Here is a 56,887-nt window from a genome sequence, read left to right on the forward strand (position 1 = left end):
GCAAGTGACGCTCGATGGCGTCACGCACGCGCTGCCGCAGCCGTTTTTCGTCATCGCCACGCAGAACTGCGCGCACCAGCTGGGCACCTTCCCCTTGCCCGAATCGCAGCTCGACCGCTTTCTCATGTGCGTGACCCTCGGCTACCCCGATGCGGCCGCGGAACGGGCGCTGCTGCTGGGCGCCGACCGCCGCGCCATGCTCCACACCTTGCCTGCCGTCATGAACGCGGAAGAATTGCTGCAAGCGCAAGCGGGCTTGCGCGCCATCCACACCGCGCCTGCCGTCGTCGACTACGTGCTGGCCCTCGTGCATGCCACGCGCGCGCCGGGCGTGTTTGCCGATGGCCTGAGCCCGCGCGCCGCGCTGGCCCTGCTGCAGGCGGCGCGCGCCTGGGCCGCCCTGGAAGGCCGCGACCATGTCACGCCCGACGACGTGCAAGCCGTGCTGCTGCCCGTCTGCGCCCACCGCCTGCATGCCGCGCAAGGGTCCGTCGATAGCCGCAGCCTGCTGCAGCACATGCTGTTGAGTATTCCCGTCTGAGCGGCATGCGCTGGCGCACTATCCAATGGCTGCCGGCGCGCCCCTGGCTGGGCGCGGAGCGCGTGCACATCCGTCCCTCGGGCGCAGGCCTGGCGTTTGCCGCGCTGCTGCTGGCGCTGTGGATCGCCGCCGTCAATTACCGCCTGGGCCTGGGCTATGCGCTCACGTATTTCGCGGCCGCCTGCGCCATCGCCGACATGCTGTTTGCCAGCCGCAACCTGGCGGGCCTGGCCCTGGCCGCCACGCCGGGCAGCCCCGTGTTCGCGGGCAGCCCGGCCACGTTCACCTTGCGCCTGATCAACCGCAGCGCGCGCCCGCGCCATGCCATCCACGTGGCCATCCGCGATTTGGCTGCAGCACCCGGTCTGGCCGACATCGCCGCCCACGGGGAAACGGCCGTCAACATCGTCGTGGCCGCGCCGCAACGGGGATGGCTGATTGCCCCGCCCGTGCGCCTGTCCGGCAGTTTTCCGCTCGGTCTGTTCCTTGCCTGGTGCCACTGGCAGCCAGAGGCGCGCGTGCTCGTGTATCCGCAGCCCGAACACAATGCGCCGCCGCTGCCCTTGCCTGCCGGCACGCTACAGCAGGCACGGCAGCCACGTACGCAAGATGGCGCCCTGGAGCTGGCAGGCGTGCGCGCCTACCAGCCCGGCGATCCCTTGCACCGCCTGGCCTGGCGCCAGATCGCCCGCCATGATGGCGAGCATGTATTCAGCAAACAATTCCAGCCTGCCGCCGACGCTCCCGCAGGCGCAGCCCATGGCAGCATCATGCTCGAGCATGCCGCCCTGCACGCGCTGGCGCCGGAAGCGCGTTTGTCGCGCCTGGCCGCCTGGGTGCTGCAGGCGGAACGCACGGGCCTGCCATATGGCTTGCGCCTGGGCCCGCTAACTGTCGCGCCGGCCCTGGGCGCCAGCCACCGCGACGCCTGCCTGCGCGCACTGGCCCTGCACGGTTCGCCACACGATTGGCGGCACGATTTTCCGCCAGCGCAGGCGACGCCATGAAAGCCTGGCTGAGCAACTTGCCGCGCGACAAGGCCGACATCGTGCTGCTGTTGCTGTCCGCCGCCATGGTGCTGGCTCCGCACGCGCTGCACCTGCCTCCGTGGCTGTCGGCCGCCGCAGCAGCCCTTCTGCTGTGGCGCGCCGTCATCACCGTGCGGGGCAAGCGCCAGCCGCGGCTGGCCCTGCTCGCGCCGATGGCCTTGCTCGGTATCGCCGGCGTCTACGCCAGCTATGGCACCGTGCTGGGACGCGATCCCGGCGTGGCCATGCTGGCCTTGCTGCTGGCCTTGAAATCGCTGGAAATGCATGGCCGGCGCGACATCTTCGTCTTTGTTTTCCTCAGTTTTTTCCTCCTGCTGGCAAATTTCTTCCATGCGCAAGGCATCCTCAGCGCCGCCTGGATGCTGGCCACCGTCATCGTCTTGCTGGCCGCCCTGCTGTCAGCCCAGTACGGCGCCGTGCAGCCCCGCCTGGCGCAACGGTTAAATTTACTGGGACGCATGCTGGCGCTGGCCATCCCCCTGTCGGCCGTGATGTTTTTTGCCCTGCCGCGCGTGGACGGCCCCCTGTGGGGTACGGCACCGGAAGGCGCGCAGGCGCGCACGGGCTTGTCCGACAGCATGCAGCCGGGCGCCATCGCCTCGCTGGCCCTGTCAAGCGAACCCGTCTTCACGGCCCGATTTTCCACACCGCTCCCGCCGCAAGACCAGCTGTATTGGCGCGGCGTGGTGCTGGGCGACTTCGACGGCGCCACCTGGACGCGCCGGGGCGCAAAGGGCCGCGCGCCTGCCAGCGACAGCCGGATAGATATCGCGCTGGAAGGCCAGCCCAGCCACTACGAAGTCACCCTGCAAGCAAGCGGCCAGCGGCGCATCTTCGCGCTCGACGTGCCGCGCAGCATCGAACGCTTGCCCGGCAATCCGTACGTCGTGTCGTCCGCGCTGGAAGTGCTGACCATACAGCCTATTACTTCGACCGTGCGTTACCGCGTCAGTTCCCAGCCGCGCTACCGGCTGCAGGCAAACCTGTCGCCAGAACAGCAGCAGCCATGGCTGGCCTTGCCCGCTGGCAGCAACCCGCGCAGCGTGGCCTGGGCCCGTGCATTGCGCGGCAGCGGCGCGCAAGCGCTGGCGCCCGCCGGCGCGATCGCCGCCGTGCTTGAGCACTTCCGCCGCGCGCCGTTCCGCTACACCCTGCAGCCGCCGCTGCTGGGCAAGCAGGGCGTCGACGACTTCCTGTTTGGCACGCAGGCGGGCTTTTGCGAACATTACGCGGGCAGCTTTGTCGTGCTGATGCGCGCCATGGGCATACCCGCGCGCGTCGTCACCGGTTACCAGGGCGGCGTGCGCAACGGTACGGACAACAGCTTGACGGTTCGCCAGTCCGACGCCCATGCGTGGAGCGAAGTGTGGCTGGCGGGCCGAGGCTGGGGGCGCGTCGACCCGACAAGCGCCGTCGCCCCCCTGCGCACGCAGCGCAACCTCGACGCCGCGCTGCCGCCGGCCCCGTCGCCGCTCACGGCGTGGCGCGCCTTGGCCGGCCTCGATGGCGGCGCGCAAGGGGCGGTTGCCGCGTGGCGCCAGCAATGGCAGCAGGCCGAGCACGCCTGGAGCAGCTGGGTGCTCGACACCACGCCGCAGCGCCAGCGCGCCATGCTCGATGGCTTGAAAAACGTGCCGGCGAAAAAGCTGGCACTCGCGTGCGCCGTGCTGGCCCTGCTGTCCGCCGTGGCGGGCGCACTGGTCTGGTGGCGGCAGGCGCGGCAAGGCGATCCGCTTGACGCCCTGTATGCGCAGTTTTGCCATTTACAGGCGCGGCGCGGGTACAGCCGTGCGCCGCACGAAGGCCCGCACGGTTATGCTGCGCGGTTGGCCGCGGGCAAGGCCACACAAGAGGCACACGCCGCCATCGCACAGTTTCTGGCAATCTATGCCGCGATGAAGTATGGTAATGCCAGCCCAGACGAACAACTCCGCGCGCGGCGCCACTTGCGCCGCCTGTTAACCCAATGCCGATGAGACGCTCCTTGTTACCGATCAAATACCCCGCCCTGTCCCTGCTCCTCTCCCTTCCCCTGTGCCTGGCCACCGCGCACGCTGGCGAAAACAGCAATATTTCCGCTGCCGACCGCGCCCGTGCCGTGCGCGCGGCCAAAGCGCCGCCCGCCAAGGCAGCAGCCAAAAAGGCACCGGCGAAATTCGACTTCGAAGGCGAATTTGTCGACTATGCCAACTGGAAGGAAGTACGCGCCTTTCTCGACGACATGTCCGCCAAACACGGCTTTGACCGCGCCGAACTCGATACCCTGATCGGCAAGGTGCGCTATGTCGAGTCAACCGTGCAACTGATGAAGCCCGCGCCGCCCGGCAAGCCGAAGAACTGGCAAGCGTACAGCTCCCGCTTCATCGAACCGGTGCGCATCAATGCGGGCGTGAAATTCTGGGAAGAGAACGCGGAAGCGCTGGCACGCGCCGAACGCGAAAATGGCGTGCCGGCCGAGATCATCGTCGGCATCATCGGCGTGGAAACCGTGTACGGACGCAACACGGGCCGTTTCCGCGTGCTCGACGCGCTGACGACCCTCGCGTTTTCCTATCCGGAAAGCCCGACCCGCGCCGCGCGCATGGAATTTTTCAAGGGAGAGCTGGAAAACGCGCTGCTGTACGCGCGCAAGGATGGCATCGATCCCCTGACCCTGCTCGGCTCGTATGCGGGCGCCATCGGCTTGCCCCAGTTCATGCCTAGCAGCATCATGAAATATGCGGTGGATTTCGATGGCGATAGCCACATCGACCTGCGCAATTCCACATCCGACGCCATCGGCAGCGTCGCGCACTTCCTCGTCGAGCACGGCTGGCGCCGCGATGATCCAGCCATCAGCACCTATCCCGTCACCGTCTCGGCCAGCCGCGCGTGGGAAAAGTTCATTGGCCAGGGCTTGCAAGCGAAGTACCGGCTGGGGGAATTGCAGGAAGCCGGCGTGAGTGCCGCCCCGTCCACGCCCCAGAACATGCTGTTCGGCTTGATCGACTTGCAAAATGGTTCAGAAGCAACTGAGTATCACTTGGCAACCAATAACTTCTTTGCTATAACTCAGTACAACAGAAGTTATTTTTATGCCATGTCGGTGATCGATTTGGGCAAAGCCATCAGTCAAGTGCGCGCACGCTAACCGAAAGTCAGTGTAAAGTTATAATATTACTTGTAAGAAAGCGTAAGGGATATTGAATCGACCAGCAAACAGGTCTATGGTAGGCCCGATAACATGTGCCAGCCTCGCTCGCCAGCCTTTGTGCGGCACGGAATGCAGTAATGGTTTTATACTTAACTTTTGTCAAAGTACAATTTTTGTTCTATCATAGAGCATAATAAAGAATAAATAGGTGTTGCAGCTAGACAACACCGGTTCTGTACCAAGCAAGATTATTGGGCTTTCCCGCCTGAAATTGAATCCTGTTGTACAATTGTGTATATATCATGAAAAACTGTATCCCGGATCGTACCGTGTGTGAATTCGTTCCTTTTAGTAAAGAATGAACATGAACGCAGCAAGAGCGAGCTCCGAGTGTTTTTTACTTTGCAGTGCAACTACAGAAGGAACAATAACATCATGACAAACCAAGTCGGCATTGATATGAACAGCGATTCGGACTCCGACGATCTGCTTCAGTACAACCCAAACAGACTGCTCGATACCCTGATCGAAAACCTGCGCCTGAAAAACGACGCAGCCTTGTCCCGCGCGCTGGAAGTGGCGCCACCGGTCATCAGTAAAATCCGCCACCACCGCCTGCCGGTCGGCGCATCGCTGCTGATCCGCATGCACGAAGTCAGCGACCTGAGCATCCGCGACCTGCGTTACCTGATGGGTGACCGTCGTAACAAATTCCGTATCAGCGACAAGCAATTCAAGCCAAAAGAAGGCGAAACGCCACAAGGCTGATCCTGCCAGTTTTGCAGGTTTTCCCTCCCCGCCATGGGGAGGGGGTCTTTCCAGCAGTTCTCAGGCCGTTCTGGCCGATATATTTCCCGTATTAACTATCAGGCAGGAAACACGCCCGTCGAGAGATAGCGGTCGCCGCGGTCGCACACGACGAACACGATCGTCGCGTTTTCCACCGTTTGCGAGATGCGCAGCGCGATTTCGCACGCGCCGGCTGCAGAGATGCCGCAGAACAAGCCCTCTTCCGCCGCCAGGCTGCGCGCCATGCGCTCGGCCACGCCCTGGCTTACGTATTCCACCTGGTCCACGCGCGACTTGTCGTAGATTTTCGGCAAGTACGCTTCCGGCCACTTGCGGATGCCGGGAATCTGCGAACCTTCCTCGGGCTGGGCGCCGATGATCTGGATGGCGGGATTCTGTTCCTTCAAATAGCGCGACACGCCCATGATGGTGCCCGTCGTGCCCATGGCGCTGACGAAGTGCGTGACGCGGCCTTCCGTATCGCGCCAGATTTCCGGGCCCGTGCTTTCATAGTGGGCGCGCGAATTGTCTTCGTTGGCGAACTGGTCGAGGATCACGCCGCGGCCATCCTTCTGCATCTGTTCGGCCAGGTCGCGCGCATATTCCATGCCGCCCGTCTTCGGCGTCAATAAAATGTCGGCGCCGTAGGCGGCCATGCTCTGGCGACGCTCCACGCTCAGGTTATCAGGCATCAAGAGCAGCATCTTGTAGCCGCGCAAGGCGGCGGCCATGGCCAGCGCAATGCCCGTATTGCCGCTGGTCGCCTCGATCAGGGTGTCGCCGGGCTTGATGACGCCGCGCTCTTCAGCGCGCTTGAGCATGGACATCGCCGCGCGGTCCTTCACGGAGCCAGCCGGATTATTGCCCTCCAGCTTGCCCAGGATGACGTTGTTGCGCGCAAGCGCATCGGCACCCGGCAAGCGCGTCAGCTGCACCAGCGGGGTATTGCCTATCGTATCTTCAAGTGTCTTGTAAGCCATCGTGTCTGTTTGAGTAGATTCAACAAAGACCCATTCTAATATGAGATGCTGGACGGCGTATCGCTGATCGGCAGCAGCAGCCGGGCCCGTTTGTGCGTCCGGCTGCGCCGCCACTTGCCGCATGGCGCCTGCCGCGCTGCCATTTCCGGGCGTGCGCAAGGGGTATTGCGGCAGGCGCGCACCGCATGCGCTAGACTCGTCACTGTTAGTTATTTTTGTTATTTGCTTATTCAGCCTCCGAACGGACTCGCCATGGCCAGCAGCACACCCGAATTCATTCCCGAAACGACGCAGGACGATCCCGTCCAGTTCGCCACGCTTGACTTGCATGGCCGCAGCCATCAGATCTCGCCCGTCTTCACTGGACCCGAACTGCAGCGCTTGCAGCGTTATGGCACGCGCCATCACTTTGCCGATGGCGAGACGCTGTTCGAGGCGGGCAGCAGCAGCTTCGGCATGCTGGTGATACTGTCCGGACGGGTCAGCATCAAGCGCCATGAAGTGATGGGACAGGCGTCCGTGCTGCGCGAAGTGGGCGTTGGTCACTTCATTGCCGAGGTGGCGCAATTGTCGGGCCGCCCCACCCTCGTCAACGGCAGCGCCGTCGGCGCCGTGGAATTGCTCGACATCAGTTCGGAATCGCTGCGCGCATTGATCGTGGCCGAGGCCGAAATGGGCGAACGCATCGTGCGCGCCCTGATCCTGCGCCGCGTCGCGCTGATCGAATCGAATTCAGGCGGCCCCGTGCTGGTGGGACCGCGCGGCAATGGCAATCTGTTCCACCTGCAAAGTTTCTTATCGAGCAATGGCCACCCGCACACGGTGCTCGATCCAGCCACGGATGCGGCCGCCGCCGCGCTGGCCGAACGCTACCAGCCCACGCCGCAGGAATGGCCGCTGGTCGTCTGCCCTGACGGCAAGATCATGAAGAATCCCGGCAATGCGGAGCTCGGACGCTGCCTGGGCATGCTGCCCGATTTGTCCGGCAACAAGATTTTCGACGTGCTGGTGGTGGGCGCCGGACCGGCCGGCCTGGCCACGGCCGTGTATGCGGCCTCCGAAGGCTTGAGCGTGCTGGCGCTCGAGCAGCGCGCGTACGGTGGCCAGGCCGGCGCCAGCGCGCGCATCGAAAATTACCTGGGCTTTCCGACAGGCATCTCCGGCCGCGCGCTGGCGGGGCGCGCCTATGTGCAGGCACAAAAGTTCGGCGTCGAAATCGCCACCCCGGCCAGTGCCGCCAACTTGCTGTGCGACACCTGGCCCCTGCGCGTCAATCTGTGCGACGGTACGCAGGTACGCGCCCGCACGGTCGTGCTGTCGTGCGGCGCGCGCTATCGCCGCCCCTCGCTGGCCAACCTGAAAACATATGAAGGACGGGGCGTGTATTACTGGGCTTCGCCCATCGAAGCCAAGCTGTGCCGGCAGGAAGAGATCATCCTCGTTGGCGGCGGCAACTCGGCCGGCCAGGCGGCCGTGTTTCTATCCGGCCACGCCGCCAAGGTCCACATGGTGATCCGCGGCGAAGGCCTGGCGGCCAGCATGTCGAGCTACCTGATCGAGCGCATCGCCGCCACGCCCAACATCACCTTGCACACGCACACGGAAATCATCGCCCTCGAAGGCGACGACGATGGCTTGACGGAGGTGCGCTGGCGCAACAACCGCACGGGCGAGGAAGCCGATTGCGCCGTGCGCCGCGTGTTTCTTTTCGTCGGCGCCGACCCGAACACGGACTGGCTGCACGACTGCGCCGTGGCCGTCGACGAACAGGGCTTTATCCGCACGGGCTTCGATGTCACGCGCGCCGAGTGCCGCGCCCACGACCACGCAATCTATCCGCCAGACTTGCCCGACCGGGCCGCGCTGGAAACGAGCGTGCCGGGCGTGTTCGCCATCGGCGACGTGCGGGCCGGCTCCACCAAGCGCGTGGCCGCCGCCGTCGGCGAAGGCGCTGCCGTCGTTTCCCAGATTCACGGCTTTCTTGCGCGCCTGCCCGTCAACAGCGCCTAACGCAAGGGCATGGGATACGTGGCCACGCTGACATTACCGTCGCGGTCGATGGCCTGGACGCCAAAGAAATAGTTGTCTTTCGACAGCTTGACCCTGGCTTCGGTGACATTGCCCACGTCCTGTGCGCCCTGCCACTGGTCCGCCGTCGTGGCGCGCCAGACGATGCGGTAGCCGGCCAGGTCCGGTTCCGTATTCGGCTGCCAGACCAGCGAGGTGGCGTTTTCCAGCTGGGCCGTGCGCACCTGCACGCCGGCGGGCGCGGCCGGCGCCAGGGCCAGCGACGCGAGCGCCGCCGCATTTACGCGCGCCACTTTCGCCACGTAGTCATAGTCGACGAATTGCGGCAAGTCGCCGTACTGCACGCCGTTTTCCACGCGCACATCCTGGTGCTGATGGGCAAAATCCTCGTGCGGTTCCGTGAAACGCAGCGCTGCATACCCTTGTGCGAGGAAAGGCATATGGTCGCCGCCGCGCAGGTAGCGGTCGGCACGCTGGATGACGTTGACCGTAAAGCCGGGCACATAGCGCTCGCCCACCTGTTTCACATGGCGCGCCAGCTGGCGCGAAATCGAATCGTTTTCGCCGCCCGTCGCCACCAGGGCACGCACGCCGTCGCTCATCTCCTTCACGGCCGGGATGCCTTCGGCAAACAGGCGCACCTGGCTGCCATCGACCGTGCCGTCTTCCGCGCGAGAACTGCCGATGATGTCGTTGTTGAGCATGCCGGCGATATTGAGATTTTTCAATTTTGCCTGCTGCGCCCAATGGCCGGAACCCAATAGTCCCTGTTCCTCGGCCGCCACGGCCATGAAGACGATGGTGGCGTCGAAGCGGTAGCGCGCCATCGCGCAAGCCATCTCGATCACGGCCGCCGTACCCGACGCGTCGTCATTGGCGCCAGGCGCGTCGCTCTGCGCATCCATCACGTCGGTGGCACGCGAATCGTAATGGCCACTGACGACATAGATACGCGCGGCCGACTGCGGCTGGCTGCCCGGCAAGGTCGCCACCACGTTGACGATGTCCGTCGGCCGCGCAATGCGCTTCGACACGGGTGCGATATGGCTGTCGAACGCCACCTGCAGCCGCCCGCCCGCCTGCGCGCCGCAGCGCTCCAGCTCGGCCTTGATCCAGCGCCTGGCCGCGCCGATGCCGCGCGTGTCGGACACGGTATCGGACATCGTGTGGCGCGTCTGGAAGCCCACGAGCTTGCGCACATGCGCCTCGATGCGCTGCGGCGAAATGTCGGCCACCACCTGCCTGATCTGCTGCTGCGCCGGTTCGGCGCCCGGCGCCGCCGCCGCGCCCGCCGACAGCAGGGCTGCCGTCATTGCCGTCATTGCCGTCATTGCCGTCAAAATCCGTCCCATGCGTGCATCCCCCGGTGATTGATTGAGCTGGCCATTCTCGCATTTTTGACGACGGGCAAGGATGTTCCTGGACGAAAATCGTGCGTTATAGAAACTGCTACAATCGGCCACTGCCCCGCTCACGAAAGACACCGCATGCGCCTGACCACCCATCACTCCGCACACCGCAGCCTCAGCCTGCGCGCGGTCCGCTGACGGTGCGCCGCATGCTCGTCAAATTGCTGCTGCTGGCCACCTTGTTTGCCGTGCTCAGCATCGCCGCCCTGTACAGCTACGGACGCTTCGCCGAACGCTCGCTGGGGGCGCCGGGCACGGCCTTGCCCGTGGCGATCGATGCCACCCTGCTCGACCGCGTGCTGGCGCCGCAGCTGGCGCAGCGCCCGGACCACAGCGGCACGGCCCTGATCGACGACAATCTGGAAGCGTTCGCCCTGCGCGCCCTGAGCGCGCGCGAAGCGGGCCGCAGTCTCGACCTGCAATACTACATCTGGCATAACGACGTCACGGGACGCCTACTGGTGCGCGAACTGCTGCGCGCGGCCGACCGCGGCGTGCGCGTGCGCGTATTGCTCGACGATATCAACGCACGGGGCCAGGACACGGCCATCCTCGCGCTCGACAGCCATCCACTGATCGACGTGCGCATCTTCAATCCGGGCCGCAACCGCGACGGCATCTGGATGCGCGCCGTGGAAATGGCCTTGCGCGCCGTCAGCCTGAACCGGCGCATGCACAACAAGGCCTGGATCGTCGACGGCCGGGTCGCCCTCGTCGGCGGGCGCAATATCGGCGATGAATACTTCGATGCCGCCGAACAAGTCAATTTCCAGGATGCCGACCTGCTGCTGGTGGGTCCGGCCGTGCGGCAGACGAGCGACATCTTCGACCGCTTCTGGAACAGCCGCGCCGTCATCCCCATCGGCGCCTTGCACGAAGGCAAGGACGCGGGCGCGGCTGAACTGCAGGCGGTACGCGCCCGCCTCGACGCACTCACAGGCGAACTGGGCGCCTCGCCCTATCTGCGCCAGCTGACCGATGCGGGCCAGCTGCAGGCCCACCTCGATGGCCGCCTGCGCCTGCACTGGAGTACCCAAGTGCAAGTATTGTCGGACCCGCCGGAAAAAGCCGCACCCATAGCCAGTTTGCAGCGCAGCGAGCACTGGCTGATGCACAGCTTGCTGCCCCTGCTGACGGACGCACGCGAGGAAGCGCTGCTGACCTCACCCTATTTTGTGCCCGGCGCGGAGCTGACGCAGACCCTGGCCGGCAAGGTCGCCGCCGGCGTCAAGGTCCAGGTACTGACCAACTCGCTGGCCGCCACCGACGTGGCCCTCGTGCATGCGGGCTATGCGCGCTACCGCCAGATGCTGCTGGGCGGCGGCGTCGACCTGTTTGAATTGAAGACCCAGCACCGCAAGCGCATCAGCCTGATGGGGTCGAGCCGCGCCAGCCTGCACACCAAGGCCGTGGTGGTCGATGGCCAGCGGGGCTTCGTCGGCTCCTTCAACCTCGACCCGCGCTCGGCCCAGCTGAACACGGAAATGGGCGTGCTGTTCGACGATGCCGCGCTGGCGGCGGACATGCGCACGCTGTTCCTGCACTCGACGGCGAGCGACACCAGCTACCGATTGTTCCTCGATAACGGCGCCCTGCGCTGGTCCGACGCTACCGAAGAGCCCGCCAAAGTGTGGACGCAGGATCCGGAAACAGGCTTCTGGCGCCGCATGCTGGTGTCGGTGATGCGCTGGCTGCCGATCGAGTCGCAGCTGTAAGCGTGCATGGCATATAAAAACTTTAATCCTGACAAGATTGCCATTTAAAAATATTTGTTGTTTTCGAGACATGTTAGATGCCGTTTTGCCAAACGCTGCTATAATCGCGTCAACAAGACACCACCGTTGTCTCTGAAACACTTTCTCGCCCCTTCCGCGATTGAATCGAACGTTGGCCAAAAGCTCGCCGACAGACTGCAACACTATCCTGTCACTTTTGGAGCTTTATCATGCGTAAAACATTTACCTTGCTGGCGCTGGCCGCCGCTTCCCTGTGCGTCACTGCCGCCCAGGCCGCCACGGCCAACCTGGTCAAGAATGGCGATTTCGAACTGACCAGCAACGGCACTTCGAAACAGCTGAACGAAGGCAACTACGCCCGCGACGACCGCACCTACCTGACCGACTGGTCCAGCAAAGGCTACAACTTCGTCTTGAACGGCAACAACATCGACGACACCAACGCCAAGACGGCGCTGGCCTTGTGGGGTCCGAATTCCTACAGCGGCCGCGGCCCGAAAAACGGCCTGGGCGTCAGTCCCACGGGCGGCAATGTGCTGGCGGCCGACTGGGATTATTTCCCAGGTCCCGTCACGCAACTGGTCAGCGGCCTGGTGGCCGGCCAGGCGTACACCCTGAGCTTTTCGTATGGCGCAGGCCAGCAAGTGGGCTTCCGTGGCGACAACCTGGTCAATTACTGGGACGTTGCGCTGGGCAACAGCAAGCAGCAAACGGCCTCGCTCGCCAACGTCAGCCAGGGCTTCACGGGCTGGCACCAGACCAGCATGACCTTCACGGCCGCAAACAGCAGCGAATTGCTGTCGTTCATGGCCAAGGGCAGCCCGACGGGCGCGCCACCGTTCATGCTGCTCGATGGCGTGTCGCTGGTGTCGGCCGTGCCGGAACCGTCGACCTGGGGCATGCTGATCGGCGGCCTGGGCTTGCTGGGCTTTATGGCGCGCCGCCGCAAGGCTGCCGTCGCGGCCTGAGACAGCAGCACTGCTTACTGCTTGATGGAGCAAAATGAGCTTGCTGCACACCCTGCAAACCCAGCTGCCCGGCATCGTCATCGACGTGCTGCGCCTGAGCCTGTGGCTGGTGTTACTGGCTGTTATCTTCGTGCCGCTCGAGCGCTTCTTTGGCGAACGGCATGCGGGGCGCTCACGCACGGAGCTGTTCAGCGACCTGGGCTTTTATTTCATCAGCAGCCTGCTGCCGGCCGCCTTGCTGGCCGTGCCGCTGGCCCTGGTCGCCATCGCTGGCCAGCGCTTGCTGCCGGACGCCATCCCCGCCACCCTGTCTGCCCTGCCCCTGTGGGGCAAGCTGCTGCTCGGCTTGCTGATCGGCGAAGTCGGCACTTACTGGGGGCATAGGCTCAGCCATGAAATTCCATGGCTATGGCGCTACCATGCCGTGCACCACAGCACGGAACAGCTGTATTTCCTCGCCAATACCCGCACCCATCCGGTCGACATGGTCGTCACGCGCCTGTTCGGCCTGACACCTTTGTATCTGCTGGGCCTGGCAGGACCCGGTGCGGCAGGCAGCGCCGCCCCCGTGCTGCTGTTGCTGATCGGTACCGTCTGGGGCTTCTTCATCCACGCCAACCTGCGCTGGCGCTTCGGCCCGCTGGAATGGCTGGTGGCCACGCCCGCCTTCCACCACTGGCACCACAGCAAGTTCGAGCACATCAACCGCAACTACGCTTCCACATTGCCCGTGCTGGACCGGCTGTTCGGCACCTATCACCTGCCGCGCGCCTGGCCCGCCGCCTGCGGCATCGAAGCGCCCATGCCGAAGACGCTGGCGGGCCAACTGGTGGCGCCATTCCGGCGCACTGGCAAGCGGGAAGTCCCGGCTGCAGAATAAAAAAACCCCGCGCGGCCGGTACCACGCGGGGTTTTCTTCTCGTGCTGCGCGGCACCACCACGCAGCACGCCTTACAGCAACACGCTTACTTTTTCTCGGCTTCGGCCTTCTTCGCATCGGCCGCAGCCAGCTTGGCTTCCTTCTTCGCAGCCGCTTCCGCAGCCTTGGCTTCTTTTTTCGCTGCAGTAGCCGCCTTCTTCGCGGCAGCCGCTTCCTTCTTCGTTTCGGCCGCCGTTTTCACGGGGGCGGCATCGGCGGCGGCTGGCGCGGTAGCGGCGGCAGGCACGGCCTTGGCGGCGGCGGCTTCTTTCTTGGCGGCAGCAGCGGCGGCCTTGGCTTCTTTCTTCGCGGCAGCAGCTTCTTTCTTCGTTTCAGCGGCTGTCTTGGCTGGCGCCGCAGCGGTGTCGGTCGCAGCAGCTGGCTTCGCTGCGGCTTCTTTCGCTGCAACTTCCTTCACAGCAGCTTCCTTTTTAGGTGCGGCAGCTTTCGGCGCCGGAGCGGGCGCCGCTGGCGCGCCGGACATGGACTGGCCATTCACTTGCAAGCCCGCTTCCGACAGTTTCACGGAACTTTTCGGGCCGATGCCCTTCACGCGGGTTTCGAAATCGGCCCAATCCTTGAAGGCGCCGCCCTTGGCACGTTCATCGATGATGGCTTTCGACGTGACGGGGCCGATGCCCTTGACGCTGTCGAGTGCCGCCTGGTCCGCCTTGTTGACATCGACCTGGGCAAAGGCAAAGCCCATCGTCGCAATCAAGGTGGCGATGGCCAGCAGTATTTTTTTGAACATGGGTATCTCTCCGTGGTGTGGTTTCAAGTTGACTCGAACGCAAGGGAAGAGCAGCGCCTTAACGGCTTTAACGGCTGTGGCGTGATACGGTTGACAAGACGGGACAGCGGAAGGAGGGGAAAACCTGCGCCAGATCAAACAGACTGGCGCAGGTGATATGCGGAATACAGCGGCATAGTTACTGCGGGAACAGCTCGTCACGGGTGACGGTGGCCGTGCCCAGCTTGCCGACGACGATGCCGCCGGCCCGGTTGGCCGTGCGCACGGCCTCGCCCAGGCCCATGCCGGCGCCCAGCATGGCCGCCATGGTGGCGATCACCGTGTCGCCGGCGCCCGAGACGTCGAACACTTCGCGCGCATCGGTGGGCATGTGCAGCACCTCATCGGCCGTGTACAAGCTCATGCCTTCTTCCGAACGGGTCAGCAGCAAGGCGTCCAGGCCCAGCTGCGCGCGCATCTGCTGCGCGCGTTCCGTCAATTGCTCTTCCGTGCTCCAGTTGCCGATCACGCGGCGCAGTTCCGATTTATTCGGAGTGAGCACTGACGCTCCCGTATAGCGGCTGAAATCATCGCCTTTCGGGTCGACCATGACGATCTTGCCGGCGGCACGGGCCGCCTTGATCATCTCGGCCACGTTCACCAGGCTGCCCTTGGCGTAGTCCGACAGGATCACCACATCGTAGTGCGGCAACAGGGCATTGAACTGCGCCAGCTTGTCGCGCAGCACCGTATCGCTGGGCGCATCCTCGAAATCGATGCGCAGCATCTGCTGCTGGCGGCCGATCACGCGCAGCTTGATGATGGTGGAAATGGCCGCATCGCGCTGCAGATAGCTGTGGATGCCGCCGCCCTCGAGCAGGCGTTCGACCTGGCTGCCGGCCTCGTCGTCGCCGACCACGCCCAGCAAGCTCGTCTTCGCTCCCAGCGCGGCCGCGTTGCGCGCCACGTTGGCAGCACCGCCCAGGCGCTCTTCGCGCTTCTCGATGCGCACGATGGGCACGGGCGCTTCCGGCGAAATACGGCTGACGTCGCCAAACCAGTAGCGGTCCAGCATCACATCGCCCACCACCAGCAGGCGTACCTGGGCCAATGCGGCTGGCGCCGTCAAGGCGACCACCTCTTGGGCGCTCATGCGCGCGTCAGGATCGAGCGACCGATCCCGTGGTATTCGATGCCATTCTCGGCCATGACGGCCGGCTCGAACAGATTGCGTCCATCAAAGATCACGGCCTGCTTCAGGCGCGCCTTGACCTGCTCGAAGTCGGGGCTGCGGAATGCTTTCCATTCGGTCACGATGACCAGCGCATCGGCGTCCTGCAGCGCATCCTTCGAACTGTCGGCAAAACGCACCTTGGCCAATTGCTCCGGCGTCAAGTCCAGCTGCAGTACGCGGCGCGCCTCGGCCATGGCGACGGGGTCGTACACAGCCACGGTGGCGCCGCGCGCCAGCAAGTCGGCCAGCAGCACGCGGGCCGACGCTTCGCGCATGTCGTCCGTATTCGGCTTGAAGGCCAGTCCCCACACGGCGAAATGCCGGCCCGTCAGATCTTCACCGAAGCGAGTGACCACTTTGCGTCCCAGCACCTGCTTCTGCTGGTCGTTGACGGCTTCGACGGCGCGCAGGATCAGCAATTCCTGGCCGTGGCCGCGCGCCGTGCGCTCAAGCGCCTGCACGTCTTTCGGGAAGCATGAACCGCCATAGCCGCAGCCGGCGTACAGGAAGCTGTAGCCGATGCGCGGGTCGGAACCGATGCCGTGGCGCACGGCTTCGATGTCGACGCCGACCTTGTCGGCCAGGTTCGCCAGTTCATTCATGAACGAGATGCGCGTGGCCAGCATGGCGTTCGCCGCATACTTCGTGAATTCGGCCGAGCGCACGTCCATCCAGTAGGTGCGCTCGTGGTTGCGGTTGAACGGCGCGTACAGGCTTTTCAGCAGTTCGCGCGCGCGTTCGCCTTCCGGCGTGGCGTCGACGCCGATGACGATGCGGTCGGGGCGCATGAAGTCTTCGACGGCCGCGCCTTCCTTGAGGAATTCCGGGTTCGACGCGACCGAGAACGTGGCGGCCACGCCGCGCGCATCGAGTTCGCCCTGGATGGCGGCGCGCACTTTTTCGGCCGTGCCGACGGGCACGGTGGACTTGTCGACGATGACCTTGAAGTCCGTCATGTACTTGCCGATGCCGCGCGCCGCAGCCAGCACGTATTGCAGGTCGGCCGAGCCGTCTTCGTCGGGCGGCGTGCCGACGGCGATGAATTGCATCACGCCGTGTGCTGCCGCCGCTTCAATGTCGGTGGAAAAGGTCATGCGCCCGGCGGCGCGGTTGCGCGCCACGACTTCTTCCAGGCCCGGTTCATGGATGGGAATGCCGCCGCTGTTGAGCAAGGCGACCTTCTGTGCGTCCAGGTCGAGGCAAAAGACGTCGTTGCCCAGCTCCGCCAGGCAGGCGCCGGTCACGAGGCCAACATAGCCGGTGCCGATAATAGTGATTTTCATGGATGTACCGTATGGATAAAAAGCAGGTCTTACATAGAAGTACACGCCACATTGCTCAGGGCAAGGTGACGTGTACGAATCAGTTCATGACATTGAGTTCTTCTGTGCGGCGTGGTGGGTAAGTCTCCCACTTGTTGCAGCCAGGGCAGTGCCAGTAGAACTGGCGGGCCTTGAAACCGCAGTGGCTGCACTGGTAGCGGGCCAGCTTCTGCGTGTAGCCGTGCACGAGGTTTTTCACCATCGACAGCTCGGACCAGATCGCGGCCGGCGCGTCCATCATGCGCGCTTCCAGCAGTTTATCGAGGCCCAGCAGGGTCGGCGTGCGGCGCAGCTCGGCGCTGACCAGCTGCTTCGCCGCCTCCACACCGTCGAGCTCGATGACGGCCTTGAAGACGACTTCGATCAGGTCGATCGACGACGCCTCTTCCAGGTAGGAACGCAGCAGGTTGACGCCTTCCTGTGGACGGCCCAGCTTGGTATAGCCATCCATCAGGCGCTGCGCCACCAGGGCCACGTGCGGCACGCTTTGCTGCTCCACGCGGCGCCAGGTGGTCAGCGCGCCTTCCACGTCGCCACGCGCCAGCAGCACGTCGCCCGTCAGGATGGTGGCGCGCACGCTCTTGCGGTCCGTCTGCAGGGCTTTTTCCAGCAGCGGCATGGCATCGTCCGGCTTCATGTGCACGAGGGCGTCATGCGCCAGCTCGCAATAGAACTGGGCGATTTCCTTCTGGCGCGCACCGGCGCCCGATTCCTGCAAGCCCACGGCCGCTTCGATGGCGCGTGGCCATTCCTTTTCGCGCTGGTAGATTTCCAGCAGCGCGCGGCGCGCCTGGGCCGCATATTGCGTGTCGATCAGGCTGTTGAAGGTTTCTTCGGCGCGGTCCAGCAAGCCCGCCTTCAGGTAATCCATGCCCAACTCGTAGGCGGCGTGGCCCTGCTGTTCCAGCGGCAAGTCCGGGCGCGCCAGCAAGTTCTGGTGCACGCGAATCGCGCGCTCCGTTTCGCCGCGGCGGCGGAACAGGTTGCCCAGCGCGAAGTGCATATCGGCCGATTCCGGGTCCAGCTTGACGACTTCGATGAAGGCGTCGATGGCCTTGTCATGCTGCTCATTGAGCAGGAAATTCAAGCCCTTGAAATAATTGCGCGGCAGGCTGCGCGATTCGGACACCAGTTGATGAATGTCCACACGCGCGGCAATCCAGCCCAGCGCGAAAAACATCGGGATACCCAAGAGCCACCAGAGTTCAAAATCCATGCGATTGTTTTTATTCGAGTAAGAGAGATAGGAGCGACGGCGGCGCTTACTGCGCGCTCACGCTGTCCGGTTGCGGCTGGACATTGCTGGCCACGCCAACGGTCTGCAGCGCGGCAATGGTGGTTTTTTGCTTGGTCGCTTCGCGGCGGTGACGGAACACGGTCGGCGTCAGGGCCAGTACGCCCAGGCTCGCGCCAGCGACAAAAAAGCCCAGCAGCATCAGGACCAGGGGGCCGCGAATTTCATAATTGAGGAAAACATGCAGGTCGACAACCTGCGCATTCTTCAGCGCAAAACTGAAGAACAGGACGAAAAGAACACAGCCAACGATGGTGGAGATGATTTTCATCGATAGGTCCAGAGTGAACAAAAAAATACCAGTGCGACATGGCAAATGGCAAATGGCGCAAACGTAGAGTGCTGATCAAACCGTAGCGAGCGGCAGTGATTTGTGGCCGAGAAGCGCAACCGTACTGAAGTACGGTGAGCATCGCCGGCCGCAAAGCGCGCCGCACAGTAGGTTTAAGCAGTGCTCTACAGCATATTAACAAAAAAAAGCGGCATCCAAGGACGCCGCTCTTTATTTTCCGCCTTCCAGCAGACGATTAATCCTCGATGATCGGTTGCCCGACCATCGCGTCCACGCGCTCGCGCAACTGTTTGCCCGGTTTGAAGTGGGGTACCCGTTTTTCGGGAACCATCACCTTGTCGCCGGATTTCGGGTTGCGGCCGATGCGCGGGGGCCTGCTGTTCAGGGCAAAACTGCCAAAACCGCGGATCTCGATACGCTGACCAGTCGCCAGGGCGTTGGTCATCGCATCGAGAATGGTCTTGACGGCATACTCCGCATCTTTCGCCACCAGCTGAGAATAACGCTCAGCGAGGCGGTTGATCAGCTCGGACTTTGTCATCTGCCAGTATCCGCGAAGTCTTAGTTCTTGTTATCGAACTTAGCTTTCAACAAGGCGCCCAGGCTGGTGGTGCCCGAAGCTGCGTTGTTGTCGGTAGCTGCCATCTTCTGCATGGCTTCCTGGGTTTCAACGTTGTCTTTCGCTTTGATCGACAGTTGGATACCACGGGCTTTGCGGTCGATGTTCAGCACCATTGCTTCAACGGTGTCGCCGACTTTCAGGTGCGTACCAGCATCTTCAACGCGGTCGCGCGAGATTTCGGAAGCGCGCAGGTAGCCTTCAACTTCTTCGGACAGTTGGATCACGGCGCCTTTAGGCTCAACCGATTTAACGGTACCGGTTACCAGCGAGCCTTTGTCGTTCATGGCTGCGAAGTTGTTGAATGGGTCACCTTCCAGTTGCTTGACGCCCAGGGAAACGCGCTCGCGCTCAACGTCGATGGCCAGAACGATGGCTTCCAGTTCGTCACCTTTCTTGAAGCGACGCACGGCTTCTTCGCCGGTTTCGGTCCAGGACAGGTCGGACAGGTGCACCAGACCGTCGATGTTGCCGGCCAGGCCGATGAACACGCCGAAGTCGGTGATCGATTTGATCGCGCCGCGGACTTTATCGCCCTTCTTGTGGGTAACGCCAAAGTCATCCCAAGGGTTGGCTTTGCACTGTTTCATACCCAGCGAGATACGACGACGCTCTTCGTCGATTTCCAGAACCATCACTTCTACTTCGTCGCCCAGTTGGACAACTTTGTTAGGAGCAACGTTTTTGTTCGTCCAGTCCATTTCGGAAACGTGTACCAGACCTTCGATACCCTGTTCCACTTCAACGAACGCGCCGTAGTCGGTCAGGTTCGTTACTTTACCGAACAGACGGGTGCTTTGTGGGTAACGACGGGACAGACCGGTCCAAGGATCGTCGCCCAGTTGTTTCACGCCCAGCGAAACACGGTTTTTCTCTTGATCGTATTTCAGGACTTTGGCGGTGATTTCCTGGCCAACCGTCAGAACTTCCGACGGGTGACGTACACGGCGCCATGCCAGGTCGGTGATGTGCAGCAGGCCATCGATACCGCCCAGATCCACGAACGCGCCGTAGTCGGTGATATTTTTGACGACGCCGGTCACGACCGTGCCTTCTTTCAGCGTTTCCATCAGTTTCTGACGCTCTTCGCCCATCGAAGCTTCGATGACGGCGCGGCGGGACAGAACCACGTTGTTACGCTTGCGATCCAGCTTGATCACTTTGAATTCGAGGGTTTTGCCTTCGAATGGGGTGGTGTCTTTGACAGGACGGGTATCAACCAGCGAGCCCGGCAGGAATGCGCGGATGCCGTTGGTCAACACGGTCAGACCGCCTTTGACTTTACCATTGACGGTACCGACGACGATTTCGCCCGATTCCATCGCTTTTTCCAGAGCCAGCCACGAAGCCAGACGCTTGGCTTTATCGCGCGACAGGATGGTATCGCCGAAACCGTTTTCCAGCGATTCGATCGCCACGGAAACGAAGTCACCAACTTTGACTTCCAGTTCGCCGTGGTCGTTCTTGAATTCTTCGACAGGGATGAATGCTTCGGATTTGAGGCCAGCGTTCACGATCACGAAATTGTGGTCGAGGCGCACGACTTCAGCGGAAATAACTTCGCCGGAGCGCATATCTTGACGCGACAACGATTCCTCGAAGAGCGCAGCAAAACTTTCCATACCGGTAGATTCGTTAGTTGTAACAGTAGACATAGGGTTCACACAGGTTATCCAGCAGAGATCGCACGATGCGACTTAAACTGGGTTAGGTTTTTGACACACCCGGACAGGCCAGGAGCCGTCAACGGGCACCACATAGCACAACAACACGCTATTTTGCTGCGGCGGCATACCATTTCAACACGGTTTCAACGGCAACATCTGCCGTCATTTCCGACGTATCGAGGACATGCGCCCCTTCCGCAGGGACCAGCGGCGCAATCGCACGGTGAGTATCACGTTCGTCCCGCGCCTGCAAATCCATCAGAAGGTCTTCCATATTAGCAGAAAAACCCTTGTCTATCAATTGCTTGTAGCGCCGTTGCGCGCGCGCCTCGACGCTGGCCGTCAGGAACACCTTCAATTGGGCGTGCGGGAAGATCACCGTGCCCATGTCGCGCCCGTCGGCCACCAGGCCCGGCGTCTTGCGAAAGCCCAGCTGCAAGCTGACCAGGGCCTGGCGCACCGTTGGCAACACGGCAATCTTCGACGCCGTATTGCCCACTTCTTCGGCACGGATCTGCTCGGTAACGTTTTCCTGCGCCAGCAGGATCTCGCCATTGGCAAAGTGGCAAGGCAAGTGTTCGGCCAGCTTGGCCAGCGCGTGCTCGTCGCGCAAGTCCGTGCCGCGGCGCAGCGCGCTCAAGGCCGTCAGGCGGTACAGCGCGCCCGAGTCCAGGTAATGAAAGCCCAGCTTGTCGGCCACGCGGTGCGCCACCGTGCCCTTGCCGGAAGCGGTGGGGCCGTCGATGGCGATGACTGGGATGTGGGAGGTCGGCATTATTTTGTCACTTTAAAAAAACTAAACCCAAAAACAAGAGCTGGGGTCAGACCCGACGGGTCTGACCCCAAATTTGCCTTCGGTTAAATAAGACTGTCTTTGGCAATCCCCGCAAACGCGGCGAAATACTCGGGGAAGGTCTTGGCCACGCATTTCGGGTCGTTGATGCGCATCTCGTTGCCGCGGCGCGCGGCGCCATCGAGCGAGGCCAGCGAAAAGCACATGGCCATGCGGTGGTCGTCATAGGTGTCGATGGTGGCGGCCTGGATCTCGGCCGGTGGCGTCACGCGCAGGTAGTCGGCGCCCTCTTCCACTTCGGCACCGAGTTTGCGCAATTCCGTAGCCATGGCGGCCAGGCGGTCCGTTTCCTTCACCCGCCAGCTGGCGATATTGCGCAAGGTCGAGGTGCCGTCCGCGTACAGGGCGGCCACGGCGATCGTCATGGCCGCGTCGGGAATGTGGTTGAAATCCATGTCGACGGCTTTCAGCACGCCGTTTGAGCGCGCTTCGATCCAATTCTCGCCCATGGTGATGGTCGCGCCCATCTGCTGCAAAGCTTCGACGAAGCGCACGTCGCCCTGGATGCTGTCGCGCCCAACGCCTTCCACGCGCACGGGACCGCCGCCGATGGCGCCGGCCGCCAGGAAATACGAGGCCGACGAGGCGTCGCCTTCCACGTGGATCGTGCCCGGGCTCTGGTATTGCTGGCCCGGCTGCACGGTGAACGACTGCCAGCCGTCATGCTCGACCGTCACGCCGAAACGGCGCATCAGGTTCAGGGTGATCTCGATGTACGGCTTCGAAATCAGCTCGCCCGTCACGTCGATGGTGACAGCATGGTCGCGCGCCATCAGCGGCGCCACCATCAGCAAGGCCGTCAAGAATTGGCTCGACACGTTGCCGCGCACGGCGATGCGCTGCGCGTGGATGTGGCCGCGGCGGATGCGCAGCGGCGGGAAGCCCTGCTCGCCCGTGTATTCGATCTGCGTGCCGACGGCGTTCAGCGCGTCGACCAGGTCGCCGATCGGACGCTCGTGCATGCGCGACACGCCGTGCAGGGTGTAGTCGCCGCCGATGACGGCCAGGGCCGCCGTCAGCGGACGGATGGCCGTGCCGGCGTTGCCCATGAACAGGTCCGCCTCGTGGTGCGGGAACACGCCGCCGCAGCCTTCCACGTGGTGCACCTGGTGGGCGGTGGCCGGGTCGCCCGTCAATTCATCCTGCGTCCATTTCACGCCCAGCGACGTCAAGGCCGTCAGCATGACGAAGGTGTCGTCGGAGGCGAGCAGGTCGATGATCTTCGTCGTGCCCTTGGCCAGCGCGGCCAGCAGCAGCACGCGGTTGGAAATGCTTTTCGAGCCGGGCAGGCGCACCGTGCCTTCGGCGTGCATCACCGGTTTCAGATCGATATGGTGGGGGTAGTGCTTGGTCTGGGTCATGCTGGAATCCTTGAGTATTTATCGTGTGGGCGCGGCCGGTACTTCCGCCGTTTCAATCGCCTCGATCCATTGCTGCCGCGCGTGCTGGGCGTTCGCATACACGCCCTCGATGGCGGCGCCGTCGTTCGCGGCCAGGTGGGCGCGCAAGGTCGTCAACTGCGCCAGGTAGGCGTCCAGTTCGTGCAGCAGCGCCGGCTGGTTGGCCAGGCTGATGTCGCGCCACATTTCCGGCGATGAACCGGCGATGCGCGTAAAGTCGCGAAAGCCGCTGGCCGCGTATTGGAACAGCAGGCCCGCGTGCGGTTTGTTGGCGATGTCGTCGACCAGCGCAAAGGCCAGCAGATGCGGCAGATGGCTGACGGCGGCAAACACCTTGTCATGTTCTTCGGGGCTCAAGGTGTGCAGGATGGCGCCGCAGGCGCGCCACGCGGCCGCCACCCGTTCCACGTCGTCCGCGGCGTTTTCCGCCAGCGGCGTGAGCACCACTTTCTTGCCTTGATACAGGTCGATGATGGCGGCATCGGGACCATTCGTCTCGCGCCCCGCGATCGGGTGGCCGGGCACGAATTGCCCCACCTTGCCACCGAGCGCCGCGCGCGCGGCCGCCACCACGTCGCTCTTCGTGCTGCCCGCATCGGTCACGATGGTGCCCGGCTGCAGATGCGGCGCGATGGACGTCAAAATAGCGCCCGTCTGCGCCACGGGCGCGGCCAGCAGCACCAGGTCGGCGCCATGCAAGGCTTGCGCCATGTCGCCGCCGATTTCATCGATGATGCCCAGCTCGAGCGCGCGCGCCATCGACGCTGGCGAGCGGCCCATGCCGACCACGGTTTGAACCGCGCCCGCGTGTTTCAAGGCGCGCGCGAACGAGCCCCCGATCAGGCCTACGCCGAAGATGACAATTTTTTTCAGTGCAGGCGTCGTCATATCGTCAGGCCAGCGCTTTCGTCAGCGCGGCGATGAAGATGGCGTTTTCCTGCGGCAGGCCGATGGAAATGCGCAGCCATTGCGGCAAGCCGTAGCTGCCGACGGGACGCACGATCACGCCCTGCTTGAGCAGCGCCAGGTTCACGCGCGCGCCCGCTTCATCGTCGTCGCCCACTTTCACCAGCACGAAATTGCCGTGCGATGGCACGTATTCCAGGCCCAATTGCGCAAACGCTTCCGTGAACTGCTGGTAGCCGGCCGCGTTGTTGCGCGCGCTTTGCTCGAGGAAGGCCTTGTCGTTCAGGGCGGCAATCGCGGCCGCCTGCGCCAGCGAGTTGACGTTGAACGGCTGGCGGATGCGGTTCATCAGGTCCGTCAGCACGGGCTGGGCGATGGCAAAGCCGATGCGCAGGCCGGCCAGGCCGTAGGCCTTCGACAGGGTACGCGATACCACCAGGTTCGGATACTGGCGCACCCACGCCGTCGACTCGTACTGGTCGTCGGCGGACAGGAATTCGTTGTAGGCTTCATCCAGCACGACGACGACATGTGCCGGCACTTTTTGCAGGAACGCTTCCAGCTGCGCGGCCGTCAGGAAGGTGCCGGTCGGGTTGTTCGGGTTGGCGATGAAGACCAGACGCGTGTCGTCGGCAATGGCCGCCGCCATGGCGTCCAGGTCATGGCCGTAGGCTTGCGCCGGCACGACGATATGACGCGCGCCCAGGCCTTGCGTGGCCAGCGCGTACACGGCGAACGAGTACTGCGAGTAGACGACGGATTGGCCATGCTGCACGAACGCGTGCGCGGCGATTTCCAGGATGTCGTTGCTGCCATTGCCCAGGGTGATCCAGTCGGCCGGCACGTCGTAGCGCTTGGATAGCACGGCTTTCAAGTCGAAGCCGTTGGCGTCCGGATAGCGGCCCAGGTCATCAATGGCGGCGATCATCGCCTGCTTCGCCGATTCCGGCATGCCGTACGGGTTTTCATTCGATGCCAGCTTGACGATGGCTGCCTCGTCGAGGCCGAATTCGCGCGCGACTTCCGCGATCGGCTTGCCGCTCTGGTAAGGGGCGATGGCGCGGACGTATTCTGGACCGATATTTTTAGACATGGTGTTCTTTAAAAGTTGGTGAATGAATGGCAGTCAATGGAGATGGTTTGTTGGGTTACGCTGCGCTAACCCAAGCTACAGCTTACCGTATGTCGGGTAGGTCGGATTAGCGGAGCGTAATCCGACACCACCACAGGCATCAATCGAAGTCACAGACTGACCGGATACGACCCCAGCACCTTGAAAAACGCCGCATTGCTCTGCAGCTCGGCCAGCGCCTGTGCCACGGCGGCGTCATGCACGTGGCCCTCCACGTCGACATAGAAATAATACTCCCAGCTGCCCATGCGCGCCGGGCGCGACTCGAAGCGCGTCATCGACACGCCGTGCTTGGCCAATGGCGCCAGCAACTGGTACACGGCGCCCGCCTTGTTCGGCACGGCCAATACCAGCGAGGTCTGGTCCTTGCCCGACGGCGCCGTCTGCAAGGTGCCGACGACGGCAAAGCGCGTGCGGTTGTGCGGGTCGTCCTGGATATGGCCCTTGACCACGCCCAGCTTGTACTGCGCACCGGCCAGTTCGCTGGCAATCGCGGCCACCGTGCCATCTTCGCCGGCCATGCGGGCCGCTTCCGCGTTCGAAGCGACGGCGTGGCGCGCCACGTGCGGATAATTCTGGTTCAGCCACACCTGGCACTGCGCCAGCGCCTGAGAATGGGCGCAGATGGACGTGACGCCCTCCATGTTGCCGCTCTTCGTCATCAGGCTGTGGTGCACGGCAATGGCCACCTCGCCGCTGATGATGAGGCTAGTCTGCAGCATCATGTCCAGCGTGCGGTTGACGGCGCCTTCCGAGGAATTTTCGATCGGCACGACGCCGAAGTCCGCCGTGCCCGCTTCGGCGGAACGGAATACTTCATCGATGGACGCGCACGGCAAGCCTTCGACGGCGCTGCCGAACTGCTGATACACGGCTTGTTCGCTGAAGGTGCCGGCCGGGCCCAGATACGCCACGGTGACCCTCTTTTCCAGCGAGCGGCACGACGACATGATTTCACGGAAGATGGTCTGCACCTCGCGGTCGCCCATGGGGCCGGGATTGCGCTCGGCCACGCCGCGCAGCACCTGCGCTTCGCGCTCGGGACGGAACACGGGCGCCTGCGTCTCGGCCTTCACGTGGCCCACCTGCTGGGCGATTTGCGCGCGGCGGTTCAGCAGCTCGAGGATTTGCGCGTCGATCGCATCGATCTGTTCGCGCAGCGGTTTCAATTTATCGGTCATGGTGGTTTGTTTCGTCAGCTGTACTTCAATCATGGCCGCACGGCCTGCGCCGGCGGCGGGCCGGCGCGCTTGCTCATGAGAATGCCGGACAAAATGATCAGGGCTAGGCGCGTTGCCGCTGGCAGTACGAATGTACGACAAGGCAATGCAACAACGCCCTGGACTTTTTGGCAGGCATTCTAGCGTCCGGCAAACTCGTTCAAATAATTGACTAAGGCTTGCACGCCTTCGATCGGCATCGCGTTATAGATCGATGCACGCATGCCGCCGACGGACTTGTGGCCCTTCAGTTGCAGCAGGCCGCGCTGCTTGGCGCCGGCCAGGAATGCGTCGTTCAGACTTTCATCGCGCAGATAGAACGGGATGGTCATGCGCGAGCGGTATGCGGGCTCGACCCAGTTCTGGTAGAAGTCGTCCGCATCGAGCGCTGCGTACAGCAGAGCCGCTTTCTCAATATTACGCTGTTCCATGGCCGCAACGCCACCCTGGCGTTTGAGCCACTGGAAAACCAGGCCGGCGATATAGATGCCGTAGGTGGGCGGCGTGTTGTACATCGACTCATGTTCGGCCACGATGGTCCAGTCGAAAGCCGACGGGCAGATCGGCAGCGCCTTGCCCAGCAAGTCTTCGCGCACGATGACCAGGGTCAGGCCGGCCGGGCCGATATTTTTCTGCGCGCCGCCGAAGATGACGCCATATTGCGACACGTCGATCACGCGCGACAGGATGTGCGAGGACATGTCGGCCACGATGGTGGTCCCTGCCGGCACGTTCGGCGCCTGCTGGAATTCCACGCCGTCGATGGTTTCATTGGTGCAGATGTGCAGGTAGGCGGCGCCTGGCGTCAGCTTCCATTCGGAGACGGGCGGCACGCCCGTGAAATGGGCGGCCTTGGACGACGCGGCCACGTTGACGTTGGCGTACTTGGCCGCTTCCTCGATCGACTTGCCCGACCACGAACCCGTATGCACGAAGTCGACGGTGGCCGGCTGCTGCGCGGCCAGGCCCGCCAGGTTCATCGGGATGATGGCGTTTTCGCCCAAGCCACCGCCCTGCAGGAACAGGATCTTGTAGTTGTCGGGCACGGCCAGCAGTTCGCGCAGGTCGGCCACGGCCTGCTTGTAGATGGAGATGAATTCGGGACCACGGTGGCTCATTTCCATCACCGACATGCCACTGCCATGCCAGTCCTGCATCTCGGCGGCCGCTTGCGCCAGCACTTCCTTGGGCAAGACGGCGGGGCCGGCTGAAAAATTGTAGATATGGGTCACGATACGATCCTTGGCAAAAATGAAAATCTTATTGGGGCGACTGCGTGGCCGCCCGCATGACCTGGTCAAGCACGGCATTCACGCGGGGGATCAGCACGCGCTGGCTGATGGCCATCGATTCGGCGGACAGTTGCGGCATGGTCGCCAGCATCTTGCGGCCCAGCGGCGTCTTGTAGAAGGCCGTCAGCTGCTCGACTTCCTGCACCGTGTAAAAGCGCGCGTACAGGGGCACCATTTCGTCGCCCAGCTCGTCGATCAGGGTAGGGTCGGCCAGTACCTGCGTCAGGGTGGCGATAGCCAGGGGGATTTCTTCCTCGGCGCTGGCCAGCGCGCGCGCCTTGCGCTGCTCGTCCAGTTTCGGGTTGCTGTTGATTTGCTGCTGCGCCGACTGGCGGATCATGGCGGGCACCGATTGCAGCATCTGGTCGAAGATGCTGCGCGTCAGTTGCGGGAACTGCATCGCGTCGAGCATGCGCCGCACGGCCACTTTCATGGCGGGGCTGGGCGCCGCTTGGCGCACGGGCGTGGCTTGCGTGCTCTGGGCCAGGGCGGGCAGGGTCGCGAGGAAGGCCAGCGAAAACGCGGCGAAGAAGGTGGCGACGATTTTTCTCATGGCATGCGGGGTCTTGAATGACTGGTAAAAGGGTGGCGGCCGGAAGACCTGTCGGCTTACGCCCGACGGGCTAAGCCGACCTACGCAATTCTGCTGGCGGCATAAGCACGCGCCAATAGCAATTGGGGCTCCCGAAAGAGCCCCAATCATCTTACTCCGGCTGGGCCGGATCGACAGGATCGGCCGGTTCAGCCGCTGCCGGCGCAGGCGCGGTATCCGCCTCCGTCGTCAGCTCGACTTCGTCGATATCCGTTTCCACCACGCGCTGCAGGCCGGACAGCTTGGTGCCGTCTTCCACGGCGATCAGGGTCACGCCCTGCGTCGCGCGGCCCATCTCGCGGATTTCCGACACGCGGGTGCGGATCAATACGCCACCGGTGGTGATCAGCATGATTTCATCGCTGGTATCGACCAGGGTCGCGGCAACCACTTTACCGTTGCGCTCACTGGTCTGGATGGCGATCATGCCTTTCGTGCCACGGCCATGGCGCGTGTACTCGGTGATCGGCGTACGCTTGCCGTAACCGTTTTCCGTGGCCGTCAGCACCGACTGCTGCTCGTTCTCGGCCACCAGCAGGGCGATCACGTGCTGGCCTTCTTCCAGGTTCATGCCGCGCACGCCGCGCGCCGTACGGCCCATCGGACGCACGTCGTTTTCGTCGAAGCGCACTGCCTTGCCCGAATCGGAGAACAGCATCACGTCGTGCTGGCCATCGGTCAGCGCCGCGCCGATCAGGAAGTCGCCGTCGTCCAGGTCGACCGCGATGATGCCGGCCTTGCGTGGATTGCTGAAGTCCTTCAGCGGCGTCTTCTTGACGGTGCCCAGGCTGGTCGACATGAACACATAATGGTCTTCCGGGAACGTGCGGTTCTCGCCCGACAGCGGCAGGATCACGGTGATCTTTTCGTTGTCCTGCAGCGGGAACATGTTGACGATCGGCTTGCCGCGCGAATTGCGCGAGCCTTGCGGCACTTCCCACACCTTCAGCCAGTACATGCGGCCACGATCCGAGAAGCACAGGATGTAGTCGTGCGTATTGGCGATGAACAGCTGGTCGATCCAGTCTTCCTCTTTCGTCGCCATCGCCTGCTTGCCGCGGCCACCGCGCTTCTGCGCGCGGTATTCGGTGATCGGCTGGGCCTTCATGTAACCGGTGTGCGACAGGGTCACGACCATGTCCTGCGGCGTGATCAGGTCTTCCGTTTCCAGGTCGGTCGCATTCAGCTCGATCTGCGAGCGGCGCACGTCCTTGTTGCCTGCGCCGTATTCGTTCTTCGCGGCCGTCATTTCATCGGTGATGATGACGGTGACGCGTTCCGGCTTGGCCAGGATGTCGAGCAAGTCGGCGATATGTTCCATCACGTCCTTGTACTCGTTGACGATCTTGTCCTGTTCCAGGCCGGTCAGGCGCTGCAGGCGCATCTGCAAAATTTCCTGCGCCTGGTCGTCCGACAGCTTGTACAGGCCATCCGTCTGCATGCCGTAGTGCTTCGGCAGGTTTTCCGGACGGTAGGCATCCACGCCGCCCGGCGTCGTGCCGTCGCCCGTGCGGGCCAGCATTTCGCGCACGACGGACGAATCCCAGGCCTTGGCCATCAGCTCGACCTTGGCGATCGGCGGCGTCGGCGCGGCCTTGATGATGGCGATGAAGTCATCGATGTTGGCCAGCGCGACCGCCAGGCCTTCGAGCACGTGGCCGCGTTCGCGCGCCTTGCGCAGTTCGAACACGGTACGGCGCGTGACCACTTCGCGGCGGTGCGACAGGAAGCATTGCAGCATCTGCTTGAGGTTCAGCAGCTTGGGCTGGCCATCGACCAGAGCCACCATGTTCATGCCGAAGGTGTCTTGCAACTGGGTCTGCTTGTACAGGTTGTTCAGCACCACTTCCGGCACTTCGCCCCGTTTCAGCTCGATCACCACGCGCATGCCCGACTTGTCGGATTCGTCGCGGATGTCGGAAATGCCGTCGAGCTTCTTGTCGCGCACGTTTTCAGCGATACGTTCCAGCAAGGATTTCTTGTTGACCTGGAATGGCAGCTCGTCGACGATGATGGCGATACGGCCGCCATCCTTGCCGTATTCTTCGAAGTGGGTCTTGGCGCGCATGACGACGCGTCCGCGGCCCGTGCGGTAGCCGTCGCGCACGCCGGACACGCCATAGATGATGCCCGCCGTCGGGAAGTCCGGCGCCGGGATCAGCTCGATCAATTCATCGATCGTGCACTCGGGATTGCGCAGCACGTGCAGCGCACCGTCGATGACTTCGGTGATGTTATGTGGCGGAATGTTCGTCGCCATGCCGACCGCGATACCGGACGAGCCATTGATCAGCAGGTTCGGGATACGCGTCGGCAAGACCGTCGGTTCCTTTTCCTTGCCATCGTAGTTGGGCTGGAAGTCGACGGTGTCCTTGTCGATATCGGCCAGCAGCTCGCTGGCGATCTTGTCCAGGCGGCACTCGGTGTAACGCATTGCCGCGGCGCCGTCGCCGTCGACGGAACCGAAGTTGCCCTGGCCATCGACGAGCATGTAGCGCAGCGAAAAATCTTGCGCCATGCGCACCAGCGTGTCGTAGATCGAGGCATCGCCGTGGGGATGGTATTTACCCATGGTTTCGCCGACCACGCGGGCGCACTTGACGTAAGGGCGGTTCCACACGTTATTCATTTCATGCATCGCGAACAAGACGCGGCGGTGCACTGGTTTCAAGCCATCGCGCGCATCGGGCAAGGCGCGACCGACGATCACGCTCATCGCGTAATCGAGGTAGCTCTTGCGCATCTCTTCTTCGAGGGAAATAGGAATTGTTTCTTTTGCGAATTGATCCATTGGCGGTTCGACTGATCTCAGGCTGTGGTTAACTTATCTGTTACGCAATGTATGACGCAATACTGCATATCCTGGGTGGCTGTCGTCGTGGACGCCGCGCCGCGCGCTGCTGGCGTGGCCCGGTTTCCATGTCGCAGAGTGCCTGAACAAATCGGCGGGCTGGCGGCGCGGCCAGTACGCGTACCGCAAGGGTACGTGCTGGCCATGCAGTGCCGCCGTGGGCATTTGCTCGACACTCTTAACAGTCAAGCGCACGATTTTAGCATGCGCGCCCAGCTACCTGTACAAATTGGCCATACCGGCAAGATTGGCAGTTTGCATCGGAGCCGTGCATGTTGCCCTGTCGATAATGCACAATGGCAATGTCAGTTCAAGCCACCTGCCCTTAAAAGAGGCAAAAAAAGCGATCAATTGTTACAGATGCGTTACAAATGGGCATTTTCGTTGCGCAAAAACAACGCACGGTCTAAAATCGGGCAAGCTTTGATTTAACCACGGTCGTGTGCCCCTGATGCGTGTGGCAAAATGACTGGGAAGTTAATTGCTAGTTTCGCAATCTGAAACGAGCGCATATGGTCTACATGATAAAATCTTGGCACGTAGCACCAGTAGCGCAGTGTTGTTCTGCGGATATCACCCCCCGAAAGGAAAAAAGAATGAATAAATTTGTAACGCTGTTTTTCGCTGCATCCGCAGTGATTGCTGGCTCGGCTTCGGCCCAAACCCCAACCTCCCCACCATTCGCGCCAGTTACCACTGACATCAAAGCACCAAGCCCAAAAAGCGCTTATGTGCAAGATGCTCGCGGCGTAATCGTGCGTGACCCATTCGGCCTGTGCTGGCGTACCGGCTACTGGACACCTGCTGACGCAGTGCCAGGTTGCGACGTACCACTGTGCGTAGAGCCAGAAACCCTGCAAGACGGCAAATGCGTGGCTCCTCCAGCACCAGTCGTACCTGCTCCAGCACCAGCACCAGTCGTGCCAGTGCCAGTCGTAGTTGCTCCTACCTCGGAAAAAGTCAGCTTCGCTGCTGATGCATTCTTCGATTTCGACAAAGCTACGCTGAAGCCAGAAGGCAAGTCCAAGCTGGACGAGCTGGCCGCACAACTGGGTGGCATCAACCTGGAAGTCATCATCGCTGTGGGTCACACCGACTCCGTCGGCACCGATGCTTACAACCAAAAACTGTCGGTACGTCGTGCTGATGCTGTCAAAGCCTACCTGGTCAACAAAGGCGTTGAAAGCAACCGCGTGTACACCGAAGGCAAAGGCGAAAAACAACCTGTTGCTGATAACAAAACTGCCGAAGGCCGTGCGAAAAACCGTCGCGTGGAAATCGAAGTTGTTGGTACCCGCAACAAGTAATTGCTGAACCCCTGGACTTGCCGCAAGTCATCGCGCAAGTCAAGAACAGCATGAAAAACCCCGCTACGGCGGGGTTTTTTTTCGTCCGTGGCTGTCCAATTGTAAAATTGCCGCTATTATTCGACCTATGAACGCCGACCCTCTCGAAATCCAAAAATTCAGTGAGCTGGCCCACCGCTGGTGGGACCCCACTTCCGAGTTTCGTCCCCTGCACGAAATTAACCCCCTGCGCCTGGAATGGATCAACGCGAAAGTGCCGCTGGCCGGCAAGCGCGTGATCGACATCGGCTGCGGCGGCGGCATCCTGGCCGAATCGATGGCCCGCAAGGGTGCCGACGTGACGGGCATCGACCTGTCCGACAAGGCCTTGAAAGTTGCCGACCTGCACAGCCTGGAATCGGGCGCCAAGGTACGCTACAAGCTGATCGCCGCCGAAGCCATGGCCGAGGAAGAGCCGGGCCAGTACGACGTCGTGACGTGCATGGAAATGCTCGAGCACGTGCCAGACCCCGCCGCCATCGTCAAGGCTTGCGCCGCGCTGGTCAAACCGGGCGGCCACGTGTTCCTGTCGACCCTGAACCGCAACCCGAAAGCGTATCTGTTCGCCATCCTGGGCGCCGAATACCTGCTGCGTTTGTTGCCGAAAGGCACGCACGACTATGACAAATTCATCACCCCGGCCGAGCTGTCGCAATACCTGCGCAGCGCCGGCCTGGACGTCAACAGCATGCGCGGCATGGGCTACAATCCGCTGACCAAGATTTACTCACTTAATAGCGATACCAGCGTCAATTACCTGGTGGCCTGCACCCGGCCGCTGTAACCATCACGCACAATACAAGGCGGCTGCGGCCGCCATTTTTCATTCCCACTTGACACACTTTGCCCGCCATGATCACTGACCATCTGCCAGCCCCGCGCGCCATCCTGTTCGACCTCGACGGCACCCTGGCCGACACCGCGCCCGACCTGGCGGCGGCCATCAACCTGCTGCGCGCGCGCGCCGGCCTGACGCCGACCCCGTATGAGATCCTTCGCCCCACGGCCTCGGCCGGCGCGCGCGGCATGATAGGCGCGTCGTATGGGATAGCCCCCGGCGAAAGCGGCTACGAAGCCCTGAAAGACGGTTTCCTGAACAATTACGAAGCGGCCCTGGCCGTGGAAAGCCGTTTATTTGACGGTATCCCCGCCATGCTGGAAGGCTTGACCGCTCTGGGCCTGGCCTGGGGCGTCGTCACCAACAAAGCCGCCCGCTTCACCGACCCGCTAGTCGGCCAGATCGGCCTGGGCGCCGCCGGCTGCGTGATCTCGGGCGACACCATGTCCCACCCGAAACCGCATCCCGCCCCCCTGCTGGAAGCGGCCCGCCGCCTGGATCTGGCGCCGGAAGACTGCTGGTACGTGGGCGACGACCTGCGCGACATCCAGGCCGGCCGCGCCGCCGGCATGCGCACGGTCGCCTGCGCCTGGGGCTACTGCGGCCCCGTCGAGCCGCAGCACTGGAACGCCGACCATTTGCTCGATACGCCATTGGCCTTGCTGGAGCTGGTGACTGGCGTCGTGAAGGCGGCGCAGGAGCGGCAGTTGGCGGCTTGAGGAGCATCACTTTCCGCAGCGGAAAGCTGGGGTCAGACCCGCCGGGTCTGACCCCAGCACTTGCCTTTGGGGTAAGAACTTACGCTTACCTCTAAAATTAAATACCAGTCCGAACTGTCTGTAGAGTGCTCGTAGACCCGGGGGGATGCGGGACGAGCACTGCTCGTCCGATAGCCGCACAACCGGCTTGCGCCTGCCAGCACAAGCCCCTCCAATTCGTCTGGCTCAAGCGATTCAAAGCTGCCTCGCTCCTTACCGCGAATGCATCATGCAAGAGTGGGCCGATTGCGCTACAGGAGCTTCTGTCGGGACGACCTGGTTTCGACGTGGATTGCAAAGCAGCGCAGGACATACCGAGGGCGGGCGACCTCGTAAATACAAGCTGAAAAAACTTAACTGCAAACGATAACTCGTACGCACTGGCAGCTTGATCGCAGTTAGCTCTAGAACACCTCGTCCCTGGGGTGGGCCGTCAAAAGCTTCAGAGTCACCGCAGAGCTCGTCTGATGCTGGGTTATTTGGTGTCCGACTAAATAATAGGTAACTCGCTTGCCCATAACCTGCACATCCGTGCTGACTGAGTCAAATTAAATGATCGTGCCAAGTATGTAGAACTGTATGTAGAGTGCTTGCGGACGCGGGGGTTGTGCGGGACTTCGGCGGGCACAGCCCGGCGCCGCACAACCGGCTTGCGCCTGCCAGCGCAAGCCTCTCCGATTCGTCTGACTCAAGCGATTCGAAGATGCCTCGTTCCTTACCGCGAATGCACCAAGCAAGAGTGGGCAGATTGCGCTACAATGAAGGTTCTGTGGGGACGACCTGGTTTCGACGTGGGTTGCAAAGCAGCGCAGGGCATACCGAGGGCGGGCTACCTCGTAAATACAACCTGAAAAAACTTAACTGCAAACGATAACTCGTACGCACTGGCAGCTTAATCGCTGTTAGCTCTAGAACACCTCGTCCCTGGGGTGGGCCGTCAAAAGCTCTAGAGTCATTTACAGGGACTCGTCGTATGCTGGGTTACTTAGCGTCCGACTAAATAATAGGTAACTCGCTTGCCCATAACGTGCACATCCGTGCTGGCTGAGTTAAATTAAATGATAGTGCTAAGTATGTAGAACTGTCTGTAGAGTGCTTGCGGACGCGGGTTCGATTCCCGCCGTCTCCACCACCGAATAAATAAAAAGGGCTTCCCCGTTTTGGCGGGGAGGCCCTTTTTATTTATTCCATGCATGCAGAACGCGGGCGTCGCATCCGCGTCCGGTACGGACGCGGGGGTTTTGCGGGACTTCGGCGAGCGCAGCTCGGCGCCGCAAAACCGGGTTGCGCTTGCAAGCGCAACCCTCTCCTATTCCTCTGACCAGCTTTTGCGCCGCAGGCGGTTTTCCTATATGCAACATCATCTGATCAAGCCGTGTACGAATGACGGACCTGACCCTCGCCCCCCCCTTGGATGCCGGATGCAGATCAAGCGGCCGGATCAAAAGCGGAAATAGTGTTCGGCCGTTAAGGATAAAGTTTATCTGCTGGCTGTCGTGCAACATTACCTATCCTGACTGATAGGCAGGAAACGTCCAAAAGCGGTCTGTCGAAAAAATGGAAAAGCGGGAGCTCTTGGCAGAAAAACTTTGAAAATAACCGGCTCGACTTATTGAGCCCGGTTAACCTATTGACAATCCCCACTCCCCCGAGATAAAGACAAATATCCAGCTTGAAAACCATCGCTAAATGCATATATTTTATATATTAAGCATTTATTTCGATTGGTAAGTACACTCTCGATTACGGGAACAAACTTATCGTGGCTGCTGAAATTATTTTTGTAATCATAATCCGCAAGCGTTGCAGATATTAAGTCAGGCACTCTATTGAAGGAGTCATACCACATCTTACCGGTTTCTTCGGGCACCCCAAAAACGAACCTTTCCGTGTAACCACTATTTTCTGACAACATTAGATTGTGAAATAAATTATTGGCCAAATCAAATATTGCCGGCAGGGGAAATTTTACTTTTTTATGGTTTAAAATGCTGTCCCTATCAGAAAACCAACCAATAATATCAACATTTACCGATTTACAAACCTGAAATGCTATATAAGCAATGAGATTAGATACAATTTCAATGTTTCTTATATTTCTTAAGTTCGCCCCTGGCTTAGACACTTCGCGAAGTAGAGTTTTATAAGCCTTTTGTAATCGTATGTAGTTTTCTTTTTCGCCTTCATTGCTTATCCAGAAACTTATTTGATTAAGGGCTGTCCTATAGCAAGTCTTTAACAGCTCGCGCTCGTTAAAAGGATCAAGCTTCATATTTTTATCCATTATTATGGATATATTCAAAATCTCGCTTTCGTTGATGAATCGCAAGAATTCGAGATTTACTTTTTTAAGGCTCTTTATATCCTTGAAAGAAATTTTATCAATCAGCTTACTGAGCTCTGTGAACTTAGACGTGTAAGGAAAAATGGAAAAGGTAATTGCGTCATTCGGTTTATTTCTGTCGTTTAGTGCGTAGTCACTAAATATCATCCATTTTGATATGCCTTTGTTTTTTTTGAAAAAATCCAAAAATAAATCATGACTTGATGCGTTAAAAGTTTCATCCAAATGACAGAGAAAGTCATGCATCACAATTCCAGATTTTGACTCGCCATGATGAACCATGTCACGTTCACCTTTTATTACTCTCATATTTACACTCTCTCGATTTCCAGCTTACCGATTTCAAATTAGGTGAAAGAATTACTACTAAAATTAGCAAGCCGTCCACTTATTTTGGTTCGCCAATTCGGCTGAACTAGCCGAATATTTCATTATTAACAATAAACTAAAGCTGCCGTTACGGGTTGATTGTACGTATTTTGCCAGCAAAACCTTCAAGACACCTAAAAAATCTAAGTTTACGGTAGGTTCGATTCCCGCTGTCTCCACCACTGAATAAATAAAAAGGGCTTCCCCGTTTTGGCAGGGAGGCCCTTTTTATTTATTCCATGCATACAGAGCGCGGGCATCGCATCCGCGTCCGGTACGGGCGCGGGGGTTTTGCGGGGTCTTCGGCGAGCGCAGCTCGGCGTCGCAAAACCGGGTTGCGCTTGCAAGCGCAACCCTCTCCGATTCTTCTGACTAGGTTTTGCGCCGCAGGCGATTTTTCATAACGACAACATCAGTGGCTCAGGCCGTGTACAAATAGAGGACGTGAATCTCGCTCCTAAATTTCTACCTTCTTGCAAGACATTCCTTCTCAAACGCAAGTGCCGCCTCTAAATTCCTGTTAAGGCGAGAAACACCTTCAATTGCCATAAACCCACCAATTCTATTTTCATGATACCCAACAATCAGACCACCCGAACAATTATGAGCGCTGCAATTTGATATAAATGATGCATTATTTACAATTAAAATATTAGTTGGCCGAACCAGAATCTCAACGCCATTCTTTAAAAATCTACCTCGATTTATAGTTATTTTATTTGGGGGATTGAATATAATTTCAATCAATATATCCCCCTTTCCTTCTCTTATCGTAAGGCACGTTCCAACAAGCTGAATATCCCATGGAATAGCTGACTGAAACAATTGGTTATTTTTAATGTGCATTACTGGAACATTAAATTCATTAAAAACCACCATATTGAGAAGCAAATGTCCATCAGTAAGTACAAAACCTACCAAAGGGATACCATCAACGCTTACAGGTATCATGACGGTTCCATACCCTTGATCCTTACAGGTAAATCTATTTCCACCAATAACTATTTCTGCTTCATCTCCTTGAAAGTGTAAGTCGTAGGGTTTTTTTACACCTTCACGCAAATTAAATGGATTTCTATTAGCCTTCTCCACAACCTCACGTGGAAGGAGTCCCCCAGTCTTCTCCCTATGATGCTGATCACAAAGCAAGGTTATTTCATCTGCCACATGTCGTTTAACTTCTGCCCACTCCATCATATGCTCATACTCATAAAGTGGCATTCCACAGATCACGCATCCAAAACCGCACCTTTGGCGTACCTCTCGCTGAATAGGAAGTGGAATATTTCTATTCGTACATGTGACCGCATCGTTCATCTCAGCACCCAATAAGTTAAAAAATATATTACCTATAGCCTACCCCAAGTTCCGACTCAGTTAAAGCTCTGAGTAACCAAGGAATCAAATAATCAGCTACAACGTAATTTGTATACTGCATAAACGAGTATTACGATAGATTACGTCGTCAGAATGTCCCAACTGGTCGTCGCGCGTGACGCTCTTGATGTTGAAAAACTCGTCTTTCGCGGCTACGTCCGACACGGGAAAAATCTAGATGTCGTCCTTCTTGCCGTTCGGCGCGTACATGAACAGGTTGCGAAAGTTGCCCGGCCCCTTACTGTCGCGCATGGCCTGGCGCAGGTTGTCCACGTCCTGGGTGTTGGCGGCCGCGTCTGTCATGTAAAAGACGAAACCGGCGTGCGAACCGTTCTTGTAGTACTTGCGGCGGAACAAAGTAGCCGCCTCGTTGAGCCAGGCCGATTGCAGCGCGCTCAGGTACTGCGGCACGCCGTACAGCTCCTGGTTCACGTCCGGTTCCATCAGGTAGAACACGCGGCCCTTGTCGAACTGGTGCGCGACCTAGTAGCCGTTCACGACATAATAAGTATCCAGATCGACGCCGCGTCGCATGTGCTTGCTCAGCGCATGCTCAAACTTCAACGCCTTGCCGCTGCGGCTGGACAGGTCTTCCATGTATGCACTACCAAATGTCAGGAAGTCCAAGGCCTTGCGTTTGAAGACGTCGAACGACAGGTATCTGCTGGGAATCAGGGTGGACGTCAATAGAATTAATAAATATGCTACATTTACCAATTCTAAAAACTTACACTTTCATGCCCGGTGAAATCATACGCAGGGGCGCATCGACAAGTCATGGCGACGGCGAGAAAAACAGAATCACAGACGCAGCCAGCGAACCACATCCACCAAAGGCAAGATCATCCAAGTAACCAAGCAAAAACGCCACCTGGCCGAGCGCGATCTCGAAGCATTGGCAAAGAAAACCCAACCATGAAAATTGCTCGCCTGCTTTCCACCAGTTTCCTCGTGCTAGCTGTGGCTCTCGTCGCTTATGGTCTTTTCGGCTTTTCCCATTTTGCCTGGTACACCGGCACATACTATGACGAGCGCATGATCTTGTTCGACCATGGCTTCTATCCTTTTGCATGGGGTATCGCGCTGCTGCTGATGGGGCAAATCGCCCGCTTGCAGCATCGCCGGCCGGCCATGCTGCTCGCCGCTGGCGCCGCTCTGGTGCTCCTACTCTGGAAGCGTGCAACAGTGCCCGCTGCCATCGCCAATCAGCAACTTTTTCCGGATCCTGCTTTACTGGAGGGACTGATTGTTACCTCTATCGTGGTCATCGTCCTGGCGCTGATAGACCGCCCCGTCGAACAGGCTATCCGCAAGGCTCTGGGTCGTACCCGGTGACCCCGGGGCAGATCACCCGGACACGCTCTCGGCATTCAAGAATCATTGCTCTGATATGAGTTGCTGAATAGCCCTCCGATACTTCTCCCCCCTCTCCAAATCCTTCTCCGTCGGCCTATCTATCCTCGACAAATCGCTATTCTCCGCCAGATCCGCCAGCTTGACGGCCTTGCCGACCGGGTTCAATGCCGCGCGGGCGATGAACGCCTCATACGACTCGCCTTCGACCTTGGTCACGGCGCGCACGCCGTCGATGACTTCCTGGGAAAATCCTTCGCGCGCCAGGTCGTCGAAGGTGACTTTGCCGTCGCTGTCTTCCACCACGTCATGCAGCACGGCGACTATCTGCTGGGCACCGGGGGCGACGCGCAGCATGACGCGCAAGGGGTGGAGGATGTACGGCGCACCGCCCTTGTCCGTCTGGCCGGCATGGGTGGCGGCGGCGATTTCAATCGCGCGCTCGAGGGTGCCGCGTCTTGCGTTTTCAGTCATCTTCACTCCACGTTGATTGACGTTTCCGTTGCGCGCCAGCCGCGGCGCTGCAAATGGCAAACGCTGGTGCACAGCAAGGCTGGCAGCAGTAAATTAAGAACCGGGACGAGCATCAGCAAGCACAATAGCAGTCCCAGGGCGAAAATCGCCGGACGCTGTGCGCGGCGCAACGCCGCTTGCTGTTCTGCGCCGAGCACCTCTTCAGCCGCCGCGCCGTAGACCATCTGGACGTTCCAGGCCAGCAAGTACGAAATCAGCACGCACATGGCCCACACGGGAATCAGGAGGGAAAGCAGCAGCAACAGGCGACGCCGCCAGGCAGGGCGCGCGGCGGATGCATCCAGGCCGGCCGGCGGCGCCCACGCGACATAGCGCCGCGCCACCACCGCCTTGGCACGCTCCAGCAGCAGCCAGCGCAGCGGCAGGCGCGCCGTACCGATGGCGCCGACGATGAAGACCATGACATAGAAAAAAGCAGCCAGCGCCAGCAATGCCAGAGCGATCTGGCCGATCGACAGCATGGCCTTGGCAGCGCTGCCCAGGCCGCCGGCGATATTGCCCATCTGCGACACGGTGGCAGGCCCGTTGGCCAGCGCCCCGACGCCATCCATCACGCCCAGGCCCAGCAAGCCGGTGACGGACACCAGCGCCAGCATGGCGCTCAGCTCGACAAAAAAACGGCCAAAGTAGCTATACAGTCCCAGCCACAGCGCCACGACCGCCATGCACCACAGCGCGGAACGCCACCACAGCCCCGCATGACGCGCATCGCGCAGGCCCAGGCCGACGCACGTAAAGGCTTCCCGCCAAGCCCTCAGCCAGGTTTGCAATGTTGGTGTCACGCTAGTGCGTACTCCGCAGTGAAGGGGCGGATACGTCGATCCGGATGTTGCCGATTGTACATGGACAAGGCTGGCGCACGCGCCACCGAGGACGCAGCGCAAAACCGCCCTGCCTCATGCGCCATCAACAATGGCTATCGAAACGCAAAAGCAGTCGCGGCCTGTTCGGCGGCAATTTCGCTAGAAGATTCATGACAGACCTGATTTCTCCCCAATGCCTTGGCCTTGTACAGTGCAGTGTCAGCCAGTTCAACCAGTTCGACCGCCTGGTTTTCAAGGTGCTTCGGCATAAATGCCGCCACGCCGACGCTGGCCGTCACCACGCCGAGGGCATTGCCGCTATGCTCGATTCCCAGCGATTGCACGGCCTGGCGGACGCCTTCCGCCACCGCCAATGCGCCCGGCAACTCCGTTCCTGGCAATAAAATGACCATTTCCTCGCCGCCGTAGCGCGCCGCAAGGTCGCCCGGCCTGCGCATGCTGTAGCCGACCACTTTGCCGATTTTTCTCAGGCACTCGTCGCCAGCCACATGGCCATAGATATCGTTGTATTGCTTGAAGAAATCGACATCGATCAACACCAGCCCAAGTGAGCTGTCTTCACGCTGCGCACGGCTGAACTCGGCAAGCAGCGACTGGTCGAAGTGGCGCCGGTTCGCCAGCCCCGTCAATCCATCCTGGCTGGCAAGGCGGGCCAGGGTTTCATTGATCATTTCCAGTTCATTGCGCGCCTCGACCAGTCCCGCCTCGCTCTTGACCCGCAAATCGATCTGCCGCACCACGCGGTATCCGATGAAGGCAATCAGCAGCACCAGCACGCCACCCACCGCGTTTTGCATCACCGTATCGAGCCGCCACGCAGCGAGCACTTCATCCTGCGACAGTGCGGCGGAGACCACCAGCGGGTATTCCTCGACTCTTCGATAGCTATTGATACGCGTCACGCCATCGACCCGCGACTGGATCACGGCCGTGCCGACGGGACTTTTGGGCAGGTAATCATGAAATATCGGGAACTTTGAGATATCGCGCCCCAGCAAACTCTCATCGAACGGTCTTCTCAATAAAAGAATGCCGCCTCCATTTGCAATAAAAATAGCGCCTTTTTTTCCTATCGAAAAACGTTCATAAAACAGCCTGAAATAATTCATGTCGATGGTCGCCAGCGCCACGCCGCCGAAACTTCCATCAGGCAAATTGATTCGTCGTGACACCGTGACTATCCAGTGTCCCGTCGATTTGCTGCGCACGGGAGGTCCGACATACGGCCCCCGATCAGCATGCGTTCGGTGATATTTGAAATAATCTCGGTCGGAATTATTCAGATTGCTCAACAGCGTTTTCTGAGAGTTCACAAGCCAGCTGCCATCGTTGGCATAGATGAAGATACCGTGCAACTGGGGCAACTCGGCGACACGGTTGACCAGCAATTTGTGGATACGGGCCAGTTCAAGACCGACAACACCGTCTGTTTCCACCCTCTCCACCAGTCCGACCAGCACCGTATCGGCTTCCTTGATGGTGTCATAGGCATGCTGAGCAACAGATTGCGCCAGATTGGCACTTTCACGGGACGCTTCAAGCAGTTGCCCTTCCCGCGCGCGCAAGGTCGTCCATAACTGGATCGCCAGCAGCGACAGGCACACCAGCACGACAAATGAGATAGCCAGCGGCAGCAGGGAAAAGCCACGGAAGCCTGCTCCCAGCAATCGTGGCGGCAAGCTGCGTGACCTGGTCATGGCGGCACTCCCGGATTTATATGCGGCAAAGTGTGCACCAAATAGGCGGCAACATACTCACACATCGTCACAAACACGATATAAAAAAGTTACCACCATGGCGTTGATGAATCTGGTTCGTGTTCGCCACAGTTTGCGACACCGCAATTCCCGATGGAAAGAAATACGAAACAATGCCAACTCCCCCACCGTTGCCCATAGCGGAGTTGACCATGCTTGAAGTTCAACCCAGGGATAAGCGCGGTTTTTATATATTGCCGCAAGCTCCGGAAGATGCCGGGTATTACGTCTATGGCAATCTGCACCGGATGCCAAATTCCGGCCATATGGCCCAATATGCGCACCCCAGCTTGCTATCCCTGATCTTTTACATCGAACGTGAATGGCAGGCAATTGATGATAGAAAATTTGGTATTGGGAATATCAGCATTGCCGAAGGATTAGCGTACGACAAGCATGTCAGCCACAGAAAAGGCATTGAAATGGATCTACGCCCCGTGCGGAAGGACAAACTGCAAGGCCAGTCCGCACGCGTGTCGCGCTTTGATAGCGTGTATGACCGGAGCGCCACTATCAAATTGATACAGCTGTTTCTGCGGCACCCAATGGTCACCAAGGTCTTCTTTAACGATGAAGAGATACAAAAGACGATCGGTGGCGGGCGCGTGCGGTCTCTGAAAGGACACGACGACCATCTTCATATTGAAATCAGGGAGCATGGATGAATATTCGGCTTACATGCTGCGCCATAGCGCTCGCTCTATTCTCAACGGCACACGCGGCAGACAAGCAGCGGGAGTGGTCTGGCGAGCCAAGGCCCTTGCGCGGTGACTATCAGATCTACGGCGGAACGCTGTCCGAAATGCTGCCACCCACGCGAAACGACCGGAAAGTGGCAATCATGGTCAAAGGGGAATTGGCACGGGAACTGTTTGCTCAGCTCGGCCCCGATATAAAACAGGAACAGGCGTGCAGTTCCTCGGCTGACTACCGTGAGCGGCGCAGGGGAGATATTGCCTGCGTTCATACAAAAGAGGCGGGATACGAATGCTATTTCGGACTCGACCTGCGCACGGGAAAAGGGACGTATGGCGCAATCTGCTAGCCTGGGCGCTGCCTGGCACAGCTACAACCAGGGCCCTCCTCCTTGTACCGGCGCACATCCAGCCGAATTCTTCCGCCTGAGCGACTCTACCTGCATATGACACCCAGAGCAGAACCCAATCCCCCATCCCTCAGCTCAACAGCGTACACTGGCTCCTCTTCCATCAACGCATTGGTCCACCGTGAAACTATCGCGCTTTATTACCGGCCATCTGGAGCCGATCCTGGAAGAGTGGGAACTCTTCGCCAGGTCGCTGCCCATTCCGGGGGCCGCCATCTCGAAAGCGGAATTGCGCGATCATGCCAAGCAGATGCTGCAAACCATCGTGCGCGACATGGACGTCATCGAGAACGCGGCGCAGCGAAAGAAGAAATCGACCACGGGCGTATCGGAAATAACGGGCAAGGAAACGGCCGCCGCCACGCACGGCTCGCTGCGCCAGCAGATCGGCTTCACGCTGCCGCAGTTGACGGCGGAATTTCGCGCGATGCGGGCCAGCGTGCTGCGCCTGTGGATGGCACAGGTGCAGGTAACGTCGAAAACGGCAACGGACGACATCTTGCGCTTCAATGAAGCGATAGACCAGGCGCTGCAGGAATCGGCCATACGCTATTCGCAGCAGAGCGACCGCACCCGCAATACCTTTCTCGCCATCCTCAGCCACGATCTGCGCAGTCCGCTGAGCACGATGACGATGGCCGGTGCGCTGCTGAGCAGGCCGAGCGCGACCTCCGCTTCCACGGTGCAGATCGGTGCAAGGGTGGCCCGCAGCGCGGCCACCATGACAACCATGGTGAACGATTTGCTGGAATTTGCCAGGACGCAGCTGGGGGGACACATGCCCATTTCACCCGCCTTGGGCGACCTGGGGGAAATCTGCAAGACGGCCGTCGAGGATGCATCGGCCGCTCACCCGCAATGCAAGTTTGAACTGAGCACCACGGGCGAGATGATTGGCGACTTCGATGCGGCCCGCCTGTCCCAGCTGTTTTCCAATTTGCTCAACAATGCCGCGCAATACCGCACTGACGACCAGCCGGTGACCATCACGGCTTTCGGCGATGCCGATACGACCGTGGTGCAAGTGAAGAATTTCGGCCGCCAGATCCCGGAAGCGTCGCTGAAGAGCATTTTCGATCCCCTGGTCCAGCTGGCCATTTCCGACGATCAGAAGGCGCCCAATGCCACCAGCATCGGCCTGGGCCTGTTTATCGCGCGTGAAATCGCCAGCGCGCATGGCGGCACCATCGGCGCCGAGTCCAGTCTGGAAAGCGGCACGATATTTACCGTGCGCCTGCCCAGGGTATCGCTGAGCGGCGGGGGAAACGGCGGCTAAGGACTATCCCGGCAGATATTTGCATCCCCTGCCGGGACGGGCTCGCCCTACCTGCGGCTGAGCGGCACATATTCCCCCGGCAAGCTGGCCGCTTCCAGCGCATCGGCAAAGGCCAGCAGGAATTTCGCCGGGCCATGCTCGGAAACGAGCAAGGAGGCGCCCTTGTGGCGCAGCAGTTTCAGCACTTCCTGCTGGTGCGCCTGGTATTCGCTGGAGTGGCCATAAAACGTTTGATACATTTCCAGCGTTTCCATGGCCTTGGCGGCCAGGATGAATTCGGGTTTGTCCATGATGTCTCCTCGTTGTCACTACTGCCAAAACCACGAAAAAAACCTGCAAGAGGTACGGCCGGCGCCGGTCGCACTGCCTTGCGGCAACCACATCCGTATTTCCATCATACGCCTCAACCCGGCCATTGCGCTGTCCTGTCGCGCATCTTTTTCCACCTCGCCCGCGCGGCACCGCCACCATGCATCCATGGCCAGCACCATTCCTCGCGTGCGCGCTAGGCACAGGGGGGCCGCGCATGGCATCATGCGCGTTGCCCATTTACTCTGACGACACATGGATCAATATCACTTCCTGGTAGGCGAATTCAAGAAAGATAGCCCCTTCATCGCCGCCGCGGCAAGCGCGCAGCTGTTTGCCTGGTTCGCACACATCGGCGAACCCGTCGAGCGCTATGGCAACAAGCGCGGCAAGGTCGTCAAATTCTCACAGCGAAATTACGAGAAGATGCTGTTTGCGCCAGAGACCGACAGCATCGAGCTGTTTTCACCGCGCATCGTGCCGCCCGACGAAGCCGACGAGACCACCAACTGCGACGCGCTTGTCGTGTATTCATCGGGCTCGTTGTTCGTGCTGGCCATACGCGCCAGCAAGCTTGCGCTGGCGCCGTTGTTCGACGCTGCGCGGGCCATACCCGGTCTGTTCGAGCATTGCGAGTATATGTACTGCTACGCTGAAACGCAGGGCTATGGCACCGGCTACGCACTCGGCTACCGGCAGCTCGACGAGGCCCATCCGATGACCTTTGGCATTCCTTGCCCCGCAAATAACTGGGCCGCCATCAAGCGGCGCGGACTGCAAGACTCGCACCTGCGCGATGTATATCCCATCAATGGTTTTACGCAAGCCCGACTGGATGCGCTGCCGCCCGAGCGCCGACAAGCCCTGCGCGACGCAATGCAGGCGTATGGCCGCTGCGAAGAGCATGCCGACTGGATCTTCTGGTACCTGCAGCCAGGGGAATTGGAAGCGGCCCGCGCCGCACTGAACGCACACACCATGCTGGGCGCCTATATCAACAACTGACACCCATGAGTACACATTTATCGCTGCACTGCTATCTGCAAGACGAGGCCGCAGAACGTCCCAAACGCTGCTCCGACGTGACCATCCACGCCGACCCGGCCACCCTGCGCGCCATCGCCCATTTTCTGCTGGCTAGCGCGGACACCTTCGATCAGGCGCAAGAGCGCGCCGGCATGCACGCCCATCTGCAAGATGAATGGGACGGCTGGCAGGACGACTTTCCCGACCTCGTCGTCGTGGCGGCCTAGCCAGGCGCCCCGGCTGGCGCGCGTCGGGTAACATACGCCACCTTTGCCATACAGAGAACACCGATGCACCAATCCCGATATGCCCTGCCGTCGCTGCGCACGGCCGTAATGGCCGCCGCGCTGGCCAGCCTGTCCGCCTGCGCCAGCCAGCCCGCACACGAGGCGCTGTTCCTCGCCACCACCCTCACGCCCGCGCACTCCTTTACAAAAGGCATCGAAGGCCCGGCCGTGGATGCGGACGGCAATATCTATGCCGTCAACTTTGCGCGCCAGCAAACCATTGGCAAGGTCAGCCCCGGCGGCGCCGGCGAGGTGTACCTGACGCTGCCCGGCACCAGCATCGCCAACGGCATCCGCTTCGGCAGCCGCGGGCAGATGTATTTGGCCGACTACATGGAACACACGATCTACGTGGTCGACCCGGCCACGCGCGCGCTCACCATCCACGCGCGCGAGCCGCGCATGACGCAGCCGAACGACATCGCCATCACGGCCGATGACGTGCTGTATGCGAGCGACCCGAACTGGAAGGAAAACACGGGCCGCGTGTGGCGCATCGCGACCGACGGCACGGTGACCCTGGCGCTCGACACCATGGGCACGGCCAACGGCATCGAGGTCAGCCCCGACGGCAAGATCTTGTATGTGAATGAAAGCGTGCAGCGCAATATCTGGATGTACGACATCGCCGCGGACGGCAGCCTGAGCGGCAAGCGATTGCTGATCAAGTTCGACGATTTCGGCATGGACGGCATGCGCGTGGACGTCGACGGCAACCTGTACGTAACGCGCTACGGCAAGGGCACAGTGGTCAAATTGTCGCCGCAAGGGCGCATCCTGCGCGAAATCAGCGTACCCGGCGCCAAGCCCAGCAACATCACCTTCGGCGGCCCCGATGGCCGCACGGCCTACGTGACGGAAGTGGTGCAGGGACGGCTGCTGCAGTTCCGCGTCGACCGCCCGGGCCTGGAATGGCAGCGGGCGCAAGAGCGGCGCTAGCCCGAATAGCATGTGGGGATGTCGGCTTACCACAATGGCCCGGTAGGTCGGCTTAGCCGGAACGGCGTAAGCCGACAACATGCTTGGCCGCGACCGGGTCAGCGAGGAATGACGCCCTCCGCCTTCAGCTTGTCGAACAGATTGAAGAAGGCATCCTGCGTATTCTGGTAATCAAGGAAGCCCGCCTTGCGGCTTTTGCCCATGTCCGTCATCACTTCCATCGGTCGGCCCAGGTCCGCATCCGTATGCCACCAGGAAGCTAGGCGGCTGACATCAGCCTCCACCAGGCCGTGCTGCTCGGCGATGGCGCGCCACTGTTCGGGGGCGTCCTGCATGCGGTCGGCCAGCGGCGCCATCGCCTCGGGCAGATCGGCCGCCTCGACGCCGAAATAAGCGGCCAGGCGCGGCCACAGCCACTTCCAGCGGAACACGTCGCCATTGACGATATTGAAGTCTTCGTTGCGCGCGGCGGGACTGTCGGCCGCCCATGCCAGGTGGCGTGCGATCTGCCCCGCGTCCGTCATGTCGGACAAGCCGTGCCATTGCGCGGGCGAACCGGGAAAGACGAAGGGCTGGCCGCCGGCCTTGCACAGATTCGCATACACGGCCAGGGTCAGGCCCATGTTCATGGCATTGCCCAGCGCGTAGCCGATGATGGTGTGCGGGCGGTGCACGCTCCACGTAAAACCATACCGCGCGGCCGCGTCGAACAGCCGGTCTTCCTGCTCATAGTAAAAATTCTCGACCGCCTGCCGGCCCTGCTCTTCGCGGAACGGCGTGACGGGCACGCTGCCCTTGCCATAGGCGTCGAACGGTCCCAGGTAGTGCTTGAGGCCAGTGACCAGCGCCGCATGGCGCAAGTGGCCGGCGGGTCCCAGCGCAGCCAGCACATTGGCGACCATGGCGCCATTGACGCGGATGTTTTCCTGCTCGTTGGCCTGGCGCGCCCAGGCCGTGAAAAAGACGTGGCTGGCGTCCAGGCCCGCCAGGGCGGCGCTGACCGCCGCGCCATCCGTGACATCGAGCGGCAGGCATGCGCAACCGGCGGGAACCGGCGTGCGGCCACGCGAGACGCCCGTCACCTGCCAGCCCTGCGCCAGCAAGTGCGTGGCCAGATTGCTGCCGATAACGCCGCTGGCGCCGATAATCAATCCGTGCTTGTTCATGCGTACTCCCATGCCTGTGTAAAAAGCCATGATATAGCGGACAGAAATTCTTATCCGCGATAGTATTTCACCTTATTCATGAAAAATATTCTGCAATCATGTCCGAACACTTGAAAGGCATCGCGCCTTTTCTTGCCACCGCCGATGCCGGCAGTTTCACCAGGGCGGCCGAGAGACTGCACCTGAGCAGCTCGGCCGTGAGCAAGAGCGTGGCGCGCCTGGAAGCCCGCCTGGGCGTGATATTGTTCGAGCGCAGCACGCGGCGTTTGCAGTTGAGCAGCGCGGGGCATGCCTATTACGCCACCTGCAAGCGCGTGCTGCAGGAACTGGTCGAGGCGGAAAACGTGCTGGCCGAGCAGGATGGGGAACTGGCAGGCAAGGTGCGCATCGGCGTGCCCGCGTCGTATGGCCGCATGCGCGTGATGCCGGCGCTGATTGATCTGTGCGAAAAGTATCCGAAGCTGCAGCCGTCGATTGCCTTCAGCGACCGCTTTGCCGACCTGTTCGAAGAGCGCATCGATATCGCCGTGCGCATCGGCGCGCCGGGCAGCTGGCCGCCAACGCTGGGGCAGATGCCCTTGGGCGAAGAGCGCCTGATCTTTTGCGCGGCCCCCGCCTACCTGGCGCGGCGCGGCACGCCGCTCGCCATCGCGGATCTCGATGGCCACGATTGCATCGCCTACGGCCGGGGCGATGGCACGGCGGCGCCATGGCTGTTTGCCGGCGAAGACGGGGTGGAACGGCGGACGGTCAGTCCGCGCCTGACGGTGGGGGACGCCGAAGCGCAGACGGCCGCCGTGCTGGCGGGCCTGGGCATCGCGCAGCAGGCGACCTGGCTCGTGCACGAGCACCTGGCCAGCGGCGCCATCGTCGAAGTCCTGCCGGCCTGCGCCACGCCAGGCTTGCCGCTGTCCCTCGCGTGGCCGCTGGCGCGCCAGCTGACCACCAAGACCGGCACGCTGCTCATTGAATTGAAGCAGCGCCTGACGATCAGCTGATACGCAATATGGAACTCAATACAAAACGTTCTTCGCTTCCGGCAGTTCCACATTGGCCTTGGTGACGATCACCACGCCCGTGTTGACGAACGGTGCGACCTTCTTGCCTTCGATCAGGCTGACGAGGGTTTTCACGCCCAGCGCGCCCATCGAGTACGAACCCTGCACGGCGGTCGCATACAGGGTGCCGTCCTTGACGAAATTTTTCAGGTCTTCATTGCCGTCGAAGCCCACGGCGATCACCTTGCCTGCCTTGCCCGCCTGCGCGATGGCGCGGCCCATGCCCACGGCCGTCGGCTCATTGGCGCCGAAGATGCCCTTCAAGTCCGGATTCGAGGCCAGCACGTCGGTCGTCTGGTTCAGCGCCGTGGCCATCTGCGACTGCGAGTAATACGTGCCGACGATCTGCAGCTGCGAGTTCTTTTCGATATAGCGCTTGAAGCCGCCCACCCTGCCCGTCTCGGAACCAGCGCCCGCCACGTACGACATCACGGCGATCTTGCCTGTCTTGCCGACCTGCGAAATGAGAGCCTTGGCGCTTTGCTCGCCGGCCGCTTCATTGTCGGTCGACAGGAAGGACTGGTAATAGCGCTTGCCGCTGTCGGCCACCAGCGAGTCGATCAGCACGACGGGAATCTTCGCTTCCCACGCCTTCTTCAGCGCCGGTACCAGCGCGTCCGGGTCCGACGCGGCCAGCACGATGCCGGCCACCTTGCGCGTGACGGCGTTTTCCACCATGCTGACCTGGTCGGCAATCGCCGATTCCGAAGCCGGTCCCTGGAAGGTCAGGCTGTAGCCCTTGGCATCTGCCGCGCTGGCCGTGGCGCCCTTCTTGACGTTCTGCCAGTAGTTGGAATTGGTTGTCTTGACGATCACGGCGATCTCGCCCGGGGCGGCGAAGGCGGCGCTGGAGCTCAGGGCAAATGCTGCGGTCAACAGACCCAGCGACATGGCTTTGATGGTTTTCATTGTCGTCCTCATTTAATAATTATAGATTTGGTGGATTGACTTCATGTGTGCTGCTTGCTGCTTCAGGCGCGGTTGCGCTTCTGATCGATCCAGACGGTCAGCAAGATGACCAGTCCGATAATGATTTGCTGGATAAAGCTCGATACCCCGTTCATGTTCAAGCCGTTGCGCAGGATGCCGATGACGAAGGAACCGATGACGGTGCCGGAAATGGTGCCGATGCCGCCGATCAACGAGGCGCCGCCGATCACGGCGCTGGCGATCGCATCGAGTTCGTACATCACGCCCTCGTTCGGCTGCGCCGTCACCAGGCGCGACATCAGGACGCAGCCCGTCAGGCCGGACAAGGCGCCGGACAGGGTGTACACGAGCAGGGTCACGCGGCCCACCTTCACGCCGGACAGGCGCGCCGCTTCCGCATTCGAGCCGACGGCATAGATATGCCGGCCAAAGGTGGTGCGGCTGAGCATGATGGAGACGGCCACGGCGATCACCACCATCAGCACCACCGGATACGGAATGCCGGGAAACACGACTTCGGGAAAGGTGCCGCCCGTGTCGCGCTCGATGCGCCACAGCACGCCGTTACCGAGTTCGCCGAACGACTCGCCCAGGCCGGAAATGGCGCGCGCCCCCGTCACCTGCAGCGCCAGGCCGCGTGCGATCAGCATCATGCCCAGGGTGGCGATGAAGGGCGGCAGCTTCAGTTGCGTGATGCAGAAACCGTTGACGGCGCCGCACATGGCGCCCACCACGACGCCGCCCAGCATGGCGACCGGTACGGGCACGCCGCTTTTCACCAGCAGCGCGGCGGCCACGCCGGCCAGCGCCAGCACGGAGCCGGAACTCAAGTCGATGCCGCCCGTGATGATGACGCAGGTGGCGGCGATGCCCAGGTAGGCGATCGACGTCACTTGCAAGGCCACGCTCATGCCGTTGCTGACGGAGAAAAAGGCGTTGCTGGTCAGCGAAAACACGAGCAGCAACAGCGACAGGCTGCCCAGCGCGGCGAATTTTTGGATCAGTTCTTTGTTCATTTTCTTGTGGCTTTCTGATGTTAATGCATTGCTGCCTGGCGGCCCGATGCGAGATGCATGATCTCTTCCTGCGACGACTCGCGCGTGTTGACGATGCCGCTGATGCGTCCTTCATGGAACACGGCCACCCGGTCCGTCATGCCCATGATCTCGGGCAGCTCGGACGTGATCAGCACCACGCCGATGCCTTCCGACGCCAGCTTGTCGAGCAGCTGGTAGATGGCGAACTTGGCGCCCACGTCGATGCCGCGCGTGGGTTCGTCGAAGAAGATGATTTTCGATTCGCGGTACAGCCATTTGCTGATGACGATCTTTTGCTGGTTGCCGCCCGAGAGGTTGCGCGCGATCTGTTTCGAGGTTGGCGTCTTGATGCCCAGCGCCGCGATGTACTGCTGCGCCACCGCCTCTTCCCTGGCAAAATCGATGAAGCCGAAGCGGTTCGCCAGCCCCGACACATTCGTCAAGGTGAGATTGGCCGCCACCGACATGCGGATCGCCAGGCCGTGGCTCTTGCGGTCTTCCGACAGGTAGGCGATGCCGTGGCCGATGGCGTCGATGGGACTGTCGATCGTGACCGCCACGTCGCCCAGGTGGATCGCGCCGCTGGTGAGCGGATCGGCGCCGAAGATGGCGCGCGCCACTTCCGTGCGCCCTGCCCCCATCAGGCCGGAAAAGCCGAGTATCTCGCCGCGCCGCAAGTCGAAGCTCAGCGGACCGAAGACATCCTTGCGGTGCAAATCGGTCACGCGCAGCAGCACTTCAGCCGTCGGCGTCGAGACGCGGTCGGGAAATTTTTCATCGAGGGTGCGGCCCACCATCTTCGCCACGATGGCGTCCAGGCTGGTGGCGGCAAAATCGTCGGTGCAGACGAATTTACCGTCGCGCAGCACCGTCACCCTGTCGATAATGTGCTGCATCTCCTCGAGCCGGTGCGAGATGTAGACCACGCTCACGCCGTTGCGCTTGAGTTCATTGATGATGTCGAACAGCTGGCCCGTCTCGCTTTCCGTCAACGACGACGTGGGCTCGTCCATGATCAGCACTTCCGTATTGAGCGACAGCGCCTTGGCGATTTCCACCATCTGCTGCTGCGCACAGGACAGGTTTTTCACCAGCTGGCGCGGGTCGATGCGCAGCTTCAACCGGTCCAGCAGCGCCTGCGCATCGGCACGCATCTTCTTGCGGTCGATGAAGATGCCGCGCACGGGTTCGCGCGCGAGAAAAATATTCTCGGCCACGCTCAGGTGCGGGATCAGGTTCAGCTCCTGGTGGATGATGGCAATGCCAGCCGCCTCCGCATCCACGCTGCAGGAAAAACTGCACACCTTGCCCTTGTAGACCAGTTCTCCCTCGTCGGCCTGGTACACGCCGCTCATCACCTTCATCAGGGTGGACTTGCCGGCGCCGTTTTCGCCGCACAGCGCATGCGCTTCGCCCTTGCGCAGGCTGAAACTGACGTTATCGAGCGCCAGCACGCCGGGAAAGCGCTTGCTGACCTTGTTCAGGGCCAGTATCTCTTCGGATTCATTCATGGTGTGTCTCCTCCACTCCACTGTCATAGGCCGGCGCGCCGATGTCTGAGCATCTTGGCGGCACGCCGGTCTGCTACTCGTTTAACTGTCGATCAGTTCCGGATTCCACGCATGCACGGTCTGTCGCTGTTCACCAAGTCCGCTGATCCCCAGGCGCATGGTGTCGCCCGGCTTCAGATACACGGCCGACGGCTTCTGGCCCATGCCCACGCCCGGCGGCGTGCCGGTGCTGATGATGTCGCCCGGGTACAAGGTCATGAAGCGGCTGATGTAGCTGACCAGATTGGCCACGCCGAAGACCATCGTTCTGGTATTGCCGTCCTGGACGCGCTTGCCGTTCACTTCCAGCCACAGGCCCAGGTTTTGCGGGTCCGCCACTTCGTCGCTTGTGACCATCCAGGGACCGATCGGGCCGAAGGTATCGCAGCCCTTGCCCTTGTCCCACTGGCCGCCGCGCTCCAATTGGTACTCGCGTTCGGACAAATCGTTCACCACGCAATAGCCGGCCACGTGCGACAGCGCATCGGCTTCGCTCACATAGCGCGCGGTGGTGCCGATCACCACGCCCAGCTCCACTTCCCAGTCGCTTTTCTTCGAGTCCTGCGGCATCACCACGGCATCGTTGGCGCCGATGATGGCGCTGGTGGCTTTCATGAACAGCACCGGTTCAGCCGGCACGGCCATGCCCGATTCGGCCGCATGGTCGGCATAGTTCAGGCCCACGCACAAAAACTTGCCCACGCCCTTCCAAGGCGGCGCGATGCGGCCAGGATTCGCCACCACCGGCAGGCTGGCGATATCGAGGGCGGCCAAAGTCGCCAGGCCATCCTTGCCCAGGGTCGCGCCCGTGATATCGGACAGCACGCCGGACAGGTCGCGCACGACGCCATCGGCATCGATCAGTGCAGGTTTTTCAGCGCCCTTGGCGCCATATCGCATCAGTTTCATGTGTGTCTCTCGTTGTTGTAATTAATTGGACCAGCCGCCGTCGATGACGTGGACCATGCCGGTGGTAAAGGCGGATTCGTCGGAAGCCAGGTAGACGGCCAGCGCGGCGATTTCTTCTGCCCTGCCCACTCTGCCCATCGGCTGGCGGGCGACAAACGCAGCCTGCACTTCATCGATGCTCACGCCCGTCGCTGCCGCCTGCGCCGCAATGCGTTCCTTCAGCGACGGCGACTCGATGGTGCCGGGACAGATCGCATTGCAGCGGATGCCGCGCGTGACAAAGTCCGCCGCTACCGATTTCGTCATGCCCACCACGGCCGCCTTCGAGGTGCCATAGATAAAGCGGTTCGGCGCGCCCTTCACGCTCGACGCCACGGACGACATATTGACGATGGAGCCGGCGCCCCTGGCCAGCATGCCGGGCAGCACGGCGCGCATCAACCGGTACATGGAGCGCGCGTTGATGTCGAAGGAACGGTCCCAGGCCGCATCGTCGCAGTCGAGGATGGTGCCGCCGTCGACGAAGCCGGCGCAGTTGAACAGGATGTCAACGGGGCCGATCTCGTCGGCCAGCGCGGTGATCGCCGCGCCATCGGTCACGTCGAGCCGGCGGATGGTGCAGCCCGTCGCTTCCTTCAGCGCGTCGAGCTGGGCCTGGTTGATATCGGTGGCGATCACGGTGGCGCCTTCGCGCACGAACGCTTCGGCCGTGGCGCGGCCGATGCCCTGGCCGGCGGCGGTGAGCAGGGCGATTTTGCCTTGTAGTCTGGCGGTCATGTTGTCTCCTTTTATTTTTTAACCCAACACCTTAACGGCTGGGGTCAGGCCCGGCGGGTCTGACCCCGGATTTTTGCTAACTGACGTGGAATACCTGTTCCATCATCGCCCAGTGCTCGCCCTCGGCACGCGAAGCCAGCGGCTCCTGGCACGGTGCGCAAAAGGTCCACCAGCGCTGCGTTTCCGGGTCGGCGGCAATCGTCGCCATGTCGGCCTCAAAATCCTCGCCGTGGTATTCCCAGTAGCCGAACAGCAGGTTTTCCGGCTCGCGCAGGAAGATCGAATAATTGCCGACATGCGCGGCAGCCAGTCTGGCCAGCACCTGCGGCCAGACGGCGGCGTGCAGGGTTTTGTATTCAACGATGCGCTCCGGCGCGATGCCGATGACCATGCCCATTCTTTGCATTACGACTCCTTTGTTGGCTTACGCCGTACCGGCTAAGCCAACCTACAGTTGGCATCGCGGTGATTCGTAGACACGCCCGCCACCTCATTCAAAACCATAAAACCGGCACGCATTGCGTCCGAAAATATCGTCCCTGTCCTCTTGCCCCAAATGCGCCAGCAGCGCCTCGCTGGCGGCCAGCCACGCCGCATAGCCGCCGGCCAGGTCGACCACAGGCCAGTCGCTGCCCCAGATCACGCGCCGGGGGCCGAACACGTCCAGCACATGTGCGGCATAAGGGCGCAGGTCGTCCACGTTCCAGCCGGGCCGCGCTTCCGTCACCAGTCCGGACAGCTTGCAGTGCACGTTCGGCAGCGCGGCCAGCAACGCCATGTCTTCACGCCAGGCGCCGAAGCCGGCATCGGCGATCGGCGGCTTGGCCGCATGGTCGATCACGATGGCCAACTGCGGATAAGCACGGGCGCAATGCAGCAGCGCGGGCAAGTGGCGCGGCAGCACCAGCGCGTCCAGCCGCAAGCCCTGTTCCACCATGGCGGCCAGGGCCGGCGCCAGCGCGGGATTGGCGATCCACTGATCGTCATCGATATCCTGCAGCATGGGGCGCAAGCCTTTGAGCTTGCCGTACGATGCCAGGCGAGCAATCACCGCCGCTGCGTCAGGTGCCAGCAAATCGGTCCAGCCCACGACGGCGCGAATGAAGCTGGTCTTTGCCGCCAGCGCCAGCAAGTAATCGGTATCGGCAGCCGTCGGCAGCGACTGCACCAGCACCGTGCCGGCGATGCCGTGCGCGGCCAGCAGCGGCGCCAGGTCGGCCGGCGCAAAATCGCGGTGGATGGCGGCCAGCGATGGCGGCGGCCAGCTGCCGGCACGCGCGGCCAGCTGCCAGAAGTGCTGGTGGGCGTCGATGCGCATCATGCGGCCACTCCCGCAGGCAGCGGCGCGCGCGCATCGATCAAGTCCGCGTCCCGCAGCGCCAGCCACAGGGCGTCGGGCAGCGGTGTGGCAAACCAGTCCAGGTTTTGCCGCAGCTGCGCCAGGTCCTGGCCGCCCGGGATGCAGGAAGCGACGGCAGGATGGGCAAGCGGAAACTGCAGTGCCGCAGCCTGCAGCGGCACGCCGAATTCACGGCAGACGGCGTCCAGGCGCGCCACGCGCTTGAGTATCGCGGCCGGCGCATCGGCGTAGTTGAATTTGCCGTTCCCGGCCAGCACGCCCGAGTTGAACGGGCCGCCGATCACGATGGCGTTGCCGCGCTCCACGCAGGCGTCCAGCAACGGCGACAGCGACGCCTGTTCCAGCAAGGTGTAGCGGCCGGCCAGCAAGGTGCAATCGAGGTCAAATTCCGCCATCGCGCGCAGGACGATCTCGCACTCGTTGACACCGAGGCCCACGGCCTTCACCTGGCCGCTGGCGCGCAGTTCATCGAGGGCGCGAAAACCGCCACCGGCCGTCAGCTGGCGCCAGTATTGCTGATCGAGTTCGCCATGCGTGGCCTTGCCGATATCGTGCACGAACAGGATATCTATCCGGTCGAGCCCCAGCCGCTGCAGGCTGTCGTCGTGCGAACGCAGCACGCCGTCATACGTATAGTCGTAATGGGGACGGAACGGCAGCGGCGCGGCAAAGCCGTCGTCGCCGGGGCGCACGGAGGCGTCG

General features: G+C 61.2%; 53 protein-coding genes, 2 other RNA genes and 1 pseudogene (2 of these 56 cut by a window edge). 23 read left to right on the forward strand and 33 right to left on the reverse strand.

All coding sequences use genetic code 11. The features are described from left to right. From KO538_RS18210 to KO538_RS18230, 5 genes are all read left to right on the forward strand, one after another. Nucleotides 1–541, forward strand: the 3' portion of a protein-coding gene (locus KO538_RS18210; protein ID WP_219329230.1) for a MoxR family ATPase. Its footprint begins 368 nt before the window's first position; only the last 541 of its 909 coding nucleotides appear in the window; its start codon lies off the left edge, out of view; it ends in the stop codon at nt 539–541. Between the two features lie 5 nt (nt 542–546). Next, entirely contained in the window at nt 547–1,548 is a 1,002-nt protein-coding gene (locus KO538_RS18215) for a DUF58 domain-containing protein (RefSeq protein ID WP_219329231.1), read from the forward strand. Further along, nucleotides 1,545–3,566 carry a DUF3488 and transglutaminase-like domain-containing protein gene (locus tag KO538_RS18220; protein WP_219329232.1) on the forward strand — a complete coding sequence of 674 codons (2,022 nt, stop codon included), beginning with the start codon at nt 1,545–1,547 and terminating at the stop codon, nt 3,564–3,566. Before KO538_RS18215 ends, KO538_RS18220 begins: the two co-directional genes overlap by 4 nt. Next, nucleotides 3,557–4,720: a lytic murein transglycosylase B gene (mltB, locus tag KO538_RS18225; RefSeq protein ID WP_374106861.1), complete on the forward strand. Its 1,164-nt coding sequence runs from the start codon at nt 3,557–3,559 to the stop codon at nt 4,718–4,720. Before KO538_RS18220 ends, mltB begins: the two co-directional genes overlap by 10 nt. Before the next feature lie 438 nt (nt 4,721–5,158). Further along, on the forward strand, nt 5,159–5,491 hold the full coding sequence (locus tag KO538_RS18230) for a hypothetical protein (RefSeq protein WP_034751784.1): 333 nt from the start codon (nt 5,159–5,161) through the stop codon (nt 5,489–5,491). 98 nt (nt 5,492–5,589) lie between these two features. On the opposite strand, the gene cysM is transcribed toward KO538_RS18230, so the two are convergent. Next, the gene (gene cysM / locus KO538_RS18235; protein ID WP_034751785.1) at nt 5,590–6,492 is read right to left on the reverse strand and encodes a cysteine synthase CysM; all 903 of its coding nucleotides are present in this window, start codon (nt 6,490–6,492) and stop codon (nt 5,590–5,592) included. Between the two features lie 252 nt (nt 6,493–6,744). Between cysM and KO538_RS18240 the strand changes: the two genes are divergently transcribed. After that, nucleotides 6,745–8,502 (forward strand): FAD-dependent oxidoreductase, encoded by a 1,758-nt coding sequence (locus KO538_RS18240; RefSeq protein ID WP_219329234.1) that lies wholly within the window; start codon nt 6,745–6,747, stop codon nt 8,500–8,502. On the opposite strand, the gene KO538_RS18245 is transcribed toward KO538_RS18240, so the two are convergent. After that, nucleotides 8,499–9,833: a M28 family metallopeptidase gene (locus KO538_RS18245; RefSeq protein ID WP_257620435.1), complete on the reverse strand. Its 1,335-nt coding sequence runs from the start codon at nt 9,831–9,833 to the stop codon at nt 8,499–8,501. The two genes, KO538_RS18240 and KO538_RS18245, sit on opposite strands and share 4 nt — an antisense overlap. Nucleotides 9,834–10,078: 245 nt before the next feature. On the opposite strand from KO538_RS18245, the gene KO538_RS18250 reads away from it, so the two are divergent. From KO538_RS18250 to KO538_RS18260, 3 genes are all read left to right on the forward strand, one after another. Next, nucleotides 10,079–11,644 (forward strand): phospholipase D family protein, encoded by a 1,566-nt coding sequence (locus KO538_RS18250; RefSeq protein WP_219329235.1) that lies wholly within the window; start codon nt 10,079–10,081, stop codon nt 11,642–11,644. A gap of 230 nt (nt 11,645–11,874) precedes the next feature. Next, a complete protein-coding gene (locus KO538_RS18255; RefSeq protein ID WP_219329236.1) occupies nt 11,875–12,633 on the forward strand; it encodes a PEPxxWA-CTERM sorting domain-containing protein in 759 nt (252 codons plus the stop codon). 34 nt (nt 12,634–12,667) lie between these two features. Further along, the gene (locus KO538_RS18260) at nt 12,668–13,513 is read left to right on the forward strand and encodes a sterol desaturase family protein (RefSeq protein WP_219329237.1); all 846 of its coding nucleotides are present in this window, start codon (nt 12,668–12,670) and stop codon (nt 13,511–13,513) included. Nucleotides 13,514–13,598: 85 nt separating this feature from the next. On the opposite strand, the gene KO538_RS18265 is transcribed toward KO538_RS18260, so the two are convergent. From KO538_RS18265 to gyrA, 15 genes are all read right to left on the reverse strand, one after another. After that, on the reverse strand, nt 13,599–14,303 hold the full coding sequence (locus KO538_RS18265; protein WP_219329238.1) for a helix-hairpin-helix domain-containing protein: 705 nt from the start codon (nt 14,301–14,303) through the stop codon (nt 13,599–13,601). 178 nt (nt 14,304–14,481) lie between these two features. After that, nucleotides 14,482–15,435: a D-glycero-beta-D-manno-heptose-7-phosphate kinase gene (gene rfaE1, locus KO538_RS18270; RefSeq protein WP_051991229.1), complete on the reverse strand. Its 954-nt coding sequence runs from the start codon at nt 15,433–15,435 to the stop codon at nt 14,482–14,484. Next, on the reverse strand, nt 15,432–16,799 hold the full coding sequence (locus tag KO538_RS18275) for a UDP-glucose/GDP-mannose dehydrogenase family protein (protein ID WP_072454428.1): 1,368 nt from the start codon (nt 16,797–16,799) through the stop codon (nt 15,432–15,434). Before KO538_RS18275 ends, rfaE1 begins: the two co-directional genes overlap by 4 nt. A gap of 79 nt (nt 16,800–16,878) precedes the next feature. Next, nucleotides 16,879–18,054 carry a lipopolysaccharide assembly protein LapB gene (gene lapB, locus KO538_RS18280; protein ID WP_034751794.1) on the reverse strand — a complete coding sequence of 392 codons (1,176 nt, stop codon included), beginning with the start codon at nt 18,052–18,054 and terminating at the stop codon, nt 16,879–16,881. A 46-nt stretch (nt 18,055–18,100) separates the two neighbouring features. Then, entirely contained in the window at nt 18,101–18,403 is a 303-nt protein-coding gene (locus tag KO538_RS18285) for a lipopolysaccharide assembly LapA domain-containing protein (RefSeq protein WP_034751796.1), read from the reverse strand. A 256-nt stretch (nt 18,404–18,659) separates the two neighbouring features. Continuing rightward, nucleotides 18,660–18,965: an integration host factor subunit beta gene (locus KO538_RS18290; RefSeq protein WP_008446215.1), complete on the reverse strand. Its 306-nt coding sequence runs from the start codon at nt 18,963–18,965 to the stop codon at nt 18,660–18,662. Between the two features lie 20 nt (nt 18,966–18,985). Beyond that, nucleotides 18,986–20,698, reverse strand: coding sequence for a 30S ribosomal protein S1 (gene rpsA, locus KO538_RS18295; protein WP_071650172.1), 1,713 nt, complete (start codon nt 20,696–20,698; stop codon nt 18,986–18,988). A 118-nt stretch (nt 20,699–20,816) separates the two neighbouring features. Beyond that, nucleotides 20,817–21,485: a (d)CMP kinase gene (gene cmk, locus KO538_RS18300; RefSeq protein WP_046682679.1), complete on the reverse strand. Its 669-nt coding sequence runs from the start codon at nt 21,483–21,485 to the stop codon at nt 20,817–20,819. 83 nt (nt 21,486–21,568) lie between these two features. Then, on the reverse strand, nt 21,569–22,924 hold the full coding sequence (gene aroA, locus KO538_RS18305; RefSeq protein WP_219329239.1) for a 3-phosphoshikimate 1-carboxyvinyltransferase: 1,356 nt from the start codon (nt 22,922–22,924) through the stop codon (nt 21,569–21,571). Nucleotides 22,925–22,942: 18 nt separating this feature from the next. Next, nucleotides 22,943–23,851, reverse strand: a complete 909-nt coding sequence (locus KO538_RS18310; protein ID WP_219329240.1) for a prephenate dehydrogenase/arogenate dehydrogenase family protein — start codon at nt 23,849–23,851, stop codon at nt 22,943–22,945. 4 nt (nt 23,852–23,855) lie between these two features. After that, entirely contained in the window at nt 23,856–24,962 is a 1,107-nt protein-coding gene (hisC, locus tag KO538_RS18315) for a histidinol-phosphate transaminase (protein ID WP_034751805.1), read from the reverse strand. Nucleotides 24,963–25,111: 149 nt separating this feature from the next. Next, nucleotides 25,112–26,182, reverse strand: coding sequence for a prephenate dehydratase (pheA, locus tag KO538_RS18320; protein ID WP_034751850.1), 1,071 nt, complete (start codon nt 26,180–26,182; stop codon nt 25,112–25,114). Nucleotides 26,183–26,361: 179 nt separating this feature from the next. Beyond that, nucleotides 26,362–27,453 (reverse strand): 3-phosphoserine/phosphohydroxythreonine transaminase, encoded by a 1,092-nt coding sequence (serC, locus tag KO538_RS18325; protein ID WP_219329241.1) that lies wholly within the window; start codon nt 27,451–27,453, stop codon nt 26,362–26,364. A gap of 28 nt (nt 27,454–27,481) precedes the next feature. Beyond that, nucleotides 27,482–28,066, reverse strand: coding sequence for a DUF2059 domain-containing protein (locus KO538_RS18330; RefSeq protein ID WP_034751808.1), 585 nt, complete (start codon nt 28,064–28,066; stop codon nt 27,482–27,484). A gap of 151 nt (nt 28,067–28,217) precedes the next feature. After that, a complete protein-coding gene (gene gyrA / locus KO538_RS18335; RefSeq protein ID WP_034751809.1) occupies nt 28,218–30,896 on the reverse strand; it encodes a DNA gyrase subunit A in 2,679 nt (892 codons plus the stop codon). Nucleotides 30,897–31,034: 138 nt separating this feature from the next. Here gyrA and KO538_RS18340 point away from each other — a divergent pair, with 138 nt between their 5' ends. The 6 genes from KO538_RS18340 (at nt 31,035) to ssrA (KO538_RS18365) (ending at nt 35,030) form a co-directional block, all read left to right on the forward strand. Beyond that, nucleotides 31,035–31,388 carry a hypothetical protein gene (locus KO538_RS18340; RefSeq protein WP_219329242.1) on the forward strand — a complete coding sequence of 118 codons (354 nt, stop codon included), beginning with the start codon at nt 31,035–31,037 and terminating at the stop codon, nt 31,386–31,388. A 164-nt stretch (nt 31,389–31,552) separates the two neighbouring features. Further along, nucleotides 31,553–32,263, forward strand: a complete 711-nt coding sequence (ompA, locus tag KO538_RS18345; protein ID WP_034751810.1) for an outer membrane protein OmpA — start codon at nt 31,553–31,555, stop codon at nt 32,261–32,263. A 127-nt stretch (nt 32,264–32,390) separates the two neighbouring features. After that, on the forward strand, nt 32,391–33,086 hold the full coding sequence (gene ubiG / locus KO538_RS18350; protein WP_034751812.1) for a bifunctional 2-polyprenyl-6-hydroxyphenol methylase/3-demethylubiquinol 3-O-methyltransferase UbiG: 696 nt from the start codon (nt 32,391–32,393) through the stop codon (nt 33,084–33,086). A 68-nt stretch (nt 33,087–33,154) separates the two neighbouring features. After that, complete coding sequence (locus tag KO538_RS18355; RefSeq protein ID WP_219329243.1) at nt 33,155–33,859, forward strand: HAD family hydrolase; 705 nt, start codon at nt 33,155–33,157, stop codon at nt 33,857–33,859. 314 nt (nt 33,860–34,173) lie between these two features. Then, nucleotides 34,174–34,502, forward strand: a transfer-messenger RNA (tmRNA) gene (ssrA, locus tag KO538_RS18360). Nucleotides 34,503–34,669: 167 nt separating this feature from the next. Continuing rightward, nucleotides 34,670–35,030, forward strand: a transfer-messenger RNA (tmRNA) gene (ssrA, locus tag KO538_RS18365). Nucleotides 35,031–35,525: 495 nt separating this feature from the next. Here the strand turns inward: ssrA (KO538_RS18365) and KO538_RS18370 are convergent. From KO538_RS18370 to KO538_RS29430, 3 genes and pseudogenes are all read right to left on the reverse strand, one after another. Next, nucleotides 35,526–36,551 (reverse strand): hypothetical protein, encoded by a 1,026-nt coding sequence (locus tag KO538_RS18370; protein ID WP_219329244.1) that lies wholly within the window; start codon nt 36,549–36,551, stop codon nt 35,526–35,528. A 525-nt stretch (nt 36,552–37,076) separates the two neighbouring features. Then, the gene (locus KO538_RS18375; RefSeq protein WP_219329245.1) at nt 37,077–37,928 is read right to left on the reverse strand and encodes a hypothetical protein; all 852 of its coding nucleotides are present in this window, start codon (nt 37,926–37,928) and stop codon (nt 37,077–37,079) included. A 159-nt stretch (nt 37,929–38,087) separates the two neighbouring features. Further along, nucleotides 38,088–38,678 (reverse strand): annotated as a pseudogene (locus KO538_RS29430) (phage portal protein); the annotation flags it as partial. A 225-nt stretch (nt 38,679–38,903) separates the two neighbouring features. On the opposite strand from KO538_RS29430, the gene KO538_RS18390 reads away from it, so the two are divergent. After that, nucleotides 38,904–39,323 carry a hypothetical protein gene (locus KO538_RS18390; RefSeq protein ID WP_219329248.1) on the forward strand — a complete coding sequence of 140 codons (420 nt, stop codon included), beginning with the start codon at nt 38,904–38,906 and terminating at the stop codon, nt 39,321–39,323. A 42-nt stretch (nt 39,324–39,365) separates the two neighbouring features. On the opposite strand, the gene KO538_RS29660 is transcribed toward KO538_RS18390, so the two are convergent. The 3 genes from KO538_RS29660 to KO538_RS18405 all read right to left on the reverse strand — a co-directional run bounded on the left by KO538_RS29660 (nt 39,366) and on the right by KO538_RS18405 (nt 42,396). Continuing rightward, entirely contained in the window at nt 39,366–39,815 is a 450-nt protein-coding gene (locus KO538_RS29660) for a GTP pyrophosphokinase (protein ID WP_219329249.1), read from the reverse strand. Between the two features lie 2 nt (nt 39,816–39,817). After that, nucleotides 39,818–40,657, reverse strand: coding sequence for a hypothetical protein (locus KO538_RS18400; RefSeq protein ID WP_219329250.1), 840 nt, complete (start codon nt 40,655–40,657; stop codon nt 39,818–39,820). A gap of 134 nt (nt 40,658–40,791) precedes the next feature. Then, nucleotides 40,792–42,396: a sensor domain-containing diguanylate cyclase gene (locus KO538_RS18405; RefSeq protein ID WP_219329251.1), complete on the reverse strand. Its 1,605-nt coding sequence runs from the start codon at nt 42,394–42,396 to the stop codon at nt 40,792–40,794. Nucleotides 42,397–42,608: 212 nt separating this feature from the next. Between KO538_RS18405 and KO538_RS18410 the strand changes: the two genes are divergently transcribed. The 3 genes from KO538_RS18410 (at nt 42,609) to KO538_RS18420 (ending at nt 44,837) form a co-directional block, all read left to right on the forward strand. Beyond that, nucleotides 42,609–43,121, forward strand: a complete 513-nt coding sequence (locus tag KO538_RS18410) for a penicillin-insensitive murein endopeptidase (RefSeq protein ID WP_219329252.1) — start codon at nt 42,609–42,611, stop codon at nt 43,119–43,121. Nucleotides 43,122–43,216: 95 nt separating this feature from the next. Continuing rightward, nucleotides 43,217–43,501, forward strand: coding sequence for a hypothetical protein (locus KO538_RS18415; protein ID WP_219329253.1), 285 nt, complete (start codon nt 43,217–43,219; stop codon nt 43,499–43,501). 181 nt (nt 43,502–43,682) lie between these two features. Continuing rightward, nucleotides 43,683–44,837, forward strand: coding sequence for a HAMP domain-containing sensor histidine kinase (locus KO538_RS18420; protein WP_219329254.1), 1,155 nt, complete (start codon nt 43,683–43,685; stop codon nt 44,835–44,837). A 47-nt stretch (nt 44,838–44,884) separates the two neighbouring features. On the opposite strand, the gene KO538_RS18425 is transcribed toward KO538_RS18420, so the two are convergent. Beyond that, nucleotides 44,885–45,127, reverse strand: a complete 243-nt coding sequence (locus KO538_RS18425) for a hypothetical protein (protein WP_070303981.1) — start codon at nt 45,125–45,127, stop codon at nt 44,885–44,887. A gap of 274 nt (nt 45,128–45,401) precedes the next feature. Here KO538_RS18425 and KO538_RS18430 point away from each other — a divergent pair, with 274 nt between their 5' ends. The 3 genes from KO538_RS18430 (at nt 45,402) to KO538_RS18440 (ending at nt 47,398) form a co-directional block, all read left to right on the forward strand. Continuing rightward, nucleotides 45,402–46,151, forward strand: a complete 750-nt coding sequence (locus KO538_RS18430) for a hypothetical protein (protein WP_034759643.1) — start codon at nt 45,402–45,404, stop codon at nt 46,149–46,151. A 5-nt stretch (nt 46,152–46,156) separates the two neighbouring features. After that, nucleotides 46,157–46,399 (forward strand): hypothetical protein, encoded by a 243-nt coding sequence (locus KO538_RS18435; protein WP_072454415.1) that lies wholly within the window; start codon nt 46,157–46,159, stop codon nt 46,397–46,399. Nucleotides 46,400–46,462: 63 nt separating this feature from the next. After that, nucleotides 46,463–47,398, forward strand: coding sequence for an SMP-30/gluconolactonase/LRE family protein (locus KO538_RS18440; RefSeq protein WP_200969139.1), 936 nt, complete (start codon nt 46,463–46,465; stop codon nt 47,396–47,398). A gap of 98 nt (nt 47,399–47,496) precedes the next feature. On the opposite strand, the gene KO538_RS18445 is transcribed toward KO538_RS18440, so the two are convergent. Next, a complete protein-coding gene (locus tag KO538_RS18445) occupies nt 47,497–48,564 on the reverse strand; it encodes an SDR family oxidoreductase (RefSeq protein ID WP_219329255.1) in 1,068 nt (355 codons plus the stop codon). A gap of 98 nt (nt 48,565–48,662) precedes the next feature. Between KO538_RS18445 and KO538_RS18450 the strand changes: the two genes are divergently transcribed. After that, on the forward strand, nt 48,663–49,562 hold the full coding sequence (locus KO538_RS18450) for a LysR family transcriptional regulator (protein ID WP_219329256.1): 900 nt from the start codon (nt 48,663–48,665) through the stop codon (nt 49,560–49,562). A gap of 15 nt (nt 49,563–49,577) precedes the next feature. On the opposite strand, the gene KO538_RS18455 is transcribed toward KO538_RS18450, so the two are convergent. The 8 genes from KO538_RS18455 to KO538_RS18490 all read right to left on the reverse strand — a co-directional run. Further along, nucleotides 49,578–50,513, reverse strand: coding sequence for an ABC transporter substrate-binding protein (locus KO538_RS18455; RefSeq protein ID WP_070304000.1), 936 nt, complete (start codon nt 50,511–50,513; stop codon nt 49,578–49,580). An 80-nt stretch (nt 50,514–50,593) separates the two neighbouring features. Further along, nucleotides 50,594–51,568, reverse strand: a complete 975-nt coding sequence (locus tag KO538_RS18460; RefSeq protein WP_034759656.1) for an ABC transporter permease — start codon at nt 51,566–51,568, stop codon at nt 50,594–50,596. 20 nt (nt 51,569–51,588) lie between these two features. Beyond that, nucleotides 51,589–53,127, reverse strand: a complete 1,539-nt coding sequence (locus KO538_RS18465; protein WP_070303985.1) for a sugar ABC transporter ATP-binding protein — start codon at nt 53,125–53,127, stop codon at nt 51,589–51,591. A gap of 54 nt (nt 53,128–53,181) precedes the next feature. Continuing rightward, entirely contained in the window at nt 53,182–54,048 is an 867-nt protein-coding gene (locus KO538_RS18470; protein ID WP_070303986.1) for a fumarylacetoacetate hydrolase family protein, read from the reverse strand. A gap of 21 nt (nt 54,049–54,069) precedes the next feature. After that, on the reverse strand, nt 54,070–54,825 hold the full coding sequence (locus KO538_RS18475; RefSeq protein ID WP_070303987.1) for an SDR family oxidoreductase: 756 nt from the start codon (nt 54,823–54,825) through the stop codon (nt 54,070–54,072). Nucleotides 54,826–54,901: 76 nt separating this feature from the next. Beyond that, nucleotides 54,902–55,231, reverse strand: coding sequence for an L-rhamnose mutarotase (locus KO538_RS18480; protein ID WP_070303988.1), 330 nt, complete (start codon nt 55,229–55,231; stop codon nt 54,902–54,904). A gap of 84 nt (nt 55,232–55,315) precedes the next feature. Next, nucleotides 55,316–56,146, reverse strand: a complete 831-nt coding sequence (locus KO538_RS18485) for an amidohydrolase (protein ID WP_219329257.1) — start codon at nt 56,144–56,146, stop codon at nt 55,316–55,318. Next, nucleotides 56,143–56,887: the 3' portion of an aldo/keto reductase gene (locus tag KO538_RS18490; protein ID WP_219329258.1), read on the reverse strand. The gene runs 275 nt beyond the window's last position; the window shows 745 of its 1,020 coding nt (coding positions 276–1,020); the start codon falls outside the window, past its right edge; it ends in the stop codon at nt 56,143–56,145. Before KO538_RS18490 ends, KO538_RS18485 begins: the two co-directional genes overlap by 4 nt.

Source organism: Janthinobacterium sp. NKUCC08_JDC, from assembly GCF_019345575.1.
GTDB lineage: Bacteria > Pseudomonadota > Gammaproteobacteria > Burkholderiales > Burkholderiaceae_D > Janthinobacterium > Janthinobacterium aestuarii.

Coding starts and splice junctions, on each gene's coding strand:
- KO538_RS18230 (WP_034751784.1), top strand. CDS start 5,159: ATGACAAACCAAGTCGGCATTGATATGAACAGCGATTCGGACTCCGAC.
- KO538_RS18285 (WP_034751796.1), bottom strand. CDS start 18,403: ATGAAAATCATCTCCACCATCGTTGGCTGTGTTCTTTTCGTCCTGTTC.
- KO538_RS18485 (WP_219329257.1), bottom strand. CDS start 56,146: ATGATGCGCATCGACGCCCACCAGCACTTCTGGCAGCTGGCCGCGCGT.
- cmk (WP_046682679.1), bottom strand. CDS start 21,485: ATGCCGACCTCCCACATCCCAGTCATCGCCATCGACGGCCCCACCGCT.
- pheA (WP_034751850.1), bottom strand. CDS start 26,182: ATGACCGATAAATTGAAACCGCTGCGCGAACAGATCGATGCGATCGAC.
- hisC (WP_034751805.1), bottom strand. CDS start 24,962: ATGTCTAAAAATATCGGTCCAGAATACGTCCGCGCCATCGCCCCTTAC.
- mltB (WP_374106861.1), top strand. CDS start 3,557: ATGCCGATGAGACGCTCCTTGTTACCGATCAAATACCCCGCCCTGTCC.
- KO538_RS18215 (WP_219329231.1), top strand. CDS start 547: ATGCGCTGGCGCACTATCCAATGGCTGCCGGCGCGCCCCTGGCTGGGC.
- KO538_RS18425 (WP_070303981.1), bottom strand. CDS start 45,127: ATGGACAAACCCGAATTCATCCTGGCCGCCAAGGCCATGGAAACGCTG.
- lapB (WP_034751794.1), bottom strand. CDS start 18,054: ATGGATTTTGAACTCTGGTGGCTCTTGGGTATCCCGATGTTTTTCGCG.
- KO538_RS18275 (WP_072454428.1), bottom strand. CDS start 16,799: ATGAAAATCACTATTATCGGCACCGGCTATGTTGGCCTCGTGACCGGC.
- aroA (WP_219329239.1), bottom strand. CDS start 22,924: ATGACCCAGACCAAGCACTACCCCCACCATATCGATCTGAAACCGGTG.
- rpsA (WP_071650172.1), bottom strand. CDS start 20,698: ATGTCTACTGTTACAACTAACGAATCTACCGGTATGGAAAGTTTTGCT.
- KO538_RS18310 (WP_219329240.1), bottom strand. CDS start 23,851: ATGACGACGCCTGCACTGAAAAAAATTGTCATCTTCGGCGTAGGCCTG.
- KO538_RS18260 (WP_219329237.1), top strand. CDS start 12,668: ATGAGCTTGCTGCACACCCTGCAAACCCAGCTGCCCGGCATCGTCATC.
- KO538_RS18330 (WP_034751808.1), bottom strand. CDS start 28,066: ATGAGAAAAATCGTCGCCACCTTCTTCGCCGCGTTTTCGCTGGCCTTC.
- KO538_RS18465 (WP_070303985.1), bottom strand. CDS start 53,127: ATGACAGTGGAGTGGAGGAGACACACCATGAATGAATCCGAAGAGATA.
- cysM (WP_034751785.1), bottom strand. CDS start 6,492: ATGGCTTACAAGACACTTGAAGATACGATAGGCAATACCCCGCTGGTG.
- KO538_RS18405 (WP_219329251.1), bottom strand. CDS start 42,396: ATGACCAGGTCACGCAGCTTGCCGCCACGATTGCTGGGAGCAGGCTTC.
- KO538_RS29660 (WP_219329249.1), bottom strand. CDS start 39,815: ATGACTGAAAACGCAAGACGCGGCACCCTCGAGCGCGCGATTGAAATC.
- KO538_RS18440 (WP_200969139.1), top strand. CDS start 46,463: ATGCACCAATCCCGATATGCCCTGCCGTCGCTGCGCACGGCCGTAATG.
- KO538_RS18430 (WP_034759643.1), top strand. CDS start 45,402: ATGGATCAATATCACTTCCTGGTAGGCGAATTCAAGAAAGATAGCCCC.
- KO538_RS18370 (WP_219329244.1), bottom strand. CDS start 36,551: ATGAGAGTAATAAAAGGTGAACGTGACATGGTTCATCATGGCGAGTCA.
- KO538_RS18265 (WP_219329238.1), bottom strand. CDS start 14,303: ATGTTCAAAAAAATACTGCTGGCCATCGCCACCTTGATTGCGACGATG.
- KO538_RS18375 (WP_219329245.1), bottom strand. CDS start 37,928: ATGAACGATGCGGTCACATGTACGAATAGAAATATTCCACTTCCTATT.
- rfaE1 (WP_051991229.1), bottom strand. CDS start 15,435: ATGAGCGCCCAAGAGGTGGTCGCCTTGACGGCGCCAGCCGCATTGGCC.
- KO538_RS18220 (WP_219329232.1), top strand. CDS start 1,545: ATGAAAGCCTGGCTGAGCAACTTGCCGCGCGACAAGGCCGACATCGTG.
- KO538_RS18410 (WP_219329252.1), top strand. CDS start 42,609: ATGCTTGAAGTTCAACCCAGGGATAAGCGCGGTTTTTATATATTGCCG.
- gyrA (WP_034751809.1), bottom strand. CDS start 30,896: ATGGATCAATTCGCAAAAGAAACAATTCCTATTTCCCTCGAAGAAGAG.
- KO538_RS18445 (WP_219329255.1), bottom strand. CDS start 48,564: ATGAACAAGCACGGATTGATTATCGGCGCCAGCGGCGTTATCGGCAGC.
- KO538_RS18290 (WP_008446215.1), bottom strand. CDS start 18,965: ATGACAAAGTCCGAGCTGATCAACCGCCTCGCTGAGCGTTATTCTCAG.
- KO538_RS18255 (WP_219329236.1), top strand. CDS start 11,875: ATGCGTAAAACATTTACCTTGCTGGCGCTGGCCGCCGCTTCCCTGTGC.
- KO538_RS18470 (WP_070303986.1), bottom strand. CDS start 54,048: ATGAAACTGATGCGATATGGCGCCAAGGGCGCTGAAAAACCTGCACTG.
- ompA (WP_034751810.1), top strand. CDS start 31,553: ATGAATAAATTTGTAACGCTGTTTTTCGCTGCATCCGCAGTGATTGCT.
- KO538_RS18450 (WP_219329256.1), top strand. CDS start 48,663: ATGTCCGAACACTTGAAAGGCATCGCGCCTTTTCTTGCCACCGCCGAT.
- KO538_RS18475 (WP_070303987.1), bottom strand. CDS start 54,825: ATGACCGCCAGACTACAAGGCAAAATCGCCCTGCTCACCGCCGCCGGC.
- KO538_RS18355 (WP_219329243.1), top strand. CDS start 33,155: ATGATCACTGACCATCTGCCAGCCCCGCGCGCCATCCTGTTCGACCTC.
- KO538_RS18250 (WP_219329235.1), top strand. CDS start 10,079: ATGCTCGTCAAATTGCTGCTGCTGGCCACCTTGTTTGCCGTGCTCAGC.
- KO538_RS18460 (WP_034759656.1), bottom strand. CDS start 51,568: ATGAACAAAGAACTGATCCAAAAATTCGCCGCGCTGGGCAGCCTGTCG.
- KO538_RS18245 (WP_257620435.1), bottom strand. CDS start 9,833: ATGACGGCAGCCCTGCTGTCGGCGGGCGCGGCGGCGGCGCCGGGCGCC.
- ubiG (WP_034751812.1), top strand. CDS start 32,391: ATGAACGCCGACCCTCTCGAAATCCAAAAATTCAGTGAGCTGGCCCAC.
- KO538_RS18480 (WP_070303988.1), bottom strand. CDS start 55,231: ATGCAAAGAATGGGCATGGTCATCGGCATCGCGCCGGAGCGCATCGTT.
- KO538_RS18240 (WP_219329234.1), top strand. CDS start 6,745: ATGGCCAGCAGCACACCCGAATTCATTCCCGAAACGACGCAGGACGAT.
- KO538_RS18435 (WP_072454415.1), top strand. CDS start 46,157: ATGAGTACACATTTATCGCTGCACTGCTATCTGCAAGACGAGGCCGCA.
- KO538_RS18455 (WP_070304000.1), bottom strand. CDS start 50,513: ATGTCGCTGGGTCTGTTGACCGCAGCATTTGCCCTGAGCTCCAGCGCC.
- KO538_RS18390 (WP_219329248.1), top strand. CDS start 38,904: ATGAAAATTGCTCGCCTGCTTTCCACCAGTTTCCTCGTGCTAGCTGTG.